This is a genomic window from Streptomyces sp. NPDC001709 (assembly GCF_053596375.1).
In genome coordinates, this window is sequence record NZ_JBSFGB010000047.1 from 1 (window position 1) to 55,393 (window position 55,393).

At 69.4% G+C, this 55,393-nt stretch carries 64 protein-coding genes and 4 pseudogenes (1 of these 68 cut by a window edge); 48 read left to right on the plus strand and 20 right to left on the minus strand.

The window, feature by feature from the left end; all coding sequences use genetic code 11:
* Positions 1-150 precede the first annotated feature (150 nt).
* The 9 genes and pseudogenes from ACWC0C_RS40990 to ACWC0C_RS41030 form a co-directional block, all read left to right on the plus strand.
* Positions 151-327: pseudogene (locus ACWC0C_RS40990) on the plus strand (DUF5999 family protein); the annotation flags it as partial.
* Between the two features lie 322 nt (positions 328-649).
* Complete coding sequence (locus ACWC0C_RS40995) at positions 650-865, plus strand: hypothetical protein (RefSeq protein WP_450869681.1); 216 nt, start codon at positions 650-652, stop codon at positions 863-865.
* A 60-nt stretch (positions 866-925) separates the two neighbouring features.
* The gene (locus tag ACWC0C_RS41000; RefSeq protein WP_450869682.1) at positions 926-3,094 is read left to right on the plus strand and encodes a hypothetical protein; all 2,169 of its coding nucleotides are present in this window, start codon (positions 926-928) and stop codon (positions 3,092-3,094) included.
* 116 nt (positions 3,095-3,210) lie between these two features.
* Positions 3,211-3,687 (plus strand): hypothetical protein, encoded by a 477-nt coding sequence (locus ACWC0C_RS41005; protein WP_450869684.1) that lies wholly within the window; start codon positions 3,211-3,213, stop codon positions 3,685-3,687.
* Positions 3,684-3,992 carry a hypothetical protein gene (locus ACWC0C_RS41010; protein ID WP_450869686.1) on the plus strand — a complete coding sequence of 103 codons (309 nt, stop codon included), beginning with the start codon at positions 3,684-3,686 and terminating at the stop codon, positions 3,990-3,992. Before ACWC0C_RS41005 ends, ACWC0C_RS41010 begins: the two co-directional genes overlap by 4 nt.
* Positions 3,993-4,121: 129 nt before the next feature.
* Complete coding sequence (locus ACWC0C_RS41015) at positions 4,122-6,314, plus strand: ATP/GTP-binding protein (RefSeq protein WP_450869688.1); 2,193 nt, start codon at positions 4,122-4,124, stop codon at positions 6,312-6,314.
* Positions 6,315-6,336: 22 nt separating this feature from the next.
* Positions 6,337-6,765 (plus strand): conjugal transfer protein TraB, encoded by a 429-nt coding sequence (locus tag ACWC0C_RS41020; protein ID WP_449199033.1) that lies wholly within the window; start codon positions 6,337-6,339, stop codon positions 6,763-6,765.
* 83 nt (positions 6,766-6,848) lie between these two features.
* The gene (locus tag ACWC0C_RS41025) at positions 6,849-8,957 is read left to right on the plus strand and encodes a chromosome segregation protein ParM (RefSeq protein WP_450869689.1); all 2,109 of its coding nucleotides are present in this window, start codon (positions 6,849-6,851) and stop codon (positions 8,955-8,957) included.
* 86 nt (positions 8,958-9,043) lie between these two features.
* The gene (locus ACWC0C_RS41030) at positions 9,044-9,232 is read left to right on the plus strand and encodes a hypothetical protein (RefSeq protein WP_449199035.1); all 189 of its coding nucleotides are present in this window, start codon (positions 9,044-9,046) and stop codon (positions 9,230-9,232) included.
* Here the strand turns inward: ACWC0C_RS41030 and ACWC0C_RS41035 are convergent, their stop codons facing one another.
* Positions 9,233-9,400 (minus strand): hypothetical protein, encoded by a 168-nt coding sequence (locus tag ACWC0C_RS41035; protein WP_449199036.1) that lies wholly within the window; start codon positions 9,398-9,400, stop codon positions 9,233-9,235. It lies immediately after the preceding gene.
* A 221-nt stretch (positions 9,401-9,621) separates the two neighbouring features.
* Between ACWC0C_RS41035 and ACWC0C_RS41040 the strand changes: the two genes are divergently transcribed.
* From ACWC0C_RS41040 to ACWC0C_RS41080, 9 genes and pseudogenes are all read left to right on the plus strand, one after another.
* Positions 9,622-10,113, plus strand: a complete 492-nt coding sequence (locus ACWC0C_RS41040; protein WP_450869691.1) for a hypothetical protein — start codon at positions 9,622-9,624, stop codon at positions 10,111-10,113.
* A gap of 60 nt (positions 10,114-10,173) precedes the next feature.
* The gene (locus ACWC0C_RS41045; protein WP_450869693.1) at positions 10,174-10,965 is read left to right on the plus strand and encodes a hypothetical protein; all 792 of its coding nucleotides are present in this window, start codon (positions 10,174-10,176) and stop codon (positions 10,963-10,965) included.
* A gap of 80 nt (positions 10,966-11,045) precedes the next feature.
* Positions 11,046-11,300 (plus strand): hypothetical protein, encoded by a 255-nt coding sequence (locus tag ACWC0C_RS41050; protein WP_450869694.1) that lies wholly within the window; start codon positions 11,046-11,048, stop codon positions 11,298-11,300.
* Between the two features lie 258 nt (positions 11,301-11,558).
* Entirely contained in the window at positions 11,559-11,969 is a 411-nt protein-coding gene (locus tag ACWC0C_RS41055; protein ID WP_450869695.1) for an RRQRL motif-containing zinc-binding protein, read from the plus strand.
* 178 nt (positions 11,970-12,147) lie between these two features.
* On the plus strand, positions 12,148-12,579 hold the full coding sequence (locus tag ACWC0C_RS41060; RefSeq protein WP_450869697.1) for a hypothetical protein: 432 nt from the start codon (positions 12,148-12,150) through the stop codon (positions 12,577-12,579).
* Positions 12,580-12,583: 4 nt separating this feature from the next.
* A complete protein-coding gene (locus tag ACWC0C_RS41065) occupies positions 12,584-12,868 on the plus strand; it encodes a hypothetical protein (protein WP_450869698.1) in 285 nt (94 codons plus the stop codon).
* Between the two features lie 115 nt (positions 12,869-12,983).
* Positions 12,984-13,415: a Pycsar system effector family protein gene (locus tag ACWC0C_RS41070; RefSeq protein ID WP_450869700.1), complete on the plus strand. Its 432-nt coding sequence runs from the start codon at positions 12,984-12,986 to the stop codon at positions 13,413-13,415.
* 34 nt (positions 13,416-13,449) lie between these two features.
* Positions 13,450-13,791, plus strand: a complete 342-nt coding sequence (locus ACWC0C_RS41075) for a hypothetical protein (protein WP_450869702.1) — start codon at positions 13,450-13,452, stop codon at positions 13,789-13,791.
* Positions 13,788-13,943 (plus strand): annotated as a pseudogene (locus tag ACWC0C_RS41080) (ATP-binding protein); the annotation flags it as partial. The gene ACWC0C_RS41075 and the pseudogene ACWC0C_RS41080, both read left to right, overlap by 4 nt.
* A 13-nt stretch (positions 13,944-13,956) precedes the next feature.
* Here ACWC0C_RS41080 and ACWC0C_RS41085 read toward each other — a convergent pair.
* Together ACWC0C_RS41085 and ACWC0C_RS41090 are read right to left on the minus strand one after the other, a co-directional pair.
* A complete protein-coding gene (locus ACWC0C_RS41085; RefSeq protein WP_450869704.1) occupies positions 13,957-16,368 on the minus strand; it encodes a tetratricopeptide repeat protein in 2,412 nt (803 codons plus the stop codon).
* 200 nt (positions 16,369-16,568) lie between these two features.
* Positions 16,569-17,027, minus strand: a complete 459-nt coding sequence (locus tag ACWC0C_RS41090) for a hypothetical protein (RefSeq protein WP_450869706.1) — start codon at positions 17,025-17,027, stop codon at positions 16,569-16,571.
* Positions 17,028-17,371: 344 nt separating this feature from the next.
* Between ACWC0C_RS41090 and ACWC0C_RS41095 the strand changes: the two are divergent.
* The 13 genes and pseudogenes from ACWC0C_RS41095 to ACWC0C_RS41155 form a co-directional block, all read left to right on the plus strand.
* Positions 17,372-18,187: pseudogene (locus tag ACWC0C_RS41095) on the plus strand (AAA family ATPase); the annotation flags it as partial.
* Positions 18,184-18,378: a hypothetical protein gene (locus ACWC0C_RS41100; protein ID WP_450869707.1), complete on the plus strand. Its 195-nt coding sequence runs from the start codon at positions 18,184-18,186 to the stop codon at positions 18,376-18,378. The pseudogene ACWC0C_RS41095 and the gene ACWC0C_RS41100, both read left to right, overlap by 4 nt.
* Positions 18,379-18,390: 12 nt before the next feature.
* Complete coding sequence (locus tag ACWC0C_RS41105; RefSeq protein ID WP_450869709.1) at positions 18,391-18,702, plus strand: hypothetical protein; 312 nt, start codon at positions 18,391-18,393, stop codon at positions 18,700-18,702.
* Positions 18,703-18,806: 104 nt separating this feature from the next.
* Positions 18,807-19,109 (plus strand): hypothetical protein, encoded by a 303-nt coding sequence (locus ACWC0C_RS41110; protein ID WP_450869711.1) that lies wholly within the window; start codon positions 18,807-18,809, stop codon positions 19,107-19,109.
* Between the two features lie 91 nt (positions 19,110-19,200).
* A complete protein-coding gene (locus tag ACWC0C_RS41115) occupies positions 19,201-19,878 on the plus strand; it encodes a GGDEF domain-containing protein (protein WP_450869712.1) in 678 nt (225 codons plus the stop codon).
* The gene (locus ACWC0C_RS41120) at positions 19,875-20,318 is read left to right on the plus strand and encodes a hypothetical protein (protein ID WP_450869713.1); all 444 of its coding nucleotides are present in this window, start codon (positions 19,875-19,877) and stop codon (positions 20,316-20,318) included. The genes ACWC0C_RS41115 and ACWC0C_RS41120 overlap by 4 nt, the downstream gene beginning before the upstream one ends.
* Positions 20,315-20,605 (plus strand): hypothetical protein, encoded by a 291-nt coding sequence (locus ACWC0C_RS41125; RefSeq protein ID WP_450869714.1) that lies wholly within the window; start codon positions 20,315-20,317, stop codon positions 20,603-20,605. The genes ACWC0C_RS41120 and ACWC0C_RS41125 overlap by 4 nt, the downstream gene beginning before the upstream one ends.
* A gap of 20 nt (positions 20,606-20,625) precedes the next feature.
* On the plus strand, positions 20,626-20,829 hold the full coding sequence (locus ACWC0C_RS41130) for a hypothetical protein (RefSeq protein ID WP_398490283.1): 204 nt from the start codon (positions 20,626-20,628) through the stop codon (positions 20,827-20,829).
* Positions 20,829-21,311: a hypothetical protein gene (locus ACWC0C_RS41135; protein WP_450869716.1), complete on the plus strand. Its 483-nt coding sequence runs from the start codon at positions 20,829-20,831 to the stop codon at positions 21,309-21,311. Before ACWC0C_RS41130 ends, ACWC0C_RS41135 begins: the two co-directional genes overlap by 1 nt.
* Positions 21,311-21,493 (plus strand): hypothetical protein, encoded by a 183-nt coding sequence (locus tag ACWC0C_RS41140; RefSeq protein WP_450869717.1) that lies wholly within the window; start codon positions 21,311-21,313, stop codon positions 21,491-21,493. Before ACWC0C_RS41135 ends, ACWC0C_RS41140 begins: the two co-directional genes overlap by 1 nt.
* A 90-nt stretch (positions 21,494-21,583) precedes the next feature.
* On the plus strand, positions 21,584-21,931 hold the full coding sequence (locus ACWC0C_RS41145) for a RapZ C-terminal domain-containing protein (protein ID WP_450869719.1): 348 nt from the start codon (positions 21,584-21,586) through the stop codon (positions 21,929-21,931).
* A gap of 44 nt (positions 21,932-21,975) precedes the next feature.
* Complete coding sequence (locus tag ACWC0C_RS41150) at positions 21,976-23,217, plus strand: tyrosine-type recombinase/integrase (RefSeq protein WP_450869720.1); 1,242 nt, start codon at positions 21,976-21,978, stop codon at positions 23,215-23,217.
* Positions 23,214-25,658, plus strand: a complete 2,445-nt coding sequence (locus tag ACWC0C_RS41155) for a tyrosine-type recombinase/integrase (protein WP_450869722.1) — start codon at positions 23,214-23,216, stop codon at positions 25,656-25,658. The genes ACWC0C_RS41150 and ACWC0C_RS41155 overlap by 4 nt, the downstream gene beginning before the upstream one ends.
* 27 nt (positions 25,659-25,685) lie before the next feature.
* On the opposite strand, the gene ACWC0C_RS41160 is transcribed toward ACWC0C_RS41155, so the two are convergent.
* Positions 25,686-26,327: a hypothetical protein gene (locus tag ACWC0C_RS41160; RefSeq protein ID WP_450869724.1), complete on the minus strand. Its 642-nt coding sequence runs from the start codon at positions 26,325-26,327 to the stop codon at positions 25,686-25,688.
* A 743-nt stretch (positions 26,328-27,070) separates the two neighbouring features.
* Here ACWC0C_RS41160 and ACWC0C_RS41165 point away from each other — a divergent pair.
* From ACWC0C_RS41165 to ACWC0C_RS41190, 6 genes are all read left to right on the plus strand, one after another.
* Positions 27,071-27,676: an ABC transporter ATP-binding protein gene (locus ACWC0C_RS41165; RefSeq protein ID WP_450869725.1), complete on the plus strand. Its 606-nt coding sequence runs from the start codon at positions 27,071-27,073 to the stop codon at positions 27,674-27,676.
* Positions 27,673-28,515 carry an ABC transporter permease gene (locus ACWC0C_RS41170; protein WP_450869726.1) on the plus strand — a complete coding sequence of 281 codons (843 nt, stop codon included), beginning with the start codon at positions 27,673-27,675 and terminating at the stop codon, positions 28,513-28,515. The genes ACWC0C_RS41165 and ACWC0C_RS41170 overlap by 4 nt, the downstream gene beginning before the upstream one ends.
* 113 nt (positions 28,516-28,628) lie before the next feature.
* A complete protein-coding gene (locus ACWC0C_RS41175) occupies positions 28,629-29,528 on the plus strand; it encodes a phytoene/squalene synthase family protein (protein WP_450869727.1) in 900 nt (299 codons plus the stop codon).
* Between the two features lie 18 nt (positions 29,529-29,546).
* The gene (locus ACWC0C_RS41180) at positions 29,547-30,521 is read left to right on the plus strand and encodes a polyprenyl synthetase family protein (protein WP_450869729.1); all 975 of its coding nucleotides are present in this window, start codon (positions 29,547-29,549) and stop codon (positions 30,519-30,521) included.
* Positions 30,522-30,627: 106 nt separating this feature from the next.
* On the plus strand, positions 30,628-30,915 hold the full coding sequence (locus ACWC0C_RS41185) for a hypothetical protein (protein WP_450869731.1): 288 nt from the start codon (positions 30,628-30,630) through the stop codon (positions 30,913-30,915).
* Between the two features lie 66 nt (positions 30,916-30,981).
* Positions 30,982-31,206, plus strand: coding sequence for a hypothetical protein (locus tag ACWC0C_RS41190; RefSeq protein ID WP_450869733.1), 225 nt, complete (start codon positions 30,982-30,984; stop codon positions 31,204-31,206).
* 398 nt (positions 31,207-31,604) lie between these two features.
* Here ACWC0C_RS41190 and ACWC0C_RS41195 read toward each other — a convergent pair whose 3' ends face one another.
* Entirely contained in the window at positions 31,605-32,639 is a 1,035-nt protein-coding gene (locus ACWC0C_RS41195; RefSeq protein WP_450869735.1) for a ParB/RepB/Spo0J family partition protein, read from the minus strand.
* On the minus strand, positions 32,636-33,799 hold the full coding sequence (locus tag ACWC0C_RS41200) for an AAA family ATPase (RefSeq protein ID WP_449199057.1): 1,164 nt from the start codon (positions 33,797-33,799) through the stop codon (positions 32,636-32,638). Before ACWC0C_RS41200 ends, ACWC0C_RS41195 begins: the two co-directional genes overlap by 4 nt.
* A 479-nt stretch (positions 33,800-34,278) precedes the next feature.
* Here ACWC0C_RS41200 and ACWC0C_RS41205 point away from each other — a divergent pair, with 479 nt between their 5' ends.
* Positions 34,279-34,848, plus strand: coding sequence for a GNAT family N-acetyltransferase (locus tag ACWC0C_RS41205; RefSeq protein ID WP_450869737.1), 570 nt, complete (start codon positions 34,279-34,281; stop codon positions 34,846-34,848).
* A gap of 27 nt (positions 34,849-34,875) precedes the next feature.
* A pseudogene (locus ACWC0C_RS41210) lies at positions 34,876-35,783 on the plus strand (transposase family protein); the annotation flags it as partial.
* Positions 35,784-35,969: 186 nt separating this feature from the next.
* Here the strand turns inward: ACWC0C_RS41210 and ACWC0C_RS41215 are convergent.
* The gene (locus ACWC0C_RS41215; protein ID WP_450869738.1) at positions 35,970-36,536 is read right to left on the minus strand and encodes a TetR/AcrR family transcriptional regulator; all 567 of its coding nucleotides are present in this window, start codon (positions 36,534-36,536) and stop codon (positions 35,970-35,972) included.
* 151 nt (positions 36,537-36,687) lie between these two features.
* Here ACWC0C_RS41215 and ACWC0C_RS41220 point away from each other — a divergent pair, with 151 nt between their 5' ends.
* Positions 36,688-37,047 carry a nuclear transport factor 2 family protein gene (locus ACWC0C_RS41220; protein WP_450869740.1) on the plus strand — a complete coding sequence of 120 codons (360 nt, stop codon included), beginning with the start codon at positions 36,688-36,690 and terminating at the stop codon, positions 37,045-37,047.
* A 309-nt stretch (positions 37,048-37,356) separates the two neighbouring features.
* On the opposite strand, the gene ACWC0C_RS41225 is transcribed toward ACWC0C_RS41220, so the two are convergent.
* The 8 genes from ACWC0C_RS41225 to ACWC0C_RS41260 form a co-directional block, all read right to left on the minus strand.
* Positions 37,357-37,701, minus strand: coding sequence for a hypothetical protein (locus ACWC0C_RS41225; RefSeq protein WP_450869742.1), 345 nt, complete (start codon positions 37,699-37,701; stop codon positions 37,357-37,359).
* Positions 37,702-38,082: 381 nt separating this feature from the next.
* Positions 38,083-38,898 (minus strand): hypothetical protein, encoded by an 816-nt coding sequence (locus tag ACWC0C_RS41230; RefSeq protein ID WP_450869743.1) that lies wholly within the window; start codon positions 38,896-38,898, stop codon positions 38,083-38,085.
* A 168-nt stretch (positions 38,899-39,066) separates the two neighbouring features.
* Positions 39,067-39,390: a replication initiation protein, RepL2 gene (locus ACWC0C_RS41235; protein WP_449199062.1), complete on the minus strand. Its 324-nt coding sequence runs from the start codon at positions 39,388-39,390 to the stop codon at positions 39,067-39,069.
* On the minus strand, positions 39,390-39,872 hold the full coding sequence (locus ACWC0C_RS41240; RefSeq protein ID WP_351552642.1) for a MarR family transcriptional regulator: 483 nt from the start codon (positions 39,870-39,872) through the stop codon (positions 39,390-39,392). The genes ACWC0C_RS41235 and ACWC0C_RS41240 overlap by 1 nt, the downstream gene beginning before the upstream one ends.
* Before the next feature lie 1,221 nt (positions 39,873-41,093).
* The gene (locus ACWC0C_RS41245; protein WP_450869745.1) at positions 41,094-41,411 is read right to left on the minus strand and encodes a hypothetical protein; all 318 of its coding nucleotides are present in this window, start codon (positions 41,409-41,411) and stop codon (positions 41,094-41,096) included.
* 724 nt (positions 41,412-42,135) lie between these two features.
* Positions 42,136-42,342 (minus strand): hypothetical protein, encoded by a 207-nt coding sequence (locus tag ACWC0C_RS41250; RefSeq protein ID WP_450869747.1) that lies wholly within the window; start codon positions 42,340-42,342, stop codon positions 42,136-42,138.
* 422 nt (positions 42,343-42,764) lie between these two features.
* Entirely contained in the window at positions 42,765-42,983 is a 219-nt protein-coding gene (locus ACWC0C_RS41255) for a DUF6207 family protein (protein ID WP_450869748.1), read from the minus strand.
* A gap of 527 nt (positions 42,984-43,510) precedes the next feature.
* A complete protein-coding gene (locus tag ACWC0C_RS41260; RefSeq protein ID WP_450869750.1) occupies positions 43,511-43,732 on the minus strand; it encodes a hypothetical protein in 222 nt (73 codons plus the stop codon).
* Between the two features lie 95 nt (positions 43,733-43,827).
* Between ACWC0C_RS41260 and ku the strand changes: the two genes are divergently transcribed.
* Positions 43,828-44,751, plus strand: coding sequence for a non-homologous end joining protein Ku (ku, locus tag ACWC0C_RS41265; RefSeq protein WP_450869752.1), 924 nt, complete (start codon positions 43,828-43,830; stop codon positions 44,749-44,751).
* A gap of 197 nt (positions 44,752-44,948) precedes the next feature.
* Here the strand turns inward: ku and ACWC0C_RS41270 are convergent, their stop codons facing one another.
* The 4 genes from ACWC0C_RS41270 to ACWC0C_RS41285 all read right to left on the minus strand — a co-directional run bounded on the left by ACWC0C_RS41270 (position 44,949) and on the right by ACWC0C_RS41285 (position 47,386).
* Entirely contained in the window at positions 44,949-45,272 is a 324-nt protein-coding gene (locus ACWC0C_RS41270; RefSeq protein WP_450869775.1) for a DUF6233 domain-containing protein, read from the minus strand.
* 297 nt (positions 45,273-45,569) lie between these two features.
* Complete coding sequence (locus ACWC0C_RS41275) at positions 45,570-46,691, minus strand: PP2C family protein-serine/threonine phosphatase (RefSeq protein ID WP_450869754.1); 1,122 nt, start codon at positions 46,689-46,691, stop codon at positions 45,570-45,572.
* A gap of 180 nt (positions 46,692-46,871) precedes the next feature.
* Complete coding sequence (locus tag ACWC0C_RS41280; RefSeq protein WP_450869777.1) at positions 46,872-47,006, minus strand: DUF6207 family protein; 135 nt, start codon at positions 47,004-47,006, stop codon at positions 46,872-46,874.
* Positions 47,007-47,053: 47 nt separating this feature from the next.
* Positions 47,054-47,386, minus strand: coding sequence for a DUF6233 domain-containing protein (locus tag ACWC0C_RS41285; RefSeq protein WP_450869756.1), 333 nt, complete (start codon positions 47,384-47,386; stop codon positions 47,054-47,056).
* Positions 47,387-47,450: 64 nt separating this feature from the next.
* On the opposite strand from ACWC0C_RS41285, the gene ACWC0C_RS41290 reads away from it, so the two are divergent.
* From ACWC0C_RS41290 to ACWC0C_RS41315, 6 genes are all read left to right on the plus strand, one after another.
* The gene (locus tag ACWC0C_RS41290) at positions 47,451-47,669 is read left to right on the plus strand and encodes a LexA family protein (protein WP_450869757.1); all 219 of its coding nucleotides are present in this window, start codon (positions 47,451-47,453) and stop codon (positions 47,667-47,669) included.
* Positions 47,666-47,866, plus strand: coding sequence for a hypothetical protein (locus tag ACWC0C_RS41295; RefSeq protein WP_450869759.1), 201 nt, complete (start codon positions 47,666-47,668; stop codon positions 47,864-47,866). The genes ACWC0C_RS41290 and ACWC0C_RS41295 overlap by 4 nt, the downstream gene beginning before the upstream one ends.
* An 814-nt stretch (positions 47,867-48,680) precedes the next feature.
* Positions 48,681-48,938: a hypothetical protein gene (locus ACWC0C_RS41300; RefSeq protein ID WP_450869761.1), complete on the plus strand. Its 258-nt coding sequence runs from the start codon at positions 48,681-48,683 to the stop codon at positions 48,936-48,938.
* A 24-nt stretch (positions 48,939-48,962) separates the two neighbouring features.
* Positions 48,963-49,823 carry a helix-turn-helix domain-containing protein gene (locus tag ACWC0C_RS41305; protein WP_450869762.1) on the plus strand — a complete coding sequence of 287 codons (861 nt, stop codon included), beginning with the start codon at positions 48,963-48,965 and terminating at the stop codon, positions 49,821-49,823.
* A 241-nt stretch (positions 49,824-50,064) separates the two neighbouring features.
* Complete coding sequence (mobF, locus tag ACWC0C_RS41310; protein WP_450869764.1) at positions 50,065-52,032, plus strand: MobF family relaxase; 1,968 nt, start codon at positions 50,065-50,067, stop codon at positions 52,030-52,032.
* Between the two features lie 438 nt (positions 52,033-52,470).
* Positions 52,471-53,520, plus strand: a complete 1,050-nt coding sequence (locus tag ACWC0C_RS41315) for a hypothetical protein (RefSeq protein ID WP_450869765.1) — start codon at positions 52,471-52,473, stop codon at positions 53,518-53,520.
* Positions 53,521-53,652: 132 nt separating this feature from the next.
* On the opposite strand, the gene ACWC0C_RS41320 is transcribed toward ACWC0C_RS41315, so the two are convergent.
* The gene (locus ACWC0C_RS41320) at positions 53,653-53,835 is read right to left on the minus strand and encodes a hypothetical protein (RefSeq protein ID WP_450869767.1); all 183 of its coding nucleotides are present in this window, start codon (positions 53,833-53,835) and stop codon (positions 53,653-53,655) included.
* A 928-nt stretch (positions 53,836-54,763) separates the two neighbouring features.
* On the opposite strand from ACWC0C_RS41320, the gene ACWC0C_RS41325 reads away from it, so the two are divergent.
* A protein-coding gene (locus tag ACWC0C_RS41325) for a replication-relaxation family protein (protein ID WP_450869768.1) crosses the window boundary here: on the plus strand, positions 54,764-55,393 show its 5' portion. It continues 759 nt past the right edge of the window; only the first 630 of its 1,389 coding nucleotides appear in the window; it begins with the start codon at positions 54,764-54,766; the stop codon falls past the right edge of the window.

Here is a 55,393-nt window from a genome sequence, read left to right on the forward strand (position 1 = left end):
AACCGGGCGGCCACTCCTACGAAGCCACTGAAGGCAAGAGCCCATAAGCCACACCCGGCCCTCCCGGGCCGCCAATCAACTTACGGAGAGCCCATGCGTAGCAGCACCCAGCTCGACACCGCGACAACCGGCGCCACGCTGCCGGACTCGCTGTGCACGCACACCCCGAAGTGCCCGACGGCCGACAGCCCGGACCGGGAGGCCGCGTACGTCGTGGCCGCTCACCCGGAGCAGGGCTGGAGCCTGCTGTGCAACGCGGTCCTGCTCTTCGAGGACACCGGCGAGCTGCTCCCCGACGGGCAGATCGTCACCCCGCACCGGCCTACCGACGCTCACGTCGCCGGCGAGGACAGCCTGTTCGTCCGATACATGCAGGCTTTCGAGGCCTCCCTTGACCATCTCGACGGCTGCGATGCCTGCCAGGCCGACCAGCCGTGCGCGGTCGGCGCACCGATCCACGAGCGGTTCGCCCAGCTCCAGAACCGTTACGAGGCCTCGAAGCAGCGCGGCCTCAGCCTCGCGTGACTGCTGCCGGTTGCCTGATCCGCCCGCACCGACCGCTGAACCCGGCGGCCAGGGACGGGCGGTGACGGGGGGCCGGACAGCCGGACTCCGGCACACCGATGCGCAGCTCAAGAGGGAGACCACTATGGCTCTGCCCGCGTGGCTCACCAGCCAGATCACAGCCGTCCAGGCTGAAACCGAAGGTGACGGGACGACGTGGTCCGCGTACGCCACTACCGATGACGGCCTGGTCCGGATCGCTGGCGCTCATGACCGTGACCACGCTCAGCGCTGGCTCGACGAGTCCGGGCGTACCGGCCTCGTCGCCCCCTGCCGCCGTGCTCCCGCTCAGCGCACCTGATCGAACACCTGTGAACGCTGCCCTTGTCCCGGGGCGGCACCCGACTTGGAAGGAGGCGGCGTGGCCGCCACTCGAACCCGAAAGAGGCCCACCGCCCGCAAGAAGGCGGCGGCATCCCGTCCGGCTGCGCAGCCCACCGCCTCCACCGCCCCCGACGCTCCCCCGGCCCCGGCCGGAACGGTGGAGCCGGAGATGGACCTCGAGGCGCTGGCCCGTGTCGCGGACGCCCGGGACCGGGCCGCCGACATCATCGACACCGCGCGCGAGCAGGGCGCCGCCCTCCAGGCGGAAGCCGAGACGGCGGCCGCGCGCACCGTCTCCGACACTCACGAGCAGGTCACCGCGCTGATGACCGAGGCGCAGGGCCGCGCCGCGGGCATCACCGCCGACGCCGACCAGGAGGCCACCGCGCAGCGCGCGGCGGCGAAGAACGACCTGGAGACGGCGCGCGGCGAGGCCGACCGGCTCCTGGCGGAAGCCCGCGACCGTGCCGAGACCCTCGTGAAGGAGGCCCGCGCGCAGGTCGTCGACCTGACCGAGCTGGCCGCCACCGACCGTGAGGCGACCGGCAAGGCGGTTGCCGAGCTGCGGCGCCTGGCGGAGGCCGACCTCGCCGAGATCAGCGTCCTGGTCGACCAGCGCCGCAACGAGGCCGGGCAGATCCTCGCCCGCGCCCAGGAGCAGGCCGACGAACTGGTGGCGGCGGCGCAGCGGGAAGTTGAGCAGGCCCGTGAGCGGTTCGCCCAGCTCGCCAAGGCGGCGGCCGAACAGTACGACGGCCGGCGCAGTGAGGCGGATCGGCTGTACGCGGACGCGGTCAAGGCCGCGGACGGCCGGCGCCGCGAGGCCGACGCCTACGTTGTCGCCGCGCACACCGAGGCGGAGCAGGCTCGCACCGAGCTGCGCGGGCAGCTGCGCAAGCTCACCGACCAGTTCGACGCGGAGGCCGCTACCAAGCGCAAGGCCCTCGCCGACGAACTCGCCGGGCTCAAGGCCGCGTGTGACAAGCAGCGCGAGCGGCTGCGGGAGGAGGCCAAGACCGTTGCCGCGCAGCTGCGGGAGGCAGCGCAGAAGGAGGCCGACCGCATCACCTCGGAGGCGGAGCGTAAGGGCAGGGGCATCACCGAGCGGGCGCAGGCCGATGAGGCGCGCGCTCGTCGGCTGCTGGATGAGGCCCGCGAGGCCAAGCGGGCCAGCTCCCGCTGGCGTGGCTGGCACCAGAAGCTCAGCCGCAAGGCGTGGAAGACGGCGCCGTGGATCGCGCTTGCCGCTGGCGTAGGCCTCGCCGCTTCCGGCGAGTACGAGCTGGCTTGCATGGTCGGTATCCACCCGTACGTCGCCCCGCTGCTGCCGGTCAGCATCGACGTCTACTGTGTCACGGCGTTCCGTACCAAGAAGGACATTGGGGCGGCGCTTGCGCTGATGGCGTCGGCCAACGTCGTCTTCCACTTGTCGGAGCAGGCGCATCTCGTTCCTGCGGGGCACTCCGCTCCGTGGTGGCTGACGACGTTCGTCGTGCTGATCTTCGTGGCCGTCATCTGGCGCGTCCACTCGCTCATGCACGACGCCGGTATGGACGGACATGGTGGTACGGACGCGGCGACCGCGACGGACGGACGTACTGGTACGGCCGCTCGTCCGGACGGCGCGGCCGGTACACAGCCTGCCCGTACAAGCCCGTCCGGTACGGACCGGTACGGTGCGTCAGCCGGTACGGTGCCCGCTTGTACGGCCCAGGGCACCGCTCGTACGGAGCCTGTACACGGCACTCCGCACCACTCCGCCCCGGCGGGGGCGAATGCGGGTCTGACCAGCGCGTACAGCGGCCGTACCAGCGGCGTACAGGGCACCTTGAGCGGGGCCGTGCGTACTAGTACGGAGCACTCCGGCCGTACCAGCGCCGCCGCGCACGAGAGCGGGACGCGTACTAGTACGGTCACCGCCCGTACGGCCCCGGCCGACGGCGTTCCGCTCGCGCGTACCAGTACGACGGATGCCCGCCCGCGTACCACCCCGGCGGCCACCGCCGGGCGTTCCGGTACGGCCACGCCCGCTCGTACGGACGCCGAACTGCTCCCGCTCGTACAGGAGCTGCCCCGCGAGGACGACGGCTTCGTCAACATCAGCCGAGTCCGTACCGAGCTCTCCGTCAACCAGCCCCGCGCGATCCGGCTGCTCTCGCGGGCCGGCCTGCTGCGGCCGGAGGACGCGGACAAGTACCTGACCTGACCCCGCCGTCCGGCACACACCAGTGAGGGCCAGCCCATCGGAAGTGGGCTGGCCCTCGCCGCGACTGCCGGAAGCAAGTCGACAGCCCCACCAGTACACCAGGAGGAATCCCCGCCGTGAACAGCAACAACGACCCGAATCACGCACCTCTGCGCGACGTTGCGCAGAACCCGGAGGCAACCGCCCGGTACCTGGCCGACGTTCGGCGCGTCCTGCTGGACATCGGCAAGAACCTGGAGACCCTCGCGATCGAGACCCGCGTGCACCTGCGCGACACCCACGTAGAGGGCGACCGCTGGTACCACGCCAGGCTGCGCGCGATGCCTGTCGAAAAGGCCCTCGGGCAGGTTCTCAGGAACCTGAACAACCTGACCTCGGGCCTGGAAAAGAGCGCCTATAAGCGCCGCGCCCACGACGAGGCTGTTGTCAATACGGTCAAGGACAGGAAGGAAAAGGAGCTGGAAAGGCAGCGGAAGAAGAACCCTCCGACGCTCCAGGCCGCACCCAACCCGCCGCAACAGGGCGCGCAGAGCCAGAATTCCGGGTACAGTGGTCCCACGTCGATTTACGACCTCGGTAGGGAGTCGGCGTGACGCGCCCCCTCAGCAGTGCCGAACGCTCGATTCAAGGGCGGAACGGCTGGCTGCAGGAAGAAGAGCGCAAGGCGATCGAAAGTCGCGGCGAGATCGGCCGGATGGAATTCTGGCTCCGCGTTACTCGGTCCGAAATCACCAAGGAAATCAAGGCTGATCGCGGCGATGTCATCCCCGCGTTCACGCTGGTCTGCCGCCTCTTCAAGCTCGTGCTGGAGAAGCGGCAGGCGGGCGACCCGCGGCTGTTCGACCACCTCATGCAGTACGCGGACACCGTCCTGAAGCAGCACGGCCCGCGTAACTGAGCGTCACCCACGAAGGCCCCGCCGGGCTCCGGCGGGGCCTCGCGCGCGTAAAGCGTGCACACGTGCACGTGCACGCGCGTGCACACGAGACCCCACTGTCTGTCAAGTCCCCTTGGAGGGAGGTGCACCGTGTCCGACGAGTCCGACGACACCGGCGGCGGAACGCTGGTCCGTGGCCCATGGAGCGGTGATTCCACGTACACGCTGCCGCCGATCCCGGATTTCATCGACACCATTCCACCGCCGGAAGACATTCCGGAGGCTCCCCCGGAGAGCCCGGAGGAGACCACGATGGAACTTCCGCCGATTCCGGCCGCACCGGACCCGGCAATGGCGCTGCGCTCGGATGGTATTTCTCCGCCTGATGCAGACGATGAAGCTGATATCGAGATCGAAGGTGAATATGTTCAGCCTCGTTCTCTCGCTGACCGTCTTGGTGACTGGCTGGAATTCCGGCTGGAAATGGCGCGGGCCAACCATGAAAGTGAAGCGCCTTTCCGTGAGGCTGAAATAGCGCGGAAGGCGGCGCTGCTGGAGGGTCGCACCGCGCAGGAAGTCGCGATGATGGAGCAGAACGGAAAGCTCCACGCCGCGATGATGAAAGCGAAGGGCGACAAGGCGGCGGCGCGCGGAAAGGCCGATGCCGACCGCACGAGAGCGTCCGGCTCCGGTCTGGGGGCGGACAAGGGCCGCTCGAAGGCCGGTGGCGGGGGCGGGTCCTCACGTGGCGGTGGCGGCAGCGGACCGTTCCGCAACAATTCGAGCTCGGGGCCGAACCGGTCCGGCGGCTCGCGCGGCTCCAACTCCGGCGGCCCCGGCGGGCGTTCGGGTTCCGGGACGACCGGGGGCGGCGGAGGCGGCAACGGCGGCGCGAAGGGCTCTGACCGGTCCTCTGGCGGCCGTGCAGCCGGTTCCGGGCGCAGCGGTTCGTCCGGGGGCTCGAAAGGCTCTCAGACAGGCTCTGGCGGCTCCGGCCGTAACAGCGGCGGGAGTTTGAGGGGCGACGGCGGCGGCCCGTCGTCCAGCGCCCGTGCCGAGCGGGCCCGCGGCCGCCAAGAGCGCGCCGGGGTCCGGCAGGCCGGGCGGCAGGAACGGCGCAGTGCCGGGCACGCTGCCGGGGTCGCGGACCGGTCCAAGGACCGCGACCAGGCCCGCACGCAGCGGCAGCAGGCGTGGGAGGACCGCCGGGCCAAGCGCCAGGAGCGCGACGAGGCACGGAAGGCGAAGCGGGAAGCCGCGGCGTCGGCCGCACCGGGCCGCACCACGCTGGGCCAGGCCGTAGGTGAGGAAGCCCAGCGCCGCTGGGACAAGCGCCGCGCCGACACGAAGGCCGCCAAGGACGCGAAGGCCGGCACCGAGAAGGTGACCCTGACCAAGGACAAGGACAAGAGCACCGACGGCAAGGGCGGGAAGACAGCCAAGGACGGCCCTGACGGGTCCTCCAGCGCCGCGAGGGACGGCACGGTGGGCGATGCGCCGGGCACGGAGTCCACGGCAGGTGATGGGGCGTCTGACGGTGCGAAGAAGCGCCGTCGGTTTTGGCGCCGGCGCACCGGAGGCACGGGCCGGGCCGGACGGCGCGGACGCGCCCGCCGCACCGGTCGCACCGGCCGGACCGGGCGCGGTCGTACTGGGCGTGCCGGTCGGCGCGGCCGGGAGTCGGACAGCCCGTTCGGTGCGAAGGATTCCACCCCGACGGTGGAGTGGCTCGACCGGCCCACCCGCCCGCCACGCACCGACGGCGAGCGCGAGGACGACATCGAGGACGCGGTCATCGTCCTCTTCCCCGACGATCCCGCGGCCGTGACAACCGGCGTCAAGGGCCTGCCGCCCGCGCCGGAGCAGCACACGAAGCGGCCCGGCACCAGCCGACCCACCAGCGAAGGGAGCAGCGTGAGCAGCACAGAGGTCAGCAGGCCGTCAGGGCAGAGCGGCCTGGCCGCCCAGCACCGGACGAACATCACGTTCGACGAGTACCTGGTGGAGGTCGCCAACATCGCGGTCGCCACCGGCGTCGACAAGGACCAGGCCGAGTCACTGGCCGATGCCGTGGGCAAGGTCGCCGATGCCTTGCGGGACATGGCGGCGGACCTGGTCGACGACCACAACATCGACCCCCGGGTCACGACACTGATCTTGGACCTCGCTGATGCCGCGACCCGCATGAAGCTCCAGGCCGAACGGTGCGCCGTCGAATGCGGGATCGCCTACGAGGCCGCCACGCTCGCGGGCCTCTCCGTCGCCCGTGTCTACGGCGAGGACATGAAGGCCATGGACGACGCCGGCCTGTCGGTCGCCTCGGCCGCAACCCACCACGACTGAGCAGAAGGGACATTGATCGCTGATGAGCGGCGAGCTCTCCCCCCGCAACAGCAACGCGGCTGCCGCGCCGACCGACGGCGACAACCGCTTCAAGGCCGTCCAGCACAAGCTGAAGACCCTCACATCGGCCATGGACCAGGCCTCGGGCGATCTTCAGGTCCTGCAGCGCAGCATGCAGGCCAACGCGAACCGGTCCGAGGAACTGGCCCGCGACATCGCGCACGCCGAACTCGACCCGATGTTCGTGGCGATGCAGAACCAGGTGTCCATCGCCCTAGGCGGTGCCGCCGTTGAAGTGCGCAGGCTGAGTGAGACGGCCAACGAGGTCGGGATCCTCACCGAGCAGGCCAAGGCCACGCACTCCCGCCTGTACCAGGGCCTGGACGAGGTCCGCTCCTCACGCCCCCACAAAACCCCCCGCCCGGGCTTCCTCGTCCGCAAGGGCGGCTGACCCACACAATCCCCCGGTTGGAGGGCGGCCCCGCACACGGCGGGGCCGCCCTCCACCGCCTTTCCGACAAGGAGAAACCCCCGGTGTCCCTGCCGCGCAGCGTCGCACTGGAGCGCACCCTGTACACCCTGGCCGCGCCGGTCCTTGCCGCGGCCCCGAACATCGCCCCCGACAATCCGGTGAACACCGTCATCGGGCTGGCGGGCGCCACCGGGGTCGGCGGCATGGTCCTGGCCGCCAGAAGTGAGGAGACCGGCGCCGGACGCAAGATCCTGCGCTGGTCCCCGCTGGTCCTGGCGGCCGCAGTAGACATCGCCGCCAAGCACACACCCGGTTGGGGCCCGTGGTGCCTGGACGCCCTGCTCGCGGCCGGCTGGACTGCGGCCGGCTGCCTGGTGCTGCCGTTCTCCCGGCACGCCCGCCGCCACCACCGCCCGGCCCTCGCCACCCCAGCCCCGCAGCTGCAGCCCGCCCCCACACCGGAGGTGTCCCCGGCGCAGCCGGACGACGGCGCCGACCCGTTCACCCGCCAGGTCCGCCAGCTGTGGGAGAACCGCGGCATGCCCGGCCGCACCATCGTGGTGAAAGCCAACCCCCATCCCGGAATGCCGAACGACCTGTCGCTTCTATTGCGCGCGTCCGAGGCTGGGCGGCCGATCACCGACCTGACCAAGGAAGCCATCGCGGCCGCCTTCGGCGTCGATGAGACGGACGTGCACATCGAGGCCGTGCCACGGCAGTACGGGCGCGAGGGCGGGCCGGGCTGGAAGGAGGTGCACGTCACCCCCGACCTGTCGGAGCGGCGCAGCAAGAGCCCCACCGACAAGGAGTGGTGGGCGGACCGGATCGGCACCGAGCGCGGCCCCATCCCCGGCAGCGCGTTCCTCAGGAAGGTCCGCGACACCGAGCGCAAGGTCACCCACTACGTCGCCCAGGTCCCCGATGAGCTGGGCGAGCCGCGCGTGAACTTGCACACGCTGGCGGCCGCGCTGAAGACCAAATACGACGAGGGCCGGATGTTCGTCACCGTCGACGGCAGCCAGGTCCTGGTCTCGCTGTGGGACAACAGCCCGCTCGCGCAGATCTTCCCCGCCACCCGGGAGTTGCTGACCCCGGACGCGGACGGGCGGTGGGTGACCGGCTACCTCGGCAACGGCCAGCCCGCCCGCAACCGGGTCTACACCGACCGGGGCGCCGCCCACGGCCTGTTCGTCGCCCCCTCCGGCGGCGGCAAGACCCAGCTGATGGGCTTGCATGTCGCGGCCGACGCCCTGTTCGGGGCCGTGGTCATGCTGGCCACGGAGGCGCCGGATGAGAAGACCGCCGCGCTGGGCCGCCACACCGCTCGCTACGGCGTCGGCGCGCTCTACATGATCCGGCTCCTCAGGGTCCTGGACGCGCTAATGGAGATCCGTGGCCAGATGCCGTGGGAGGACGGTCAGGTCCACGACTGGGACCCCAAACTGCCGGGCTGCCCCTACCGGATGCTGTCCGCCTACCTGGATGAGTTCCTCTCCGCCGCCCGCAACGGCGACTACGGCCCGGAGATCATGGACCTCGCCGAGCGGGTGTCGGTCAAGGGCCGCAAGTACGCCATCGGCATCAAGGTCGCCGGCCAGTCCATCTACGTGCAGGACGGTTTCACACAACTGCTGTGCGAGAACCTCCGCGAGAACTGCATCCCGGTCGTGCTGAAGGTCGCCCCGAAGAAGGTCGGCGAAATGTTCAAGGCCCTCGGCATTCCGTCCGAGCACGTCCCCGAGCCCCTCCCCCGCTCCTTCTCCCCTGCCGAGGCAGGCCGCATCGACCGGGTCATGCGCGGCGAGCCCGAGCCGCCCGCCGACTCCAACACCGGCGGCGCCGGCTGGATCGTCGAAGCCAAGCAGCCCGACGTCCTGCGCACCCTCTACATGGACTTCAAAGCCGGCATCGACGACTACTTCCCCGACACCGTCGCCACCCTGACCGACCACGAGATCCGCGAACTGGAAGCGCGGGGCTTGTGGTTCGACTGGACCGAACCGCCCCGCCCCGGCGAGTTCGGCCCCGAACCCGGCGAGGACGGCGACGACGACACGCCCAAGAAAGACGGCGGCAAACGCCGCAGCGGCAAGACACCCGCGCCACGCCACGACGCGGTCACCTCACCCCGTCAGGCACTGGAGGCCATCAAGAGGCTCAACAACGCCTGACCGCTGTCATCCACTCATCACCGGGGGCCGGTCTGCCCGAGCACAGCCGGCCCCCACCCGACCCCGCGAAGGAGGACACACCCGCCGTGGCCGTTTCCATCTCCGCCGTCCTGCTACTGGGCGTCATCGTCCTTGTCCTGCTGAAGGACGGATACGTCCGCTTCAGCTCCGCCCTGGCCTGCACGCTGTTCGGCTTCACTCTCGCCGCGACCAACCTGGCCCCGGCCATCAACAGCGGCCTCGCCTCGCTCGCCGGACTGATCTCCAGCTTCTGACTAGGCCTCCGTCCACGGCGGGTCGGGGGTGTAGTTGAGTCCGTCGCAGAAGCGGCAGTCCCACTCCGCGGGCACCTCCCACTTGTCGACCCAGAAGCCGACCTGCTTGCCGACGAAGTAGTTGTCCCCACCACACCACCCGCATTCGAAGACGAACTCCACCCCCATCCCCTTCCTCGCGCCTGTTTGGTCCGAGGATGCCCGGGACGCGTGTGCGGTGACTACCCACCGCCAGCTCCCAACTCCCCTGCTACGCAACGCCGAAGGGCGCCGCCGGACACCGAACTCCGGCGGCGCCCTTCGCCGTCGCGCGCATCCCCTCCCCCACGCGCCCTCCCGGCCACCACGGCCAGGAGGGCGCTCCCCTTCCGCGTGATCGGAGAAAGCCGATGGACCCCCTGCACACCCAGCACGACATGGCCGAGTCCGAGGCCGCGGCCGAAGCCCGCCGCCTGCTCGACGAGTGGGCGAGCAAGCCCGTACGCCACCACCCCACCTCGTTCCGCGACGACACCCAGCCGCCGGCCTTCGGCACCGCCCCGCCCGTGCGGCAGGAGGACTACCGGATCGTCCCGGCCTGGGCGGCCGGGATCGCGGTGGCCTCCATCGGCGTGGGCGCCGGGATCACCGGCATCGGCTGCGGTGCCTGGCTCGTACTCCAGGGCCTGTCCTCGGTCACGTTGAACGGCGTCCTGATGGTCACCCTGCCGTTCGCGGGTCTGGCCATGGCCGCCATCGCCATCGGCGGCGCGATCAGCAGGGCGCGTTCCGCCGTCACCAGGAATGTCTTCGAGGGTCCGGTCACCCATCACACCGAGATCCACAACAACAGCACCACGGGCGGGGCGTTCTTCGCCCGCACCCGCAACGAGATCCGCTGACCGGCTCCGGCCAGCCCGCCACCGCTCACCACTGACTTCCACCGAAGGAGCAGCTTCACCATGTCCAGCAACGACAGGCAGATGAACGGCCAGCCCCGCCCGAACAGCATCCTCGACCAGCTCGAACTGCCACCGCTCCGCAAGGACAAGGCGCGGCTCGCCAGGCTGCGCGCCGCGTGGAAGAAGTCCTGGGAGGAAGGCGGCTTCCTCTACCAGCGGTGGGAAGAGGTCTTCCAGGCCCGGCACGCCAGCTGGCAGGAGATCGCCAACTGGATCAAGGCGGCCGCACTGATTGCCGGGGTCAGCCTCATCGTCATGATGGTGGACACCGCCGGTGACGTCGCCAGCGCCACCCTCAAGGGCCTGTCCTCAGTCCCGGCCACCGGCGCCGGTGACGGCAGCGGACTGTGGGGCACGGTCGACCACCCCGTCCGGGTGTTCCTCGCCGGCCAGGCCGCCCACCTTGCCGTCGCTCCGGCCGCCCTGTACGCGTTCTGGCAGCTGGCCGGACTGCTCGGACTCATCGGCGGCTTCCTCGGCAGCGCCGGAGCCCGCATCACCTGGGTGCTGTTCGGCATCGGCAGCCTCGCCATGGTCTGGTCCGCCTCCCCGGCCGGAGGCCGCGCTGCCGCCGCCGGGCTGGCCGCCCTCATGTGGGCGCTGGCCAGCATCCTCGCCCTCCGCGGCCTGACCCTGCGGCCCATCGTCCACAACCACCCGCCGCAGTTCCAGCCCCAGTTCAACCCCGCCCTCCACCTCCATGCCACCCTCCCCTCCCCCACCCCGCCGGGTGACGACCTCGAAGACGACTTCGGCGACGAACCCGACAACATCCGCCCGCTCCAGCGCTGACCACCAGCCGCTCCGCCCGTTCCAGCACCACCCACCTGCTGGCGCGCTCGCAAAAGGCGCGCCCACCCGAACGGAATCTCATGAATCCGCAGACAAACGAGTTCTGGGTCGGCACCTACCACGGACGCCACGACGCCCGCCCCGCCAAGGTCACCGCCACCTGCGACGACACCCTCCCCGAGCCCTACGCCTGGACGTGCACCTGCGGCGCCTCCCACAGGTTCACCACGGTGCACGACTGCGACCGCAGCGCCCTGCGGCACGCGTACCCCACGCGCCTGGACCGGCTGTGGCAGTGGGCCGCACGGCTGTTCCGCACCCGCAGCGCTCGATGAGACCTGACGCCTGCCTGGTCACCCGCCGCACCATCTTCCGCGCCCCGCCGACGCACCGACGTCAGCGGGGCGCGGTGTTGCCCGCCCAACCCGCTGGAGGAGATCACCCGTGCTCATCCCCCGCCCGCGCCGCCGCATCGGCCGGCCCCGCCCGCAGCGTCCCGGTCCCCGCTACCCGCAGCCTCCCGCCCGGCTGCCCGGCGCCTGGAGCCTGTGATGGCCAGGCCGCGCAGGAGGCGGCGCCGAGAGGGCAAGCGCGTGCCCCGCACTGACGCGACCCTGCCGGAGCATGACCGCGGGGCTGTTCCCGAAGGCCTCGTCACGCGGCGGCAGTTACGGGAGCTGGGGCTGAGCCCCGGCGGACACGACCCGGTCGCGGTGCTGCGCTGCAAACAGTGCATCTACCGCCCCGATCAGTCATGCACCCACCCCACCCGGGCCTGGCTCTACAGCGTCGACCTCGCCCGGCCAAAGCGGACACCGACATTCGCGCAGGAACAGGCCCTGGACCGGGCGATGGCCGCAAGGCAGACCTGCCCGCGCTGTCACCGGCGCTACTACTTCTGCCTCCCGCTGCGCACCCAGGGCTGCTGCGATCCCTGCGACAAGGGCTTCGAACCCAGCCCCGACACCCACATGGCCATCCCCACGCACTCTTTGGCCGCCTGACCAACGAGCTACAAGGAGTACTCACCCATGGCTCTCAACCTGTTCTCCCGAACCCGCCCCATGCCTGTCGAACCGCCGACCTCCGACCTCCGACCTCGAGCCGTGGCCGGAGACGTGGGCGCCGGAAGGCGTCACGGTCAGCGAGCGGTACCACAACCTGGCACTCGCCGTCGTCCTCGTGTACATCGCCGACGCGAGCGGCTCCACCTGCGCGGTTGCCTGCCTGGGCTGCCACTTTCAGTCCGACAGGGACGGCCGAAGCACCTACGCCTCCCACTACACGCTGGAAAATGCGGGGAACGTCGCCAACGAGCACGCCTCCACCTGCCGGGCGCTGCCCCGCCCGCTCCCCGCCCGCCCAGACGACGCCGCGGCTCGCGAGCTGCTTCACACGTGGGTACGTGGCATGCGCCGCCGGGACGAGAACGTCAACCTCTACGTCCACGACTTCGACTTGGGCCGTCTGCGCCTGCAGCGCACCAACGCCTGGATCGAGACCGAGCTGCGGCGCCTGGCCGACGGCGAGCCCGGTCTGCTGCGTGCCCAGCGCAGCGAGTACAGCAAGCGCCTGGAGCTGCTCATCCTCCACGAGCCCGGTCACCGGAGCTGATCCGGTGCGGGCCCGAACTGCCTTGCTGCTCACGGCCGTCGTGCCGCTCACGGTCACGGCGGCCGCCGCGACCCTCAAGGCTGGCGCCTGGCAACTGGCCGTTTCCCGCCACGAGATCCGGCTTTCCCCCAGGCCCCGCAAGAACTGCCCCGACTGCAAGGGCCAGGGCGGCTGGTGGTCTGAAGGCCTCTACCCGGGCGGCGAGATGTGCTGGTGCTGGGACCGCCCGCAGCACACCCTCCGGCTCCTGCCGACCCGCGCCCCCTGGCCGGACGAACCACCGTTCTGAACGATTCCCGCCCCGGCCTGCGCGCCGGGGCGGAAATCGCTGGGCGGCCCGCGCATCGGCAAAGGGCCGGCCGCCCACTCCCCTTTCACTCTCCAGAGATCAGGGAAACACGCCCATGACTACCACGGTCTGCGACACCGACAAGAACCTGGACGCCGCCTGCGCATCGGTCGCAGGCGAGATCGGACGCACGGACGGCAAGGCGTCCTTACTGCTCGCCTTCAACGGCGCCGTCCTCGCCGGCCTCGCGTCCGTCGCCGACAAGGACCTGCCGCCCGCCACCAAGGTCTTCGGCTCGCTCGCCGTGCTCGCCCTGGGCGCGGCCGCCGTGCTGCTGCTCCTGGTCGTCAGGCCCCGCCTGCGCGGCGACGACAAGGCGTCCTTCCCCTATTGGGCACGCCTGGACGAAGACGAGATCCGGGCCTGCATGGACGGCGACACCCGAGCCGCCCGCGTTCGGGTCCTGGCCGTCCTGGCCGTCGCCAAGTTCACCCAGCTGCGCCGCGCGGTCGACCTGTCCCTGGCTGCTCTGGGCCTGCTCGCCTAGCCGCCGCCGGCCTGGCGCTGTGACGGCGGCCGCGATGGCCTGCACCCGCCTGGAACGCGTCCGCGCCTCGGTCGGTATCGCCTCCCTGGCCCTCCAGCAGATCCAGGACGACCTCACCGCCGACGACATCGACGCCCTCGAACTCGCCGCGATCCTGCGCGAACTGAGTGAGGACACCGACCCGCCCGGCGGGTTCCTGGCCTCCGTCGCACAACTGCTCACCACCGCCGCGCAGCGAGCCGAACGGATCGAGCCCGACCGCGACGGCGACGCCTCCTGCCCGCTGCACGAGGCCGCCGCCCTCATGACCGACAACGCCGGGCAGCTCCTGATCTGGGCCGCCCGAGCCCTCGACCAGCAAGGAGAACCCGTATGACCGCGCTGACGCCCCTGTACCCGGACCTGCCCAAGAACAGCCTGGTGGTGCTGATCGGCGCCGCCGGGGCGGGCAAGTCGACGCTGGCCGACACCTGGCCCGCCAGCCAGGTCCTCTCGCTCGACGCCATGAGGTGTGCAGTCAGCGACGATTTCTCTGTCAAGTTCAGCGTGTTGAGTTAAGGCCGCGCTGGGACCCATTTGTTGAGCCCTCCGCCCGCCCCCTCCAGTGGGCGAGGTTGCCGCGGGCGGTGAGTGTGTGGGGATGGTCCGGGCCCAGCACGCGCCGCGTGTGCTCCAGCAAGTCGGCGAATGTTGCTGCGGCCCCGGCCGCGTCGCCCGCGTGTCCCCGCCACTGGGCGAGGTTGCCGCGGGTGGCGAGGGTGTGGGGGTGGTCCGGGCCCAGTATGCGCAGCAGATGCTCCAACACCTCGGCGTATCCCGCCACGGCTCCGTCCACGTCGCCCGCCCGCCCCCGCCATCGGGCGAGATTGTCGCGTGCGGCGAGGGTCTCGGGGTGGTCCGGGCCCAGTACGCGCAGCGTGTGCTCCAGCTGTGCGGCGAATGCCGTTGCGGCCGCGGCCTCCTGCCCCGTCTCCCCCAGCCAGGAGGCGAGATTGCCGTGCAAGGCGAGGGTGGCGGGGTCCGGGCCCAGGATCCGGAGCCGTTCCATGAGGAGTTCGGTGTATGCCTTTACGGATCCCGTCGCGTCTCCTGCCGCCGCCAGCGACGAGCAGAGGTCCTGTCGGGTATTCAGGACGTCCGGATGGTCGGGGCCCAGGACCTGCAGCCGGTCGCCGAGCAGTTTTTCGAATGCGGTCGCGGCTCCGGCCGCGTCCCCCGCCTTTCCTCGCCAGTGCGCGAGATTACTCCGGACGGTCAGGGCCTCTGGATGGTACGGGCCCAGGATCCGCCGGATGTCCACCTCCAGTTCGGCGAGCGCGGCGACGGCTTTGGCCGTGTCCCCCGCTTCTCCCCAGGAACGGGCGAGGAGGCCCCGGGTGGTCAGGGTGTGCGGGTTGTCCGGACCCGCAACCCTTTCGAAGTCGTCGAGCAACTCGGCCAGGGCGGTGGCCGCTTGGGCAGGATCACCCGTCTTGCCCCACGACGCGGCGAGGTTGCCGCGGATGGTCAGGGTGTAAAGGTGGTTCGGACCGAGAACCTGTTCGAAATCGTCGAGCAACTCGGCGAAGTCGTCGGCGGCTCCTGCCGGATCTCCTGCCTCGCCCCGCCAGTGAGCAAGGTGGTCCCGTGCGCTCAGAGTGGCGAGGTGACGGGGGCCGAGGCGGCTGCTTGTCTCGGTGGCCAGGTGCTGGAAGTGGTCGCGGGCCGCTGCGGCCTGGCCGGAATGACCGAGGCTTCGGCCGCTCCGGAAGAGCACGAGGTGTGCACCGCCGCCCTGGTACATGGCGTCTTCCGCGTGGCGGGTGAGGGCGTCGGTGTTGGCGCGGAGCGCCTGGGCGAGGGCGGTGTCGCGTTCGATGTCGGGCCAGGCATCGATGAGGGCGTTCGCGGCGGCGCGGGCGGCTCGGCCACGCTGGTCGGAAGGGAGGTCGTCGCGGGTGGCGCGTTGGATGAGCTGGTGGATGCGGACCGTCTGGTGGGGAGTGCCGGGGGTGTGGTCGATCAGGCTGAGGAGATGCAGGGCCCGCAGGGCTTTGACGGCGTCCTCGGCGGTGACCGGGTCGGGTTCCCGCTCGCCGGGGGTGCGGTGGGCCGTGAGGTGGGCCAGGGCGGCATCGCTGGTCAGAACGGTTCCCGGGATGCCGTTGGGGTCGAGCATCGCGGCGAGCTGGAGCATGGGCCGAGCCAGGCCGGCGGTACGCAGCCGGTCGGCGCGTTCGATGGACAGCGACCAGGTGGCCGCGACCGTGGTGGCCTGGTCGGGGGGCAGCACCTCGGGCAGCAGGTCGGCGAGCTTCCTGCGCCGGTCCGCCAGCAGCCGGCGGTAGTCGGCGCAGGAGATGTCGGCGTCGATGATGTACGCGGCGGCCTGGGCCAGGGCGAGGGGCAAGTGTCCCAGGTCCGTGGCGAGGCCGTTGATCTGGTCGGTTGGCCCGTGGCGATGGCGCTTAGCGAGTACGTCGGTGAGGTACGCGGCGGCTTTCTCCGGGGTGAACAAGCCCACCGGGATCAGGCGTCGGCCTGCTCCGGTCAAGGCGGTCTCGCGGCGGCGCGTGGTGACCAGGACACGGCCGTGCGGGCTGGCGGGAGGCCACCAGCCGGGCTTATCAGGACGATCGCCACGCAGATCGGCAGGATCTGCGACGTCGTCCAGTACGACCAGCCACCGGCACGGCTGCTGTCCGGCCTTGGGCTCCAGCCAGGACAGGAAGGCCCGCGCGGTCTGCTCGGGGGCGCTGGGGTCCTCCGCGAGCACCTCGATGCCGGCCTGCGCGTATCCGGCGATGATGGCCTGGCGGCTGCTCGCGCTGATCCACACCAGCACGTCGACCTCGCCCCTCTTCAGGGCGGTGCGGGCGTATTCGGCGGCCAGCTGGGTCTTGCCCACTCCGCCGGTCCCCACCAGTACCTGGCCGAGCGCTGCCGTGCCCCCGCTGCCGGACGCCGCCTGCAACTGGTCGAGCTCGTCCCGGTGCTGGAAGAACGAGTCGCGAGACGGGATCCCGCCGACCAGGTGCGGCCAGGCGGCCCGGGTACGGGACGAGGAGGCGTGATGGTGGACTTGCCCGGCATAGCCGACGGCAACGCTGCCGTGGTCGGCGAAGACGCGGCCGATGTCGTAAGTCGGCGCGGCCGAGGCGGTACCGGGTGCGCTCAGTCCTGGTGCGGACCCGGCTGGGAAGGGTTTCCCAGTGTCACGTCCCCCATGGTCACAGCGGCGGCGGACCCGTTGTCGGCCTGGACGTTCACGTCTCCGCCGACGGCCAGCCCACTCTGGCCGGCCAACACAGTCCTGTGGGAGGTCTGTTGGGCCTGCAGGGTGCGCAGCTCATCCACGACCCGGGCCCGCTCGATGTCCTCCAGACTTTCCAGCAGGGCCTCGATCCGGCCTTGCCACACCGCCTCCTGACGGATGCGCACCTGCTCCGCCTCGGCTGGCCGAGCCGCCTCCAGCTCGGCCGCGGTCTGATCGAGGCGCTCCATCTCGACCTGCTCGCGCTGCGGATTCCCCCGACCGAACCAACGGGCCACCTGCTGGCGTATCCCTGCCCACGCGTCCGTGCCTGCGGCCTGCACCACCGCAGTGCCTCCCGCCGCGGCCAGCGCGGTCATTGCCTCCGACAGCATCCTCGCCCTTCCCCCTGAGAGATCAGTCCCGAACTGGGGCCACGCACCACACCAATGTCTTCAGCACATCACTCCATCAGACACGCTCTGCCGTTGTCTTTGGTTTCGTCGAGAGAGCGGCCGTGGCACGAGGGCCGGGCACTGCCTCTGGGGCGAGATTCAGCCGGGCGTGGGATGAATCCCAACGCGATCCTCACGTACGGCCAGGTCCTCCCACCCAGCCAGAACCGGCACCCGATCTCCCACCACCCGGCGAGCTGCCGACACCCAGAACGTACGACTCATTCACCCCTGCTCGATCCGCTTCAACACGCCGATGCAACAGGGAAGACCACGCCGGTTGCCAAGAGGCAACGGGCGACGCGGTGGACGTCCTGCACCTGATCCTGGAGCGCCGGATGGCCCGGCGGCTGTTCACGGTCGTCGACGCCACGAACGTCTCCCGCGAATCCAGGCAGCCGCTGGTCGCCGCCGCCAAACGGCACAACATGCCTGCCATCGCGGTCCTCGTGACCACCCCGGTCGACGTTTGTGTCGCACGGCAGGGACCGCGCCCGGCCAACCGCACCGTCCCGGAGGACACCGTCCGCGCGCAGCACAGGGCGATGGTCCACTCCCACCAGTCGCTGCAGGCGGAGGGCTTCAACGAGGTCCTGTTCGCCGACTCCCTGTACCGCTTGGAGCCGTTCCTGAAGCGGCTCTCGCAGGCCCGGGAGGCCGACCTCGGGCGCGACGGCAGCGAGGGCCTGGGCGACCTGCTCCTGGTCCGCCGTTTCTTCGGCCCGGAGATCCTGCCGCTGTGGCGGTGGCGGCCGGGCTCGGACCTGGTGACCGGCCGGGACCGCGTCGCGGAGATCCGCCTCGGGCAGCAGTACCTCACCCTGGCGTTCCGCAACGACGTCGACGGCGAGGGCGACTTCGGCTTCGACGTCCTGCTGCCCTGCCCCGTCGACCCGGAGTGCGCCGGGCAGGCGTGGGCGCCGGTCTACTCGGTCACCGACCTGCACAAGGCGCTGACCGGCGCCATGGACAACGACCCGGACATTATCTGCACCGTCCACGGCGACGGCGTCGACGACGACCAGGACGACGACCCAGAGGGCCGCACGGACCTGGAAGCGCCGTACGCCGACGCGGTCGCGTGAGCCGCGCTGCCGACGGCCCGCACCCGCACCCGCTCACCCCGGCCGAACTCCCGGCCGGGGATGAGTGGTGGCACGGCTGCGAGGACTGCCAGCTGCCGATCCAGGGCGGGGCCGCGGGCCGTGCCGCGCATCGCCGCACCGTCCACGCCGGTGACCCCCGGCGGCCCATCACGATCCGGCTCGACCACTGACCAGGAGGCCCCGTGACCACCCAGACCAAGGCTGACACCTTCGCCGCGCTCCGCGACTGCTTCGCCGCAGACCTCGCCGCTCTCATCGGAGAGCAGCCGCCGCATTCGACCAAGCCGATTGCGTTTGCGTTCATCGAGCTGGTCGAACAAGTCCGCGACGTCCTCAGCGCGTCCAGCCTCGGCAACTGGCAGGACGCCAGCGAAGACCTCGACTCCGCCGTCACCTACCTCACCGACGCGCTGACCAACTCGCCCGCAGACCAGCCCTCGCTCCTGGCCCGGGCACGCACCCACCTGCACGACGCCATCGCCACTGCCAGCTGAACCGCAAGTTGAGCGCACTCTGTGCCGCCCCGGCCCCGCACCTCGAGGCCGGGGCGGTCGCAGTGGCCCCTCAACCCCGGACAGCCAGGAAGGAGATGGACGTCATGCGCCTGCGGATCTACGAGGTCGACGTCCCCATACACGACACCAACCACCCCGACCGGCGCGGACTGCACGTCTTCACCGGCGTCGCCGACTCCCCGGCCGCGGCCCTGCGCCGCGCGCACGAGGTGTACGACGCCGCGCTCGCCGCGCACACGGCCGGACTGGAGATCCCCGGCAAGCAGCCGGACAGCTGGGGAGCGCGCGGGCTCCGGCCCGGCTGGCAGATGGAGTGGCCCGCCGCGAGGGCCGACCTCTGGCACAACCCCGTCAGCTGGACCAGCCGCAGCGACTTCGAGCTGTAGCTCCGCCCCGGGACAGGCGCCACGGCGTCCAACCAGCCGCCTGCCCCGGGCCTACCCACCCCGTACTAGACGAGAGAGGGAGATCCCCAGTATGGACTCCGTCCTGCGCGTGCAGGCCCGAATCGGGCAGCGCGCACTCTTACTGACCACTGCAGCCCTGCCGTTGACCGGCTGGGCTGTGCACGCCGTCGCCCTGCACAAGCAGCTCGCCGCCACCCGGAAGGATCCGCTGACCGGCCTGCTGCGCCGCGACTCCTACACCGCCCGCGCCCGCCGGCTTCTGGCCCGCCACCGCGACGACACGGCCGTGGTCATCGTCGACCAGGACCACTTCAAGGCCGTGAACGACGACTTCGGGCACCCGGCCGGGGACGCCGTCCTGACCGCGACCGCCGCGCGGCTCACCGCGTGGGCGGGCCCGCGCGCCTGCGCCGGCCGCCTCGGAGGCGATGAGTTCGCCGCCGTCCTGGTTCTGCCCGCCGCACGCCTGGAACAGCGCCTCGCGCAGCTGGTCCGCATGCTGCACACCCCGGTCGTCCTCGAGGACGGCCGCACTGTCGACGTGGCCGCCTCGGTCGGTGCCGCGACCCCGCGCACGGTCGGCTCCCGCGACCTGACCGTGCTGCAGCGGGCCGCCGACGCGGCCCTGTACGACGGCAAGCACTCGGGCCGCGCCGCTGTCGCCTCGCCCGCGCACACCACGGTGCCGTCCGTCAACGGCCGCCGTGCCGGACGTCCGGGAACGGCGGTTTGGGGGCGGGCAGCATGAGCACCGCGACCCTCCCGCAGGGCGACTGGATCCGCGGCATCAGCGTCCAGCAGCCGCACGCCACCTGCATCCTGACCGGCGCCAAGGGCATCGAGAACCGACCCAAGCCCTGGAGCTGGCGCGGCTGGATGCTCCTGCACGCGGGCCAGCGGATCGACCGGCCCGCCCTGCGCGTCCCGCTGATCGCCCGCACGATCCGCGGCCGCGAGCTGACCACCGGAGCCGTGATCGGCATCGCACGCCTGGTCGACTGCCACCAGGACCCCGAGGGCTCCGAGCCCTGCACCCCGTGGGCGCAGGCCGGCAGCTGGCACCTGGTCCTCCAGGACGTCCAGGAGCTGCCGCTATCGGTCCCCGCCGCCGGGCAGCTCGGGCCCTGGAAGCCAACCGAGGACCTGCTGGACCGCGTGTTCCAGCAGCTGCCCGCCTTCCGACCGTGACCCGCCAGGGACGCACGAAGCAGAAGCCGCCGTTCGAGCCGGGCCTGATCCCGGCTCCCGGCGAGCTTCTCGTCTGGCGCGACGGCCAGCACTTCGACCGCTGGCAGGACCTCCCCTGCACGCTGTGCGGCCAGCCCACACCCATGCGCTCCCACTCCGGCGAGCCCGTGCACAAGGCATGCGCTGAGGACTGGATCACCGCCAACCCCGTGGAGGCCCGCCTCGGGCGGTTCGCCTCCGACCTCGCGCCGAAGCCCAAGTCCAAGGGCCAAGGCGACCACGCCTGACCTCCACCTGGAGGACCTCCATGAGCAGCACCGACCGCGACGTCGACCACGCCCTCGCCTACCCCGAGCCACCGGCCTCCCCGCTCTGGCACCGCCACGGCGCAAAGGCCCGCCCGCTCACGCCCGCACAGCAGCGACGCAACCGCGAGCTGCTGGACATCGCACAGCGCACCACCCGACCCCGCTCCCCTCGCCCCACCGAGACCCTGGCGGAGGCCAACTGATGGACACCAAGCACTGCACCGTCGACGGCTGGGTCGACGCGATACCCGCCCCCGGCCCGCGCGGGACCGCCACCTTCGACCTGATCGTCCGACCCGCCGACATCGACGCGCTCCCCGACGACGCCCCCGACACGGTCGTCACCTGCACCAGCGGCGACCCCCGGATCACCCACGAGCTGCTGAACGGCACACAGCCCGGCGACCTACTGCGCGTCACCGGCACCCTGGTCCAGCCGCCGGCACCCGGCGAGCCCGCCCGGCTCACCGTCGACGCCCTGGAGGTCCTGGACACCGGACTCATCCCGGTTCTGCGGGACATGGTGATGGACCGGTACGGCGGCTACTGCGTCATCTTCGACGCCGACCGCGACCAGGTCCCCGTCTTCACCGCGCTCGGGCAGTGGGTCGGCCTGGCGGACAACCCCGACGCCATCGCCACCCTCATCGACATCCACGAGCGCGTGAACGGCGGTGACGCCTGATGGCCACCACCAGCACGCAGGCCCGCACGGTCCTGGAGCGGTTCCCCGCCGGAGGCCCCCGCGGCTCCTGGCCGGCCGAAGAGTACGCCGCCGCCCAGCGCGCCCAGGGCACCAACGCACAGGCCGTCATGGACCTGCGCACCGACCAGTTCCTCGTAGTCGCCGACACCACCACCCAGTAGCACCGCCCCGGAGCGCCGCGCCCCTCCCTTCCCGGCCGGGCGCGGCGCTTCGCACGTTCCCGCCCTTCACTACCCGAGCAGGAGGCACCCTTGCACCCGATCCGTTTGACCTCGTTCGGCTACCTGCACCTGCCCACCGGGCCGGACGGCTCCCCGGTCCCGCCCGCCGCCGACCGGATCGAGGACGTCCGCGACCGGCTCCGCGACCCGGCCGCCGCCCGCGACATCCTCGACCTCGACGGCCTCAACCCCCGCGTCCAGGACGTCGTCCTGAACACCCCCGGCGCCCGCGAGCTGCTCGTCAACCTCGCCGACTACGCCGACCTGCCCGCCGGCCCCAGCCGCATCGCCATCGGTTGTGCGGGAGGCCGGCACCGAGACGTTGACCGGACTACCGCAGGACACGCCGAGCGGGAGCGCATCCCCCGCCTGGCCTAGTCGGTAGACGTTGCGCATCCCGACGACGAAGGAGCGCAACGGAATTGAATGAGCAATCCCGTGACGTCCGCGCCATCCAGCTCCCGCAGTGGGGGCGGGTGGCTACGGACCCAGGTGTCGTGCCCTGGCTGGTCTTCGATGAGGAGGGGAAGGTCGTGCAGCCGGTCCGCAGGTTCCTCATCGACTTCATCGCCCGGGATAACCGGAACGGCAGCGTACGCAGTTACGCCTATGACCTGCTGCGCTGGTGGCGGTGGCTGCGGGTGGTCGATGTCGAGTGGCACCGCGCGACCTCGGTTGAGGTACGGGACTTCGTCCTGTGGCTCCGGGCCGCGAGGAAGCCGCGCAGGTCGGCGCGGACACATTCCGCAGCGATCGCGGGCACCACGAATCCGATCACGAAGAAAACGTACCTGGACGACCGCTACAAGCCACGGACGATCCGGCACAGCAACGCGGTGCTGCGCAGCTTCTACGACTTCTGGATCGAGACCGGCGGCGGCCCGCTGGTCAACCCGGTGCCGCTGGCGCGGTCCGACCGGCGCCGGCCGCACGCCCACCACAATCCGCTGGAGCCCTACCGGGGCGAGGGGCGGCTGCGCTACAACCCCAAGGTCCCTAGGCGGCGCCCGCGGCAGATGCCCGATGAACGGTGGAACGAGCTGTTCGCGGCCCTGCGCTCGAACCGGGACCGGGCGATCCTGGCCCTGGCCGTCAGCAATGGCGCCCGCGCCTCGGAACTGCTGGGAGTGCGCGGGGTCGATCTCGACTGGGGCGACCAGCTCGTGCGTGTCGTGCGCAAGGGCACGCTCGCCGAGCAGTGGCTGCCCGCCAGTCCGGAGGCGTTCGTCTGGATTCGGCTCTACCTGGCCGAAGGCCCGCCGTTGGCCCCGCAGGCCCCGTTGTGGTGGACCCTGCGCCGCCGTGACCATGGCGAGGGGCTGGCCTACCAGGTCATGAACTATGAGGCGCTTCGGGCGGTGTTCCGCCGGGTCAACGCGCTGCTGGGCACGAACTGGTCGATGCACGACCTGCGTCATACGGCCGCCCTGCGCATGGCCCGTGACGAGAGCCTGTCGCTGCGGGACGTGCAGACGATCCTCGGTCACGCCCACCTGTCCACCACGGCGGACGTCTACCTGGTGGAGGAGGAAGCCCAGGTCATCCGTCGTGTTCAGGAGCATCTGGCCGAGTTGAAGGACCGGGTGAAAGTCCCGCCGCCGGCAGTGGCGGGCGGTTACGAAGCCAGCGACCTGGACGTGTTGTTCGGGGGTGGTCAGGTATGAGCCGCCGCGCTAACCGTGTGATGCTCGCGGGCACCGGTCCCACCCCCGAGCGGCGTCTGTTCGTCGCACATGACGTGAAGGCGTACGAGAAGCGTGTCGGCCCCCACGAGTGTCTGGGACGCGACGATGTCCTGACCCTGCTGCCGCTCTCCCCGGTCTGGCCGGCGCAGGACTACACCAACGGCCGGACACTGAGCCGGAACCGTCTGATCGGGGCTGGGCAGGTCCTCGACTGGCTCCTGACTCACCCCGGGGACGGCTGGCAGGCCCGCTGGAGGGCGGCCGACGCCGACCGCGGCAAGGAGTGGATCGAGCAGGTACTCGCCCGGACCGACAACGGCCACAGCTATCAGGGGCGCCGGTCAACGCTGCTGAGCGGCCTGAACAGCATGTTCATCAGCCGCATTGTGCTGCCCGACTACGAGTTCATGCGCAACTACAAGGCCATGGCGCTGCTCAAGGACGTCCAGCGCATGTTCCCGCCCGGGACGCTGGAGCAGATGCGCCGCCATGGCAGCGAGCTGGGCATGACTGGCCGCCACGTCGACGAGGGCCTGCGCGTGATCTCCAAGATGATCCTGCACACCGGCCGGGACCTCGACCAGCTCACCGCCGAAGACGTCTTCGAGGCGCGGGCCTGGGGACGGCGGGCCATCGGCTACTCCTATGACGGCACCCACAGCGCCTGGGACTTGCTCCGCGGCGCCGGGGTGATCCACTCCAAGGACACCCTCAAGGACGCGCTACGGCACGGCCAGCGCCCCACCGCCGAACTGGTCGACTACTACAACCTCCAGAGCACACCCGTGCGCAACTTGCTGGTCCGCTACCTCGAAGAACGCCGTCCCGGCGTCGACTACGGCACCTTCGTCGGCCTGGCCCGTGAGCTGGCCGGCGTGTTCTGGGCCGACATCGAGGCCCACCACCCCGGCATCGACACCCTCCGCCTGCCCGAGGAAGTGGTCGACGGCTGGAAGCAGCGGCTGCTCACCTACGTCAACAAGAGCGGTGAGGTGGTGGAACGCCGCTCCCGCTACGACGTCATGATGCGCATCCGCGGCTTCTACCTCGACATCCAGGAATGGGCGCACGAGGATCCGTTCTGGGCCCAGTGGGCCTGCCCCAGCCCGATCCGCCGCGGTGACGGTGCGGGCAACTTCAAGGCCGTGGCCCAGACCCAGGCCCGCATGCACCAGCGAGTCCGCGAGCGGCTCCCCCACCTCGGGCACCTGGTCGAAGCCGCCGAGCGCGAACGGGACGAGACCGCCGCGCTGCTGGCTGCCGCGAAGGCTACCGAGTTCGACACGTACTTCGACCACGAGGGCGCCCGCTACTTGCGGGTCCTGCCCGCAGCCCACAAGGTCACCAGCCGCCCTGACCACGTCACCCCGCATGTCTACATCCAGGCCGAGGGCAGCACGAAGCGGATCAACCAGAGCATGGCCGAGGATGAGGCGTTCTGGGCCTGGGCCGTCATCGAGACCCTGCGGCACACCGGAGTACGCGTTGAGGAACTCACCGAGATCACGCACCTCGCGTTGGTCTCCTACAAGCTCCCCGACACCGGCGAGATCGTCCCGCTGCTCCAGATCGTGCCGTCCAAGAGCAACGAGGAACGGCTGCTGCTGGTCAGCCCGGAACTGGCCAGCGTCCTGGCCACGATCATCAAACGCCTCCGGGACGCCAACGGCGGCAAGATCCCGCTCGTCGCCCGCTACGACGACCACGAACGCGTCACCGGGCCACTGCTGCCGCACCTCTTCCAGCGCCGCCACTACTGGCAGGCGCAGGTCATGGGCCAGAACACGGTCGCCCGCCTGCTCCGCAAGACCCTGGAACGGGTGGGGCTGCGCGACCAGGCCGGCAACCCGATGCGCTACACGCCCCACGACTTCCGGAGAATGTTCGCGACCGAGGCCGTGACCGGCGGACTGCCCGTCCACATCGCCGCCCGCATCCTCGGACACAAGACCCTGACGACCACTCAGGCATACCTCGCGGTCTTCCAGGACGACCTGATCCGCACCTACCGCGGTTTCCTCGACCGCCGACGGGCCGAACGGCCCGTTGAAGAGTACCGGGAGCCCACCGAGCAGGAGTGGCGCGACTTCCAGCAGCACTTCGAGCTGCGCAAGGTCTCCCTGGGCACCTGCGGGCGCCCCTACGGAACCCCCTGCAAGCACGAACACGCCTGCATCCGCTGCCCCGTCCTCCAGATCGACCCACGGCAGCGATCCCGGCTGATCGAGATCATCCAGAACCTCCGTGAACGCGTCCGCGAAGCGCACGCCAACGGCTGGCTCGGAGAAGTCGAAGGACTCCAGGTCAGCCTCGACGCCGCCGTGGCAAAGCTCAACAGCCTTAAACGCGCCCCTGCCGACGGCCGACCGCAACTCGTCGACCTCGGCATGCCCGTGTTCACCGATACCTCACGTCCCTGACATACGCGGACGGCGCGGCCTTGAGGCTCAGCCCACTGAACCCCAGTTGGGCCGTGGCTTGGAACGTCGCAGAGGCTGGTTGGGGTCAGTGAAGACTGGCCCATCTGCGGTCTCGCGCACTATTAGTGTCGTGCTGGCGATGTCGGCATGCGAGTAGCCGGTTGCTGGGGCTAGGTGGAGAACCGTCGCACCATTGGCTGGCTCGTCCACGTCGCGGACCTGGCGTCGGTCCCAGTGCACCTGCTCCTGAAACTCGGAGTCAGGCGTGAACTCGTATGTGACGTGATCGAAGAGGAGCATCCCGTCGATGACGGGCTCACCCTCATTCGCGGGGTGCAGGATGCATGCGAAGGCGATGGTCTGCTCTGTCCACCACTGCCACTGGAAGCGGTTCCGTTCTGACGGCTGCCACGCGGCCTCGAAGCGCTTGTTGAGGATCTCGGTAACACCCCAGGCTCTGACGAGGCTGCCTCGTACGCCGTAGTACTCGGCGAATTGATTGAGCCCGATCCCGATCGCGGCCTGTACCTCCGGGCTCAACATGTCGACCCCACGGACGTCGAAGGCAGCTTGCTTCACCCTGGTGTCGTGGAGTTGGGCCAGCTGCCTCACGCCATCCCACGTGCCTGCCTTGACCAAGGACCCGGTCGGCGGGTGCATCTTGATCACGTTCAGGTACTGCTGGATCAGGGCTTGGTAGAACCTTCGCGATGTCCGACTTGCACTCGGCAGGTCCGTGACCCAATCAGGACCCTCGTGTCTGCGGCGTCTGAAGAGAGCCACGTCGCCTCCCATGCTGAAGAACCCCACCCCCTGGGGAAACCGCCTGATTATGGCAGGCCAGGATCAAGATCTACGCCTCCCGGCTGGCTTTCGGCGGCCGTGCTGTACTCCGGGGACGCTGCTGGGGTCTTAGTCCGGAAAAGTGCCAGCGGTCTTACCGAACTCCTGGCCCGAGAACTCCGGGACCGCGGCCGCGAGGTCGTAATAGAGCACCTGCACGTCCATCTGCCGCGCGTCCTCAAGACGCCCGCCGGCCCTCGCACCGCAAACCCCGAGCAGGAGACCGCCCGGGCGTCAGCGCAAGCAGCGCCCACAGGTGGGCTCGGTTCGCCCAAGACAGCTGGACGGACTACCTCGCTGCCTGCACGAACGACGAAGCGGGTCCGCCGGAGGGAGCTTGAAGGGGGCTGAAGCGTCACGGTCGCGCGTCGCCGTGCGATCGCCTCGCATGCCGGTTCGGCAACGCAGGCGATGCCCCGGAACCGAGCGCCGATTACTTCGCGGTCTTCACTCGTGCGGGCTAATAAACGATCTTGCCCCGGTTTTGGCCGTACGTGGTGCCTAGCCTTGTTGTGCTGGCGAGTGGTCAGCAGCAGGAGCGTGCCACCGTCTTCGGGCGCGGGGGTGTAGTGGAAGTTCGGGATGTGCGTCACGCATACGGTCGCCGTGAGGTCTTGCGGGGCCTCGACCTTGATCTACGGCCTGGAGTGCTGGCCGGGATTGTCGGGGAGAACGGTGCGGGCAAGTCAACGCTGTTGAAGATCTTGTCCGGTGAGCTGCGCCCGCTGGGTGGCACGGTCCGTCATGAGGGCCGTTTCGGCTACTGCCCGCAGGACGTGGTGGTCAACGAGGCGCTGACCGTGCGCCAGCATCTGGAGTTCTTCCGAGTCGCGCGCGGGCTGTCGGATCTGCAGCACGCCGGGCAGGTGATGGACGCGTTGCGGTTGTCGGAGTACGTCGATGAACGTGCCGGACTGCTCAGCGGCGGAACCCGTCAGAAGCTGAACCTGACCCTGGCGCTGATGCATGACCCGCAGGTGGTGCTGCTGGACGAGCCTTACCAGGGTTTCGACTGGGAGACCTACCACCGTTTCTGGGACTTGGCAGCCCGATTACGCGATGCGGGCCGCTCGGTGCTTGTCGTCTCGCACCTGGCCTATGACGCTGAGCGCCTGGACGAGTTGTGGCGCCTTCAGGGTGGCGTGCTGCGCCCCGCTGAGGGGGTGACTGTGTGAGGCGGCACCTGAACCTGTTCGTCACAGCAGTCCGCTTCGACCTGGTCGAACACGCCCGGAACAGGCTCGCCATGGTCCTGGTTGCCTTGTTCATCCCCTGCTGGATCAGCCTGGCGTACGCCGTCATCCCCAGCAGGCACCTGACCTTCCGCCTGCGGGCGACCGGCCAGCTCCTGGCACCGGCCGGAAACCAGATCACGCAGATCACCGGCGCCATCAACGCCGTCACCCTGATCACCGGGTTCATGATGTTCGCCGTCACGTTCAACGGCGGGCGCTTCGACCGCCGCCTGGCCATGGCCGGCTACCCCCGCATCCATCTCGTCCTGGCCAAGACCACCTCGCTGACCCTGGCCTCCGGCGCCATCGCCGCCTATGCCACCGCGGTGCTCTGCCTGGCCTGGAGCCCGCGCCAGCCCCTGCTGCTCGCCGCTGCCTTGTTCTGCGGAGCGATGACCTACGGGGCGCTCGGCGTCGTGTTCGGCTCGCTGCTGCGCCGGGAGGTGGAGGGCATGTTCGCCCTGGTCATGACCAGCCTCGTGGATGTCGGCTTGCAAAATCCGCTGGCCGGCGGCGGCGCCGGAAGCCAGGTCGTGCGGTTCCTGCCTACCTACGGCACCATGCAGGCTGCCTCGGCCGCGGGTTTCACCCGCGAGTGGCTGCCCGGTGATCTGGCCGTTCAGTTCTTGTGGTTCGCCGGCGCCGCGTTCCTGGGCCTGCTCGCCTTCCACCGCCGCACCAAAGACGCCCTGACCGCAAAGCCGTCCTTCCGTCTGCCGTGGCTGCCCGCGCGCCGACAACCTGCGCACCCGGCCCGGGCCACGTCGACGCCCCGCTGAGCGGCACCCCGTGCGACGGCCCACAAGGCCCCTACGAGGGACGTGGCGCGCCCTCATCGCAGAGCGACGTCCTGGCCCCGGAAGGGAGCCGGTTGAGCAGGAAGGGTTCACAGATGCTGGTAAGGCGCTGGCTGGACGCGGCGGGTATCACCGATCCCGTGCTTCGGCACTGCTACACGGTGTGCGCGAGCGAGGTATCCGGTCTCGTTGAGGGAGGGCGCGGCCGCTGGGGGGCGCTGCGCATCGCGCCCGCAGCGGCACGGCCTCACACTGCGGCGCTGGTGGCACACGGGTGCCGTGCCGATGCCTGTGCGGACAGCGGGCCGGTAGAGAGCCGGCAGCGTCGGCTCGCCGAATTCGCGGAGGCCACCTGGGCGGCATTCGCCGCCGGCGGCTCCCGCGACGCCGTCCTGCATGCCACGGTGCACACCTACCGGACTTTCGGCATGCCGCTGTCACTGATCGAGAACATGTTCACCGGGATGCAGCGCGACGTCGACTTCCGCGACTTCGCCACCTACGCGGAACTGTGCCAGTGGGCCGCGCAGGTCTCTGGCTACCCGCTCTACGGGTTCATGTGTGCCGTGGCCGGCACCGAACTCACGGAAGCGCAGCCGCTGGTGCGTGAGTTCGCCGAACTTGGCCAGTTGACCGACGTGCTGTGTGACCTGTCGGAGGACCTCGACGAGGGCCGCCTCTACCTCCCTCTCGAAGACCTCCACCAGTTCGGGGTCCACCCCGAGGACGTCAAGGCCAAACGGTGGACACCGGCCATGGCCGACGTCATCGCGTTCGAGGCCGCGCGCGCCACGGACCGGTTGCCCGCCCTGGCCGCGGAACTGGAACACACCCCGGTCGGCCCCGTCATCCACGCATTTAGCGAGCATCACAGGCTGCTCCTGGCCGGCGTGCTGGCCGCAGGCCAGGACCTGCTCCACCAGCCGGTCCAACCACCCATGGGCGCCTTCCTCAACACGTGGCGTCCCCACATGCGCGCCGTCATCCCCTGCTGACCATCGAAAGGACGTGTCATGTCCATCGCCGTGACCCCAGTCGGGGGCACACACATTCCGCTCCTTGAGGCTGAGCTGCTGCGCTGGGTGGGCAGCGGCGACAGCCTGCTGGAGGTGGCCTGCCTGGACGCCCTGTTCCCCCCGGGCAAGCTCCTTCGCCCCATCCTGTGTATGGAGTCGGCGAAAGCCGTCGGCGGCACCGCTGAGCAGGTGCTGGCGTTCGCGGCAGGCATCGAATGCCTGCACGTCGCGAGCCTCATCCACGACGACATCGTCGATCAGGACCCGGTACGCCGCGGGCGGGCCTCCACCGCCGAGCAGTACGGTCTCGCCGAGGCCCTGGTAGCAGGCGACGGACTGTCGATGGCCGGAATTGCGGCCATGCTCAGCGGCGGTCCTGCAGAGCGCGTACTGCACGCAGCACGGGTCACGGTCGAGGCCCTGCGTCACATGTGCCAGGGCATCATGCGCGAAACCGAAATCCGCGGCGACCTGACCTGCGCAGTACCGACCGTCCTGAACGTCATCCACGACAAGACCGCCGCGCTGACCGGCGCCGCCTGCCAGGCTGGCGCCATCCTTGCCGGAGCAACCCCCGGGCAGACCCAGGCTTTGCACCAGTACGGAGAACAGCTCGGCATGGCCTTCCAGATCCGGGACGACCTGCTCCCCTACACCGCCGAGGACCAGATCACCGGCAAGAGCGCCATCAGCGACGTCGCCAACCTGCAGCCCACCCTGCCTGTCCTGCTCGCCTACGAAGTGGCCGACACAGCCGACCGCGACCGCCTGACCACTGCATTCCGTAGCGACACCGACCCCGTCACCGCACACCGGGACATCCTCGCCGCGCTGACACGCACCGGAGCTCTCACCAAGGCGGCCCAGATGGCATCCTCCTGCGCCGAACAAGCACGCGCCGCACTCACTGGCCTGCCGGACTCCACGCGGCTCGCCGAACTGGCCACATCAGCAGCCGACCGTCAGCACTGAGCAGGGTTGGGGACTGGCGCGGTGGCCGCTGTTCCGTTTCCAGTCCCCGACCCTGGTCTGCACCGGGCTGGCTGCTCAGCCCTTCAAGTACAGGAGGTCCGCACTCATGAACACCTCCCGCATCCTCAAGCGCTCCGCCCTGGCCGTGGCCGGGGCCGCCGGCGTCCTGGCGGTGGCGTTGACTGTCATCCCTCAGGAGGAGACCCCGGCCGCCCGGAGTGTGAAGTCCCCTCCGCTCCTGGCCGCCGCCCTTACGCAAGCGGCTTCGCTGCCGTTCGCCTGCCAGGAAGCGATCTTCAAGACCGGGGAGCAGTTCGCCACCACCCGCTACGCCATCCCGGACGAATTCCGGAACGCCACTGTCGCCGCTCTGGGCAATCTGACCGAAACCTAGCGGGCCGAACTCACCCGGCCTGCCTGTGCGGCGTGGAACAACTGGGCCACCGCCAACAGCTCCGCCGTGACAGGCGAACTCGACAACCGCTACCGCAACGCCGCCCTGCCGGTGTGCAACAAGTTCACCGTCGCCACGGTGGGAACCTTCAGGAAGTTCTCTCCGAACACCCCGGCGGCGGTCCGGGGCCTGGAAAAGATGGTCAGGACCGAGGCCATGACCCAGCTTTCCGCTACGGCCTCCGACGCCGCCTGCCGCACCTCCTACAGCACCGCCAAGACCGCCTGGTAGCCACCGCGACCCTGGCCCGACATGCGGGTGGCGACGCCAATGATGTCGGCCCGGATCTGAACCACGAACAAGGCCCGTCTTGGCCCTAGCAGCTCCGTACCTCGATGGGTCTTGCCGCTAGCTACTTGCCCCGGGCGCCCACGCGTTGCTTCACCTCGAATACTGCATGCTTGGAACACTGCCTCTTCCCCAGTCCCCGCACCGAGCTCGGCGCCGTCCCGGTCACCGCGATGCGACACCCCGCAGCGACGACCGCCGCCGGTATCCCCAACCCCGACGAAGGCGCTGCCGCGACCTGGGCGGCTTGACCCCCGCACCGCTACATGCGATGGCCGGTGCCTCTGTTGGGGCACCGGCCATTTTGCGTTTGGGGGCCTTCGTCGCGTCGGCGCCTCAGGTCAGCCGGCGTTCGCCGCCCGCCTTTCACGATCTCGGAGAAGCATGTCGCACACCTTGTCGCGTTCTTCAGGCGGCATCTTGAACAGGAGCAGGTTCGCTGCCTCGACACCGTCGTGGTAGGGGAACATCTTCACGGCTGAGTCTCCGCCGGCGCGGGTCTCTCGTTGCTCGGGGATGTGCTCACTCGGGGCTTCTGGCCTGGTAGGGGCAGCGGCTGCGTCCCCGTCGGAGCCTTCCGTTACCTTCCCGTGACTTATCACGCCGTGATAATCCGTCGGGCCGGACGAGGGCTTCACCTCCGGCTGACGCCGGGTCTCCGTCTTCTGCCGCGCGGCTTTGGCGCGCTCGTCGGCCTTCGCCTTCTGCGCGTCCGGCGGCAGCTTGCCGAGGTTACGGACGTGCTCTACCTTCCGCTCCCCCGTCATCAGGTCCTTTTGAAGTTCGGGGGAGAGCTTGAGCAGGGAGAGCTTGCTGGCGAGAGTCGACTGTGAGAGCCCGAGCCGCTTGGCTGCCTTGGTCTGTGAGCCGTAGTAGTCGACCAGTTGCTTGAGGGCGTGCGCTTCCTCGAGGTCGGTCATGTCGTCGCGGTGGTAGTTCGCGACGAAGGCGGCTTCGAGGAGGGCCTCGTCGGTGGCAACGCGGGCGTTGTCGACGCGGACGGGGATGGTGGCTAGCCCAACGCGGCGGGATGCCTCCAAGCGGCGGTGCCCGTCGACAACGACGTACTGGGCTCCGTCATCCAGGTCTTCTGCACGGCCGGGCCGGTCCCGGAGGTAGGCCTCTACAGTGGCGACCACGATGGGCAGGATGATGCCGACCTCGCGGACGGACTCCACGGTGTCGTCCAGATTGCGAAGGTGGTTGCGCGGGTTGTCGGGGTTCTCACTGATGAGGGTGACCGGCAGTTCGGTGATTGCTGCCGTCGCGGCGTCATCACCTCCTATGGTCCGCTCGATGGCGTTGCGTCGGGAGCTGCGGGCGCCGCGGGCTGCGCCGAACGCCGGTGCCGTTCCAAGGGTGTCGGCCTTGCTCAACGGGTTGCTCCCCTCGCTACCTGCCGCATGGCTTCCGCCTGGTCACTGTTCGGGGCGTACGACAGCAGAGGCTTGCGGGTGCGGACGGCTTCTCGCTGCTCCTTCAGGTCGCCGATGACGGCCAGCACCTTCGGATCTCCGAGGCTCTTCCAGTTCTCCAGGGAGGAGGTGGCGACGTAGCCGCGGCGCGAGTCGTAAAGGTTCACCACCAGACCGAGGTATTCGACATCGAGGGACAGGTCCTCGCAAAGGTCCTCGATTTGCTGGGCGAGCATGCCGTAGGCCGTGGCGGAGGAGTCCTCGGCGAGGACCGGGATGACGACGCCGGACCGGCCGGGCCTCTCGTCGCGACGCCGACGCCCGTAGTAGAGGGCGGCGTCCATGGCGATGCCGAGGCTGGGCGGGCAGTCAACCACGATGACGTCGTAGTCGTTCTCGAGCGGGCGGAGCGCCATCTCGAGGGCGACTTCCTTCTGGAAGCCTCTTTTGTTCGCGGACAGGACCGCGATGCGGGAGTCGAGGAGGAAGCCGTCGAAGCAGGCGGGCAGTATGTGCAGCCGCTTCTCGAATCGCGGATCGTCTATCACCACGACCAGATCGCGCAGGTCGCCTTGTCCCTCGCCGCACATGTGGGAGACCAGGCTGTCGTGGTCGGGTTCGATCTGAGGGACACCGAGTTGCTCGCTGAGGTGCCCCTGGGGGTCGTAGTCGACCAGAAGGACACGCTTGCCTTCTTCGGCGTACGCCTCAGCGATGCCGGCAGAGACGGCGGTCTTGCCGACCCCGCCCTTCTGGTTGCAGACGATCTTGCGTTCTGGATCGGAGGGTTGGGTGTCAGCCCGCGGGGAGGGGTTGTTGTCCAGCCAGTCTCGGACCGACTGGGCGAGGCCCTGGGTGTAGGAGACCTCCCGCGTGGTGCACGTGTCCTTGAAGTCCTCGTACAGGCCTGGCGGTAGCCATGTAGAGAACGACTTGGCGCCAGCGGTCTCTACTTCTGCGCCGGGGCGGTCGCTGGTCCGCCAGTCGGTGATGGCCGCTTCGACGGCGTCCTGGATGTCCAGGCTGAGTTCGGCGGCGCGAACCTTGAGTGCTTGCTGGAGCGCCGAGGGCAGCTTGGACGCTACCTTTTCCCGGTCTCCGTCTGGGTATGGAGAGGCCATGGCGTCACCTTACTGACTCGGCGGGCTCGAGTGGTATCCGACGTGCGGTACTTGATGCCGTTTCACCCGGGCAGGGCCACCGATTATCACGGCGTGATAAGTCACGGAGTGATAACGGGTGGGCCGGAGCGTCCGTAGAGCCCCGTTGGCACCAGGCTTGTTGTCCGCGGACAACAAGCCTGGGCTCTCGATCCCGCCACCAACCACCGCACGAACGTTGTCCGCGGACAACAAGCCGCCCCGGTACCGCCCAGATCCCCGACGACGGCTGCCGACGGTGCCCCGTCTCACTCAATTGGAGCCCGTTCTACCGCTGCTGAGCCTGAGTACGGCCTGCCCACTCCTTACCACTTGGGGGGGCGATAGAGGCGGGTCCTCGGCGGTGACGTGAAGGCGGCCGTGCCATGCTGCTGACCCGGTGACAGGCGCGGCCCGAAAACTCCCTGGCCCGTCCGACCCGTCTCGGCCATGATCCTCACGTGACCACCTACCTCGAGTCCGAGCGCCTGACCCTGCGCCCCTTCGCCGCCGCCGACGCGGACCTGCTGATCGAGCTGGACAGCGACCCGGCGGTGATGCGCTACCTGACCGGCGGCGCTCCGACCCCGCCGGAGGAGGTCCGCGACCTCGCCATCCCCAGCATCCTCGCCGGCTACGAGCGCTGGGATCACGACCTCGGCCTGTTCGCCGCGCACGAGAAGGACGGCGGCGCGTTCGTCGGCTGGTTCTGCCTGCGTCCGCTGCGCAGCGGCCCGCGTGAGGAGGCCGAGCTCGGCTACCGCCTGCGCCAGGCGGCCTGGGGACGGGGCTACGCCACGGAGGTCTCGCAGGCGCTGCTGGCGAAGGGGTTCGCCGAGCTCGGCATCCGCATGGTCTGGGCCGAGACGATGACCGTGAACCGCCCTTCGCGCAACGTCATGGAGAAGCTCGGGATGATGCTCGCGGAGAGCATCCCCACGCCGGACGACATGATGGCGGTTGAGGGTTCCGAGCACGGGGGTGTGCGGTACGAGATCACGAAGGAGCAGTGGGAGCGGCGGCAGGCGTAGGCGGTGTGAGGCGCGGCGCCCGTAGATGTGAAGTCATCAGCCTGCGCGGCCTTGTCTCATCGTGCCCTGTCGGGCATATCCCGACAGCATCTTGCCGAACTCGTCGCTGAGCTCGCCCCGGCATGGGAGGCGCAGCAGGAGTCTGCGCTGCGGGAGCGGCGCGGCGGCGATCGCCGCCGCGAGGCCGGTGCCGGCCCGAAGCATCGTCTGGTGTTCGTCGACCGGGTGCTGGTCACGCTCGCGCACTTGCGACCGATCTTCCGCAGTCGGCCCTGGCAGTGCTGTTAGGAGTGGACCGCTCCACGGTGTCCGCCGCGATCCGGCAGGTCCGGCCGCTGCTGGCGGCGCGCGGGTTCGCCGTGCCCGACCAGCCCGGCATCCGGCTGCGCACCATCGAGGACGTGTTCGCCTACGCCGAGGCCGAGGACGTCGAGCTGTGCATCGACGGCACCGACGTGCAGGTGAGACGCCCGAAGGCCGGGCGTCCGGGCCGCAAGGCGTTCGTGTCCGGCAAGCGCAAGCAGAACACCATCAAGACCACCACGTTCAGCGACGGCCAGGGCCGCACCCTGTACTCCGGGGTGGCGCGGCCAGGACGAATGCACGACCAGACCGCGGTGCGCACCGAGGGCATCGCCGAGCAGCTGCGCTGCCGCCCCGGCGTCAAGGTGCATGTCGACGAAGGCTATCGGGGCCTGGCCAACCAGTTCCCACACCAGGTCACCGCCCCACCCCTCAAGCCGAAGAAGGACGCGCCCCTCGGCGAACAGCACGCCTGGCGGCACGAACGCCGAGCACAGTCCTCCAACCGGATCTGCGTGGAGCACACCAACGCCGAGTACAAGCAGTGGCGGCCCCTGCAGCGCTACACCGGCCGCCGCGAAGACTTCGCCGAGACCCAAGCCGCCATAGCCGGCCTGGTCTCCGACCGGTCAGCCCGCCGGGCCACCCGCCGCAAGACGAGCAAAGAACTCGTCCTCGCCGCCGACGCCCGCCCGACGTCCTGCTGATCAATCCCAGGAGGATTGCTCAGCCGAGCCTGCCCAGATTCTTATCGCTCCCCAAGCCGTTAAGGTTCACGGAAGCTACGCTCCATGCACCGAGCATCGGCGGCGCCGCGTTCACTCCGGCGGTCCTGCCAGGGCTTTGATGGCCGGGCGGAGCAAGGCAGCGATGCGATCGGCAGGGACCTCACGAAGCGAGGCCAGGCTGAGGAGCTGGTGGCCGATGGTGACGCCCAGCAACGTGGTGACAACCAGTGCGGCGCGCAGTTCGGGATCCTCGGAAGCGGGCAGGGCGGCACCGACGCTGTCGATCTGCTGGCCGAGGGCGGCACGGACGTGATCGGCTGCTGCCTGGTCGGTGAGCATGGACCGCATCATCGCCAGCGCACCTTCGGGAAGACCGCCGAGCTTGAGGCCGAGCGAGGCCAGCAACTGATCGACGAGCGCGTCGGTATCAGTGGCAGTCAGCGGGGCGGGGAACGCCTGCACGGCTTGGCTGAACAGCTCCCGCTTCGAGCCGAAGTACTGCATGACCAGAGCCGGGTCGACGCTCGCCGCGGCCGCCACGGCGCGAATGGTGGTGCGCTCGAATCCCTTTTCGGCGAACAGCTCCCGGGCGCTGTCGAGGATGCGCGCCTCGGTCGCTCGGCGGCGGTCGGCGCGGGACTGGCGGGGAGTGGACACCTAATCACTCTACAGACGTTGACCGAACTTTCGACCGACCCTACGGTGACTGGGTCAACAAGTGTTGAGTGAATGGATGACCCCTGTGTCACATCTGGATACACCTGCTGTTCGCACCCCTCACGAGGTGCTGACCTGCTACTACCAGGCCATGCTCGACAAGTCCCCAGACGATCTCGCTGATCTCTATGCCATGGACGCGGTGCACGAGTTCCCGTTCGTCTCTCCCGGTTTCCCCCCGCGCTACGAGGGGCGTGAGGCCGTGCGCGCGGGATACCGGGCGGCTTGGGGCGCCAGCCCCGCCCAGGTGCTGGAGGTCAGGAGGATCGCGGCCTATGAGACCGCCGATCCGGAAGTGATCATCGCCGAGCATGTCGTGGTGGGAACACTGACGACCAAGGCCACCAGATTCACCGTCCCCGGTCTCCTGATACTCCACGTCCGCAACGGAATGATCACGCGAGTCCGCGACTACATGGACGGCTCGGCAGTCGCCAGCGCCAGAGCGTGAAGGCCAGATCAGTATTTAGTGGCAGCCCACTTGAGCCGGGACAGCACTCAGCCGGTTCCGGCCCCGACCCCGAGGTCTGTCTCATCGAACCGAGTCCCTGCGTCTCACCCAATCCAGTCCACGCAGGTCGGCGCGGGCGCGGACGACGAACTTCGTTGAGACGGGAGGGCCGCCCGGTTCACGTCGTGCTGCTCGGTACGTGTCCCTTCTTTAGCGATCTGGTCCAGGCCTCAGTTGATCTGGCCCGATTCACTCGTCGTCTCAGTTGATCTGGTCCGTCGTGGCTATGCTGCGCGGTGGCGTCGCCCCTTATGACTGGCTGTCGACGTGCCGTGCTCGAAGCCATGCTGCCTCGAACTCGTCCGGGTGGACTTCCTTGTCCGCCCACTCGGGGTCAAAGAGGTCCACAACCGGCGGATTGAACGTCCAGTCGTCGGGTCCGCTCTTCAGCGCGGTTCCGTCGTCGGCGAGTTCTACCTGGCGCAATCTGCGGCCGTCGGAGCCGACCTCCATGAAGTAGGTCGCGGGCTCATCGGCGTCGCCATCCCAGCGGCGCCGAAGGTGCAGGATGCTCCGGTCCGCAAGCGCGCCGAAACCGGGGCGGCCGCTCCGTGCGTCGCGCTTGGCCCGCAGCCCCTCCAGGCCCGGAGGCATGGTCGGCTCGTCGATGTCGACTTCGTCGAGGTCCCGTCAGCCCGCTCGATGGCTTCTGGAGTGTCGACCACCTCGACCTCCGCGAAGGTCTCAAGGACCTCTCGTGCCGATCGCGCGTGGACCCACCACGATGCACCGCCCATGGGTACGGCCAGAGCTTTGAGGATGCGGTCGGTGGAAGCGAGCGAGGTCGAGGAGAGTGATCTGGCGTAGAGCAAAGCGACCCGACTCCTGAGTCGGGTCGCTTTGCTCTACGGGGCCGTTGGCTGCCGACGGCCGCACACGCGACGGTACGCGTCGTGCTGGTAGTCGTCGCGGACTTCCCCCATGGGAAGTCAAGCCGATCCTGGCCAGCTGTTTGTCACAGCCATCGAGCACTGCCTACTCCCAGGCCTGTGGAGTGATGAGTACTGCCGCAGCGGTGTAGGCGAGGTGTGCCCCAGTAGTGGATGCAGGTGGCCGGGCTGCTTCGCGCTCGACTTTCCTCAGCTCGCGTACCACAGCCTCGACATAGGTCTTGAGACTGACCATCTGGGTGGGTGTCTGGCAGGTTGGCAGCACGGCGGCGATCTGGTCCAGCCAGAAGGAGACTTCGTCTCCGTCGTCCAGACCGGTCCGGTGCTCGAGCAGGCGCTGTGCCAGTGGAGCGAGCAGTGCGTGGCGGCGGCCTGCTTCTTCCTCTTCGCGTCGCTGAGCAGCGGCGCGGGCAGCTGCTTGCTGCTCTGCCTTCAGAACAGCTTCCGGGGTGCGGCGTACGGGCCGGTCGTCTCTCGAGGAGTCGGTGAGAACGGCGGCCTTCAGGCGCTGCGCCTTGTTGTACGCCGCGCTGGGGGCGTTCACGGCAAGTGCCGACACCAGGTCCGCCCATTCCACGCCCGCCGCGCGCGCATCGTTGATCGCCTTCGCCTGGTGCAGGTCGGCCTGCTCGCGGAGATACTCCCACAACCTCACGCGTGCGACCCCGGCCTGACGCTGTGCCCCGTTGCTCTTCAAAGCTCCTGCATTGGCTTCGAGGTACAGCAGTGCCCCGAACAGCTCCTCGTCTGCCGGCATTCGGCCAATGTTCTCGTCCTCGGCGTCTTCGTGCAGCTGACGCAACTCACCGATGACGGCAGCAGTGTCCAGGTTGCCGACTCGAACGGGCGGCTTGAGCAGGGGCTTCGTGGGAGCAGCTGATTTCCGGGCGGTACGTGCCATGACATCGAGTCTGCCCGTCCGGAGCGATTCACATTCTGTGAATCGTATGTTCCGTCGACCGTGAGTGCCGGTCTCCACGGTCGTGGCATGGCTCTCATGCCTCCGGATGACCTGGCGTAGAGCAAAGCGACCCGACTCGGGAGTCGGGTCGCTTTGCTCTAGGGGGCCTTAGCTGACGACGGCTCGCAGGTGCCGTCCGGACGGGCCGCGGTCCTCGAATATCTGCGGGGCGAGCCGGTAGAGCTTCACGCTGCCCACACTGCCGGTCTCTTCCATCCAGCCGGCCGCGACGAGCTCCTTGCGGGTGCGGGAGAACACGGGTGGCGTCATACCTGCTGTAGTAGCCAGCTCGCTCGCCTTGATCATCACAGTGCCGTCAGGTCGCTGCTCCGAAGATGCGTAGAGCATCACGACGATCCGCTGATTCGGGTTGAGTACGCGCCCGGTCTTCTTCAGCAGGTACTGAACGTCTTCCGCATCGTGAATCCTCATCAGGCCTCGTCCTTCTTCCGGCGCCGCCGGTCGCGGGGCTCCCGTACCTTGGTCTCCGGTGGGTTCCAGTCCTTCACCGCTTCCCGGTGCGCGAAACCGGTGCCGATGAACGCAAGGTATGGCGTGCACCTGTAGAAGGTGGTCCGCCCGAGCCCGCCCGCTTCGACCAGCAGTCGGGCCTTCTTGAGCACCTTCACCACTCTCGATAGAGCATCGGGGCTCATGCCGAGCTCTGCCGCGATATCTGCCCCGGTCCGCATGATGGCCTCCTCGCTCGTTTCCGTGGCGAACCAGTACCAAGCGAGAACCCTGAACTCCTTGTCGGTCAGACCGGAAGCAGCAGAGGCGAGTTCGCGGCCCTTGCGGATGCCCACGTTGATGTGGGCCCCACCATCGAACGCATAGTTGGCGCGGCGTACCTCTTCGACCTCGCCTGTGTCCTGATCGACCAGCGCGAGGATCTTTCGCGCCTGCTCTGCCATCGAGGGCCGTCCCTCCAAGTTGATGTGCTGCCAGCTAGGCGATCCGACTCGTGGAGCGGATCAGTTATCAGGAAGAGCATTACCAGATTGCTAAGTGATCCGGCTACAGGGTCGGATCGGTGTGCCCCAAGGACACTGAGCACATGGCTATGCGATCCGACTCCACAGTCGGATCAATCCGCTGCCGGAGTCGGGTCAACCCGTCACCAGGATCGGATCGACCCGATCCTCGAATCGGCAATGATGATCAGGGGATCGGGTATCCCGTTCCTCTGATCGGATTGACTCTTGTCTTTGTGCAGGTCAGAGACGTGCGGGGGCTGCGTCTTCTTAATGCACTCCTGGGAGGACAAGTGCAGGACTCCACGGGAGGCCCTGCGGGCCGTCGCTACGCGCCGGTCCTCGGGCGTGTCGCGCGCTCAAGTCGTTCATGCGCAGGCTGACTGTGGATGAGGCCCTAGCAGCAACATGAACATGGCTGAGCTCCGGCTGTAGCTCAGGTGCATACGCGTGCCTGGTCAGTTCGCTGTCCCGCCGTCCTGGCGTGCTGGTTTGGGCTAAGGCTGTGAGGGAGGCAAAGGATGGCTGCTCAGTCACCGAACTGCCCGCATGATGCCTGCGCTATGCCCAGTGCATAGCGAGCACAGCGAGCACCGTCTTCAGGTCGCCGGGCTGGCTGGCCTGCCCGGCGCGCACGTTGCTGATCCACGCACCGAGCCTCAGGTCGATCCGTCGACGGGTTCGCGGTGGAAGCGAGGGACTTCGAGGCCTCCTTCGCGGGCGTGGCCTTGGCTTACGGCTGCACCTCGAGGCCGTACGGATCAAGTTGGTCGACGGGGCGACCCAAGTGCTCGGATAGCCGTATCTGCGTCCATCAGGCGGCCGCTTCCCCACCGCCGCGCGGGCCATCACCTCGGCTGATCCGACTAGCACACTGACCAGAACAACCATGTCCGCCTGCTTCGCGGGGACGCTGGGATCACCGATTAGCCGGTTGATCGTGTCCCGGGACGGACTACCGGTCAGCGTCTCGTTGTCAGCCACCGCTCTCGCCATCTCGCCCAACGCGGGCGCGCCGGAGGAGATATACGCCTCATAGATCAACACGTTCAGTGTGCGTGGGCCCCCGACAGCAGGACCGGCTGACATATCAGCCGCTTGGCCCCCGGGCCCGTCCGGTCGGCGGGATCGCGGCTGTCGTCAGTAGGGCATGCTGCCCGATCAGGGCGTGAGCGCGCAGGTGGGACGCCATACTGGTGTCCTCCGTCTCGTCTCGTCAGTGGTGGCTGGCCCCGGGGCAGCCAACGAAGCCGCCAAGAAGAGCGGCCGTTTCGGGGCGGATCTACAGCTTGAAGTGCCGTCTTCGGCGGCACGGAGCCAGCTGTACGGGTTGTCGGCGACGGATGCCAGGCCGGCGAGGACCGCTCCGTTGAAGGCGAGTAGTAAGGAAGCCTTGCCGTCCGTGCGGCCGATCTCGCCTGCGACCGAGGCGCAGGCGGCGTCCAGGTTCTTGTCGGTGTCGCAGACCGTGGTAGTCATGGGCGTGTTTCCCTGATCTCTGGAGAGTGAAGGGGAGTGGGTGGTCGGCCCTTTGCCGATGCGCGGGCCGCCCAGCGATTTCCGCCCCGGCGCGCAGGCCGGGGCGGAAATCGTTCAGAACGGTGGTTCGTCCGGCCAGTGGTCGCGGGCCGGTAGGAGCCGGAGGGTGTGCTGCGGGCGGTCCCAGCACCAGCACATCTCACCGCCCGGATAGAGGCCTTCAGACCACCAACCGCCTTCGCCTTTGCAGTCCGGGCAGTTACGACGCGGCCTGGGGCGGACCCTGATCTCATGCCGGTTGACGGTCAGCTCCCAGGCACCGGCCTTGAGGCCACGGCGGCCGCCGTGGCCTCAAGCGGAACCACGGCCGTGAGCAGCACAGCGGTACGGGCGCGCACAGCTCAGACGACCGGAGAAGGCTGGGCCCTCGAGCGAGAAGTGCTCCCGGAGATCGCGGCTGGGGCGGCGTCCGTCGCCAGTTCCATGCGGATCAGGCTGTCGGCGGTGCGCGGGATGCCCCGGCGGTCCTGCTCGCAAGTCACGTTGCCGGGGTGCTGAACGCGGCGTAGGGCAGTCCGCTGCGCATGAGCACGTACACGCTGGCCAGCGGCTCTCGCGGTGTGGTCCATGGTGCGGTGGCAGCCACGGCCATCGAGGCGGTGCTCCAGGGGGCGTCGAGCGTGTCAGCGAACTCCTGCTGGTCCGTGTATGTGGTGGCGGGCTCTCAGCCATCGGGGTCGGCGCTGGCACCGATGGAGGCAGTGACCGTGAGCGGACCGCCCGGCCAGGGCACGGGCTGGGCGAGCTCGTTGGCCAGGCCGCCCATGAAGGCCTGCAGGTCCTGGACGTTGATCGAGGCGACGAACTCGTCCTCGCCGAGGCGGGCGCAGAGGCTGCGCGGCCCGCCGTTCTGGCTGACAACGTCGTCCACCCGGGCGCCCTTCACCAACGATCGCTGGAACGCCGTACGGGTACGGTGGACGACCGAGACCGACGGCCTGTGCTGGCCGTGCCTGGATGCGCACCGCGAACGGACCGAGGCCGAACGCGCCGCGCGACGCCAGGCGGAAGGGGAAGCTGCCGCCCGCGCGGAAGCGGAGGCGAACAGGCCCCGCGGCATCTTCCGCCGCCGCTGACCCGACCAGCCTGCGGCACGCCGTGGCCGGGCCCGTGGTCGCACCCCCGACCATCCTGCCGAGGTCCCCAACCCGGAGCTCTATGCGCGCACACCCCGCAGCCCCGACCACTGCGGGGGACAGGCTGACCCACGACCCTGACCACGGCAGGTCAGCGGGCTGGCGTGCTTCCCCGCCTGTCGGGGAGACATGAGAAAGGCCGGCATCCGCCGCAGGCCTACGCGTCGGCCTCCTGGCGCAGGTCCAGGAAGAACCGCAGCCGCACGCCGGGTTCGTCAGGTTCCCGGATCGTCCGGTCTGTCGGTGCGATGGCACACCGAGCGGCGAGCAGCTCCTGGACCGCGAAGGCGGTGTCGTCATCGGCGGCCGCGACCTCCACCACGGCCAGGCCCGGCACCGCCACGTGCGCGTCGTTGATGGGTCTTATGTTGGGCACTACGTGCCGGGGTGCCCGTAGGTTCCGCTGGCTGGGGGGTGTCACCCGATCGGGGATCCCGCCCGCGTTGCTGTACTTGTGGGTCTTGCGCTGGCTGCCAGCGCACAGGCCGACCCGGTCACCGGGGCAGGTCAGCGCGGACGGGTCGGGCTCCGTGATCGGCGGCGGGGAGTGCCCGCAGAATATCGACTCGAATGGCACTGCTGTTCGATCCGCGCCCGCTTGGGCGGCAACATCTCTTGCGTCAACCCTTGCGTCTTCTCCTGCGGCATCTCTTGCGCGAGCCCTGCCGACGCCGCCGTGTCTGTGCACGTCACCCCCACCGGATAGGCGTGGTCGGGGGGTCTGGCATCCCCGTTGCGACCGCTTTCGCCCATGTCCCTGGCTGGAGTTGAGAGGGAGGGACAGGGAGGAATGGGCGGCGCGGACGCAGCCGGGGATCCGGGCGCGCTCGCCAGAGTTGCGCGCCGGGCGGGGCCGCCGCGCCAGCCGCCGGCCAAGCGGCGGCACGAGAGACATGGGTGGCCCTATCCGGGCGGCGCCCAAACGTCCGGCCCGGCTTCCCGCCACTCCACCCAGGCCGCGCTCACCACGTCTTCGGGCTCGACGCCTTCGGATCCGGCCTGGCGTAGGAACTCGACGATGTCGAGCAGCGTGTACGCCATGCCCATGAAGTGGCTGCCAACGCGGACCCGCCTGCCGCCGTCCTCGGCCGGCGGGTAGACGACGACCTGCGGTGTCTCGGTCACCCTTTCAGAGTGCGGTGTGGGTCGGGAGCGCGCATGCGGGACGCCGGAGCCGTTCGTAGGCTGAGGGTGCTCGGGGCACTCACGGAGGTCTACCGATGCCCCGAACCATATGGTCAGGCGCTATTTCTTTCGGATTGGTCACCGTTCCGATCAACGTGGTGAGCGCGACCGAAGATCACAGCATCCGGTTCCATCAGTACCACCTGGAGGACATGGGGCGCGTCCGCTACCGCAAGGTGTGTGAGCTGGAGGAACGCGAGGTCGACCAGTCCGAGATCGGCAAGGGCTACGAGCTGACCCGGGACCGGATCATTCCGATCACCGATGAGGAACTGAGCAACCTCCCGCTGCCGACGGCGAAGGCGATCGAGATCGACGCCTTTGTGGCACTGGAAGACATCGACCCGATCCGCATGGGCGCCGGGTACTACCTCGCCGCCGGCGGGCAGGTCGCCGCGAAGCCGTACAAGCTCCTCGTCGAAGCGCTGCGCCGCTCCAACAAGGTGGCCATCGCGAAGTACGCGTGGAGCGGTCGCGAGCGGCTGGGCATGCTCCGGGTCCGTCGCGACGCCCTGGTCCTACAGGAATTGCTGTGGCCCGACGAGATCCGCGACCCCACCGAGCTGCTCCCGTCACCGACCGAGGTGTCAGAGGACGAGATCGAAGGCGCACTCGCCCTCATGGACACCATGACCATCGACGCGCTCGAGGGCGAGGAGTTCACCGACCGCTACACCGAGGCGATCGCCCAGATCATCGAGGCCAAGCGCGAGGAGAAGCCGCTCCCCGAAGCGCCCGAGCCGGAGCAGCCGGCCCAGGTCCTGGATCTGATGGCCGCGCTGAACGAGTCGGTGCAGAAGGCCAAGGCCTCCCGCACGGGGAGCGCGGGCCCGGCGCAGATCCACGAGCTACCGGAGCCGAAGAAGAAGGCGGCCGCCAAGAAGCAGCCGGCCAAGAAGACCACGGCGAAAAAGACGGCCGCCAAGAAGACCACGGGCCGCCGCCCGCGCAGCGCCTGACCGCGCTGACGCTAGGGCCTGTCGTTTGGATCAGGCCGGCTGTAGGTCACGGCGCCTTCCAACCGACCCGAGCGGGGTCTGGTGCGTGCAGCTGCAAGGCGGAGGAGGGCGCCAACGCGGAGCGTTGGCAACCGACGACAACGCCGCAGATGTGCGTGCCAGACCCCGCGACGCCGGGATGATCCAAACGACAGGCCCTAGTCGAGGATGCCGAGTGCGGTGTCGGGCCGGCAATGGAGGCATGCCGGCACCTGGCGCCGCAGCGCGTCGAGCGCCTGCTGTCGGGTTGCCGGGCGGCACCGCCCGCTCTTGGCGGCAGCCCAGCAGCCGCCGGTGTGCACGGCGTCCACGTTCTGGCGGTTGAGCCCGTACTGGATCAGCCATTCCGGCTCCGGCGGCCGGCGCTCCTCGCCCTGCCGCCGCTCGCGCTCGCGCCGTTCCTCGTCGGCGATCCACCGGTCGATCAGGGCGAGCTGCCGGGCGGTCTGCTGTTCGACGACGCGGCGGGCGAATCGCAGCATGTCCAGACGCGAGGTCGGCTGGTTCACCTGCCCCGCTCCTCTGTGCTGTGACGTGTGTCCGTTTGCCTAGGAATTCGAACACGCGCTCTAATCTCAGTATGCACCGTGTAGAGCACCTCACCGACACCCAGGTGTGACTGAGCGGGATAGTTAGCCCTTGAGCACGCTAGTTGGCCCGAGCGCGATAGATGGCCCGCAGGGTAGCGCTCGAACCACTCTGATCAGCCTGTGTTCTGAGTTCTGTCGCATTCAGCCTGTCCCGTTCGGTGTCCTGGCGGCATGTCGGCCAGGTCCGGATCAAAAGGCCAGGCGGCGGATCGCGACTGCGGCCGCGTCGTCGTTGAGGTGGCCGTGGACGTGGGCCAGCAGGTCGTCGTGGAGAGCGCGCAGGAGTGCGTCGGGGTCGTCCTTGGTCCACGCGGCCGCCCGTTCGGTGAGCGGGTAGAAGAGGTGGTTGGTGTCACGTGCCTCGATGACGCCGTCCGTGTACAGAAGGAGCAGGTCGCCGACCTCGAACGGAAACGTCTGGACGTCGTACGCGGTGATGCCGAAGGCGCCGCCCAGTCCGATCGGAAGGTGGCTCGCCTCCGGCGTGAGGGCGGTGACGTGAGTGCCGCGCAGGAGCAGCGGCGGTGGGTGGCCGCAGTTGATGAGGTGGACGACCGGTTCGTGGTCGGGGATGTCGAGCAGGATCGCCGTGGCGAAGTCCTCGTCGGTGTCCTGCTCCGTCTGCGAGCGCCACTGGCTGCTGTCCCAGCGGAAGGCGGCGTCCAGGTGGATGGCGAGGCGGGGCAGGGTGGCCTGCCGATGGGCGGCCGCGCGGAAGGCGCCGAGCAGCAGGGCGGTGTTGTTGATCGAGGCCAGGCCGCTGCCGCGGACGTCGCCGATGAGGAGCCGGGTGCTGTGGTGGTCGGTCCGTGCGGCCGCGTACAGGTCTCCGCCGAGATCGGCTTCCTCCTCGGCGGGGATGTACAAGCCGGCGATCCGCAGCGGGCCGGCGCGGCCGGGCAAGGGCTGCAGTAGCACGCTCTGCGCCGCCTCGGCGACGGACCGCACCCGGTGCAGATGGCGCTCACGCCGGTCCCGTAGCACGCAGATGCCGACACAGACGGCCGAGACGACGACCAGAGCGGTGATCTGAGCCTGGATGTTGGCGGAGGACAGGCCCTCTCTCAGCGCACCGATCAGCACCTGGGCTGCCACCGCGAGCACTCCCATCAGAGCCGTCACGCGGGCGCTGGCGAACGCCACGGTGATCGCCGGTGCCGCCACCAGCAGTGGCCCGAGGTGAATGTGCGGCGGAGCCAGCACGTCCACCAGACAGACCGTGACGATCAGCCCCAGAGGGATCACCATCAGCGCGGGCGCGTGACCCGGCTGCCAGGAACGCCGGAGGTCCCGCCATGGTCGCAAGGCCATGACCCAAGCCTTCCACTCGCCTCCCCATGCAGGAACGCGCCGCTCCGGAGGTCGTGCACTGACCGCGCCTGCGCCCATGACGGTCTCCTGTCGATGGCCCGCCGTGCACGGCTCTGCTGCGCGAGGGGTGCTGGGCCACTCGCCAGCCCGGTGACGCCCCGAACTGTGCATCGAATTTGTCTATCCGGGCCACCTATCGTGCACAGTCACAGCCGCCGCGATCTCCACCACGGCCAGCCCTGGCTCTGCCACATGCGTCTCGTTGATCGGTTCCATGCCTGGCACCACGCGTCGGCGCAGGAAGAGGTTCTCCATCTGGATCGGGTTCACCCGACCGAGGGGCCTGCCGGGAGAGCGGTCCGTCACGCCGTGTCAGGCCGGCAGTGCGGGCAGGCGGCGACGCCCGCCGCGAGTGCCTGACGTGCGGTCTTCTGGTCGACGCCGCGGCTGCGCTTGCCCGCGTTCCAGCATCCGCCGGTGTGGACATAGACCACGGTGTCCCGGTTGAGGCCGAGCTCGAGCAGCCAGTCCTGAGCCGGCGGCCGGGCGCGCTCGCCCTGCTGCCGCTCCCGCTCGCGTCGCTCCTCTTCGGCGATCCACTGATCGATGAGGGCCAGCTGCCGTGCGGTGTGCTGCTCGACGACGCGGCGGGCGAAGCGCAGCGCATCGAGGCGTGAGAGCTCTCGCTCGTCCACGTGCCCGCTCCTCTCGCTGTGTCGCCGCTTGCCCAGAAATTCGAACATGCGCTCTAATCCGAGTATGTACCGTGTCGACTACCTCACCGAAACCCAGAAGCGCATGCTGCGCAGCATCCGCGAGCACATCGCCGCCCACGGCGACGCGCCGACGATGCGGCAGATCGGGGCAGTGGTCGGCATGCGAAGCCGAGCGTCCGTGCACTACCAACTGGTGGAACTGGAGGCCAAGCACGCGATCGTCCGTGAGCCGGGGCGCTCGAGAGGCATCCGCCTCGCATGACCAGCGCCGGCCGCTACCACCTGCTGCTCACCGCTGACGACCGACCGGTGCAGCACGGCTGGTGGAACCGAGAGAAGACCGCGCGCGACAAATTCCAGCGCTGGATCGACGAACACGGCAGCCTGCCCGCCGCACGCGTCACCCTCACCGACGAAGAAATCGCCGACGTTCTGGCCGACTGGCCGGACCGGCGGTAGACGCGGCGCCGGCTACTCGTCGGCCGGGTCCAGGGGGGCGGATGCTGACCCGCCAAGTGGTGTGCGGGATCAAGGCACCGGAATCCGCAGGCCAGGGACGGTGGCTCCGCCCGATCAGGCGTTCAACCCGCTTTACCGGCAGGCTTCATGGGCTGCCGCCCGCGCGTAGATCGTCATGGGTCCCGAACCGGAATGCGTAGTGCTTGATCCCCTACACCACGTCGCGGGACACGACCGGGGGGCGTGCGGTGGGCCGGTCTTGCCAGGAGGCACCGGCCCACCGGGGTGCGCGCTGACGAGCCAAACGCCAGCGCGCGAATGCCCTGTTCAGCAGCGGTTGGAGCCGTTGGGGCACAGGGTGCGAGCGGATCGTCCCAAGGGGAACAAGCACGACGCAAGTGAAAGTGAGTCATCGGTGCATGAATATCCGATGGCACGAAAAGCGGAACATGGCTTGCCACAACACCAGCGGACGAACTCGCAGGTCGCTCTCAGAGCGATCACGGACTGCTCTGGCATTGGCCATAGCTTGATGTCACTGGCGCTGTTGCAGGCGCATGCGCGGCTCAAGAAATGCCTTGGACACTCGCGGTTTGCCTCCGGCATGGCATTGAGGCGAACTTTTTTGCATGAGGCAGGAGTGAACTTTGTGCCCCCGATCCGGCCTGACGCCGCCTCACGCAGTGGCACGATGCTGGCACGCGGCGTGGCGAGCCAAACGCCCCTGCGGATCAAGTCGGTTGGAGCCGGGCGCCCTCGTGTCGGGCGCCCGTCATTGCCGCCTGCTGGCGGCTGGCACAGAAAGCGAAGAACCATGCTCCTCAGCACCTCCCCTCAGCAGCGCCTGGGGGCCGCCGGCGCGGCGGTCATCATCGTGATCGTGGTGACGGCGGCCGCTCTGAACCAGCTCTCCCCGGGCAATGCGCCGGTGACGCCTGCTGGTGTTCTCACGCTGCTCGCCGCCGCCGGCTGCATCGGCGTACTGACGGTCCGCCTCGCCGTCACCGGCTTCGCCGGCCCGCTCCGCACCCTGGCGGCCCGCATCCTTGCGGTCGCGATGGCGCACAGTTGAGCAAGGCGTTAAGGAGCGAAGACCATGTCGACCCGGACGGGTCGGCCACCGAGTCCGGTGGCCAACGCCGGCAACGGCATAGGCGAGTTAGCCGAACACCTGCGCAAAGGCCGCACCCGCAAGGCGCTGACACGTGAGCAGCTCGCGAGCAAGATCAAGTGTTCTGTCACGACCATCCAACGTGCCGAGGGAGGAAAGATCCCTCCCTCACACGAGACCCTCACCGGCTACATAGGGGTCTGCGACCTGGACCCCAGCCGGACGCAGGCCATGTGGAACAAGGCCGTGAGCCTGCGCAGCGGCAGCGGACGAGTCAGCTACACCCCGGCCCCCGGCCCCGGTCTCGTGCGGACGGCCGACGAACTCGGTGCCGCGCTCGCACGCGTCTGGGAGGAGAACGGGCGTCCCTCAACCCGGGAGATGGAGCGACGGGCTGACCGCCGGTACAGGGAGACACGGGACTACGCCCCTCTCTCCCGCAGCACGGCAGAGAGAATCTCCCGACGCAGGTCACTGCCGGGCTCGGTACGCACCCTCCAGGCGTACTTGGTCGCCTGCCAGGTCCCGGAGGCGAAGTTCCCCATATGGGTTCAGGCGTGGGGACGAGTCCATGAGAAGCGCCGGGCCGCAGAGGAGGAAGCACGGCGACAGGCGAGAAAGACGAGCCGGATCCAAGCCCACCAGGCCAGGAACCGGATGCGGGAAGCCGGTCTCATCCCGCTCGACAAGTTCCCAGGCCCGGTAGCGCCTTGGTCAGCCGTTCACATTCCCTGCGACCAAGTCAGCCGATACCGGCTCCGCGCGGTTCTCCAGGGAACGGCTTACTGCCCGGTCTGCGACGAACCACTCCCGGCGGGGGCGGGGACAAGGGAACAGAGCCGATGAACCCCTGACCTTGGTCAGTAAGAGGGCCGGCAGTGGTACTGGGGATGGCCATCGGTCATCCCCAGTACTTTCCGGGGCGTTGCGGGGGTGCTGCTGGAGAGCGATGACACTGGCTCGTCGGCCGGAGCCGCTTCCCGCCTGGCGGGCACCTGAGAAAGAAGTTCGGCTGCTGCTCCCGCCTGGCGGGACGTACCGATGATCGGCCTTTTCTCGCAGGTCAGAGCCGTGTGACGTGGTCTCCATGACAGTGGATATCAGGGTCATCCGAGCCGGTCAGATGTACCGCTACTACCTGCGCCAGACCGTTGTCTGCGACGGCCGCCGCCCGGCGCGCACGCCGCTGCGCGAGGCCCAGGAGGAGGCCGGTGTACCGGCCGGGCGATGGATGGGCCGCGGCCTGGCCGCGCTCGGACTGACGCCGGGGCAGGAGGTCACCGAGGCACAGCTGCGAAACCTGTTCGGCGAGCGGGGCCGGCACCCGTACGCGGACCGGATCGAGGCCGACCGGCTCGCCAAGGGCGACTCCCCGGAGAAGGCGTTCAAGGCCGGCGCCCTCGGACGCCGGGTGACGGTGACCGGTGTCGACTTCGTCTTCCGGCCGCAGCCGACGATCTACCTGTTGTGGGCGCTGGGAGATGAGAAGACCCGGCGGGTGATCGAGGCCGCGCACGAGCGGGCGATCGAGCGGGTACTGGAGTGGATCGAGGACGAGGTGGCGGTGATCCGGTACGGCAAGGACGGCATCTACCGGGTGCGGCCGCCCGGCGGTCTGGTTGCCGCCCGCTTCCGCCACTACGAAGCACGCTCTGGGCGACCCTTGCTCCATGACCACCTGCTGCTGTCCGTGAAGGGGCAGCGCCTGGACGGGAAGTGGGGCTCGATCCACACCACGGCCCTGCACGAGAACACCGCCGCCGCCTCAGCGCTCTACAACGAGCTCGTGGCCGCTGAGGTCTGCGAGGCGCTGGGGCTGGCGACCGAGCCGCGCACCGTCACCCCGGGGCGCCGGCCTGTGATGGAGATCGCCGGGGTGCCCCACGAGCTGATCCGCTGGACCTCCCGGCGCAGCGACCAGATCGCCGCCTGCCTGGCCGAGCTGGAGCACGAGTACGTCACCGCCGTCGACGACGACGGCGAGCCGAAGTTCCTGCCCGTGGTCTCCGAGCGGGCCCGCGCCAAGCTGAACCAGATCGCCGCCCGCAAGACCCGCCCGGCCAAGCAGAAGACCCGGCCGCTCGCGCAGCTGCGCGCGTGGTGGAAGACGAGCGCCATCCTCACCTCCGGGGTAGCCGTCGACATCATCGACTCCCTCCTCGAGTACGCGCGCGCCGCGGCTGCCGTGATCCGGGCCCGGGTCGCCGCCGTGGTCGACGTCGCCCTGGCGGCCGTCGACGTCACCGCGACCGTGTTCGTGATGAACGACGGCGGCCGCTTCCACCGCCGCCACCTGCTCGCCGAAGCCCGCCGCCACCTCGCCCTCGTCCTACGCGGCCGCCGCCGCGAACCCGGCCTGGACGCCCAGATCGTGGCCGCCGCCATCTCCACCCACTGCCTGGACATCAGCGAGCCGAAGACCCTGCGCGGCCTGGAGGCTGGCTACCGCCTCTACACCGCCCGATGGGCCCTGTCCGACCTCCCAGACCGGCGCCGCCCGCCCACCCCCGCACCCGGCCCGGACCGGCAACCCCCGGCCGATCCGGGCGAGCCGGCTGCGCCCCGGCCTCCGGGCCAGGACGCGGCGGAGTGGGAGATACCCCGCCTCCCGCTTCAGTACGAGCGAGCTGTCCTCGCCGGTGCGGTGGTGCGGGAGAAGCTGCGCACCACCACCGTGTGGCGCCGGGCGTACGACGTCGTCGCGCACCAGCAGGCGGCGATGCCCGAGCAGCTGCTCGCGCCCGCGGCCGCCGGCCCCGAGAACGACGACCAGGAGCCGGAGGTCGGACGCCGGGACGCGATCGACATGACGGCGCTGCGGGCCTTGAGGGAGTCGCGTACGGACGTGGAAGCCCTCGATCTCACGGCCGACCGGCTGCGTCACCTCCAGGACGCGTTCACCAAGACGGCCGACGACTCCCGCGCCCGCGCGGACCGGTACGCCGAACAGGACGATGCCGACGCAGTGCGCCCGGTGGGCCAGGACGACCAACGCACGCACCACCTTCAGCAGCCGGACCCACGCCAAGGGCCAAAGGCCGGCCTCGGCCGCTGACCCCACCCACTGCGCGCACAGAGGAGGGCTGTCGGCACCGTCACCCGGACGAATGAATGAGCTGCCGCAGCGGCAAGCCAGCTGTGCCGGTGGCCCGTCCCGGCGGCACACTGCTGGGCGGCCTCCCATCGGTGGGCCAGCATCCGCGGGCGCTCCCCGGCCAGAGGCCCCGATGTCTGCGGCGGATGCGAAGGAGCCAGGCCCCGACCCCATGCTGCACAACGCAACCTGTTCGCACCTACCTGTGCGTACCGGGGCCGGACGGTCCGCAGTTCAGGAACGCTGATGAGTCACGGAGAGCTCCTCACGCAGAAGGCCCGCTACCGCGCTCGATGCACAGGCATCGGGCACCAGGCCAGCCTCCAGCACCCCCAAGCCCTCCAAGGGCAAGACCCAGTACCGGCCGCCAGCCATGACCAGGCCCGCCTGGAGGCCGCCGTGTTCGAGCGGCTGGGCGGAACGATCGACTACTGCGCCCACCCCGTCGGCGTCGCGCGCGTTCATCCCAGTGCTGACCACCTGGTCGTGGAGGTCGATCCGAAGCTCGGCCCTGAGCACTCGCTGCCGGAGCACTGCCTTCAGGCTCTGCTGCCAACCCAGTACACCGGGCCTGACGAGGACGAAGGACGGGAGCCGGGAGGCATCGCCGGGGTCAGGCTCCTCGGGATCGACGCAGCCGGCCTCCACCTCGGATTGGCAGGCACCGACGCTCGCGTCACCATCGCTGGGCCGGACCCCAAGCAGTGGCGGACCATCGTCACCCAACACCGGGCCTCATGCCCTGACCGCGACCTCCTCCCACTGTGGGACGCGCCCACGGTGACCCCATTCGAGTCTGCCTACCTGGCAGCAGACCCCACCTGGTGGGAGGAGCAAGCAGCCCACGCGTGGGTCGCCAGCGGCCTGCTGCGCCGCATCGCCCTCTTCCACACGGTGACCAAGCCGTACTCCCTCAACTACTGGCCGCACGGACTGGGCTGGAAGTTCGAGCTGCGCTATGAACACGACGTCCCGATGGACCATGAGGCGTTCCTCGCACATCTGACCCACCCGGCGTGGGGAATGCCGCTTAAAGCCACTCGCGAGCACTGCGTGTGCAAGCCGTGCGACTGCGACAGGGGAGCAGAGCGCAACTGCTGGTACAGCCTCGACACGGGAGGAGGCCGTCGGGGAGAGATCGGGATCCACTTCCGGCGGGCCCGCGCTGGCCGTGATACCGAGCATGAGTACGGGCGACTGGTCGCGGCAGGTGCTGACCCCAAGTGGCTCGCGCAGGCGCTCCCGTCCCACCACCAGCGCTCAGCCGCGCGTCCCCAACACTCGGGCCCGCGCCGACCCGATGCGGGTGGTCGGTGCGCACCGGCGGTGTCCGGCACCCACTCCACCGAGTGGAGCCCAGTGGAGTGGACAACATCGTGGTGGAGTAGGCGATATCGACGGGGCGATGCCCACATCCACCCGGTGCGCACCCGCCGCGTTTCTCCTTGACCTCCGCTCAGGTCAAGGAGAAATGCACCGCCTCCACTGGTCCACTCCACCTCGTCGGCTCTACCCGATGCGCACCACTCCGCGCCGCTGGCCGCACCGGTGACCGCCCCACCCACCCGCCCGGTGCTGCGGCTACAGGTGCAGAGCCACCACGGTGTCCACCACCGCACGGGCCCGCTGCTCCACCTGCTCAGCGCGCAGCACCTGCAGAGCCTGGATGACGTCCTTCGGTGCGTCGGCAAGGACCTGGCCGACGAAGTGGGCGATGGTGCGGGCGATCCCCGGCGCGGCAGTCGCGGGGCGTGCGTGGCCCACGCGCGGATCGCCATCAGGTAGATGACGCCGACCTCGTCCAGGACGAACGAGTCGGCGCAGGGGTCGGTGTCGTCGGACAACGCGGTCACGGGGAAGATGCCCGGCAGCAGTCCCGGCCGCTGCTCCACCTCGGGCGCGAGCCGTGCGGCCTGGACGTCGTCTCCGGTCTCCACCGCCAGGATGTAGTCAAAGCCGAGCTGGACCAGGTGCGGGGGCAGCAAGGGAACGATGGGGGCCATGGGCAGCTCCTGACGTACGGTCGCCGTGCCGATCACGGCGACGTCCCCAGCAGGGTCGACCCGCCGACCTGTGGACAGAGGCCAGAGAACTCTCCCTCCCCGTCCGGACGGGACGAATCGGGCTGCAAGGGCCAAACCCGGCTCCCTTGTCCACTGTGGTCGGCCCGACCACGAGCCCGACCATGACCCCTTGTCCAGGCCGCCGCCGCCCCGACCACGGCCGCGTTTCCCCTCGACCACGCCCGCCACTGTTCGCCGTCAGACCGCGGACAAGGGGGCCGGCTGCACGCTGCTCCCTCGATCACCGCCCACCCAAGGGCGGCCCGAAGCGAAGGAGCCACCACGATGACCACGCACCGACCACCGGCAGGCGCCTGGCGCGCCCACCCCGACCATGAGCCCGACCAGCACCGGACAAGCCGCCCCGGCCTCCTGCGGTGCGCACTTGGGACGCCACTGTGGAACCCACTTTGGTGCCCGACACCGAGCCGGACGAAGAAAGCCCGGGTCACCACGCAGATATGGCCGCGCGCCGCGTTGTCACAACCCTCTTCTCTCCTCCTGAACTTGAAGGGAATGTCCGTGATGGAGGAGATCATCGGGTCCGGGGGCCGGGAGCCCTCTGCGGCCGGGCGTGGCCGGCGCCCGGCCGGTGGCCGTGCGCGGCAGGCGAGGAAGGGGCGGGGCTGATGGCGGGGAAGCGGAAGACGAACCCGGCGGGGTCGACGAACAATCTGCGCGGCGACGTGCTGCGCGTGCTGGGTGTGCTGAAGGTCGCGACGGTCGAACAGATCCAGCAGATTGCGGCCCCGCACATGAGCTACCGGCACAGCGACAAGGACAAGCCCTCGGAGCGGAAGCAGGCCCGCACCGCCTCGCACCTCGGGGCGCTGTCCGATCTGCGCAAGCACGGCCTGGTGGAGAACGGCGGGAAGACCTCGGGCGGGGATACCCTGCGCAACCTGACGCCTATGGGCCTGAAGGCCGCCTCTTACGAGTTGGGGCGGCCGGTGGGGGAGATGGGCGGCCCGGCCCGTGGCGCGGGCCGCAGCGGCGCCTCCCACCCGATGGCGGTCAACGAGGCCCTGTTGGCACTGCTGCGCCCGAAGCCGGACCTGACCCAGCTCGATGGCGAGCCGGCCGATGTCCTCGCCGCCGCGCAGGCTGCCGTCGACGCTCCGGCCGGGCTGGGCACCATCGCCTCCTACGCGACCGAGGTGGCGTTGCCCGCGACGGGCACGTGGTCCAATCCCGGCAAGGGCGGCGCCCAGGCGGACATCGTCATCACCGCGCCCGAGGACGGGGTGCCGCTGCTGTTC

Coding starts and splice junctions, on each gene's coding strand:
- ACWC0C_RS40995 (WP_450869681.1), top strand. CDS start 650: ATGGCTCTGCCCGCGTGGCTCACCAGCCAGATCACAGCCGTCCAGGCT.
- ACWC0C_RS41020 (WP_449199033.1), top strand. CDS start 6,337: ATGAGCGGCGAGCTCTCCCCCCGCAACAGCAACGCGGCTGCCGCGCCG.
- ACWC0C_RS41035 (WP_449199036.1), bottom strand. CDS start 9,400: ATGGGGGTGGAGTTCGTCTTCGAATGCGGGTGGTGTGGTGGGGACAAC.
- ACWC0C_RS41040 (WP_450869691.1), top strand. CDS start 9,622: ATGGACCCCCTGCACACCCAGCACGACATGGCCGAGTCCGAGGCCGCG.
- ACWC0C_RS41045 (WP_450869693.1), top strand. CDS start 10,174: ATGTCCAGCAACGACAGGCAGATGAACGGCCAGCCCCGCCCGAACAGC.
- ACWC0C_RS41050 (WP_450869694.1), top strand. CDS start 11,046: ATGAATCCGCAGACAAACGAGTTCTGGGTCGGCACCTACCACGGACGC.
- ACWC0C_RS41070 (WP_450869700.1), top strand. CDS start 12,984: ATGACTACCACGGTCTGCGACACCGACAAGAACCTGGACGCCGCCTGC.
- ACWC0C_RS41075 (WP_450869702.1), top strand. CDS start 13,450: ATGGCCTGCACCCGCCTGGAACGCGTCCGCGCCTCGGTCGGTATCGCC.
- ACWC0C_RS41090 (WP_450869706.1), bottom strand. CDS start 17,027: ATGACCGCGCTGGCCGCGGCGGGAGGCACTGCGGTGGTGCAGGCCGCA.
- ACWC0C_RS41110 (WP_450869711.1), top strand. CDS start 18,807: ATGCGCCTGCGGATCTACGAGGTCGACGTCCCCATACACGACACCAAC.
- ACWC0C_RS41115 (WP_450869712.1), top strand. CDS start 19,201: ATGGACTCCGTCCTGCGCGTGCAGGCCCGAATCGGGCAGCGCGCACTC.
- ACWC0C_RS41120 (WP_450869713.1), top strand. CDS start 19,875: ATGAGCACCGCGACCCTCCCGCAGGGCGACTGGATCCGCGGCATCAGC.
- ACWC0C_RS41130 (WP_398490283.1), top strand. CDS start 20,626: ATGAGCAGCACCGACCGCGACGTCGACCACGCCCTCGCCTACCCCGAG.
- ACWC0C_RS41135 (WP_450869716.1), top strand. CDS start 20,829: ATGGACACCAAGCACTGCACCGTCGACGGCTGGGTCGACGCGATACCC.
- ACWC0C_RS41140 (WP_450869717.1), top strand. CDS start 21,311: ATGGCCACCACCAGCACGCAGGCCCGCACGGTCCTGGAGCGGTTCCCC.
- ACWC0C_RS41155 (WP_450869722.1), top strand. CDS start 23,214: ATGAGCCGCCGCGCTAACCGTGTGATGCTCGCGGGCACCGGTCCCACC.
- ACWC0C_RS41175 (WP_450869727.1), top strand. CDS start 28,629: ATGCTGGTAAGGCGCTGGCTGGACGCGGCGGGTATCACCGATCCCGTG.
- ACWC0C_RS41180 (WP_450869729.1), top strand. CDS start 29,547: ATGTCCATCGCCGTGACCCCAGTCGGGGGCACACACATTCCGCTCCTT.
- ACWC0C_RS41185 (WP_450869731.1), top strand. CDS start 30,628: ATGAACACCTCCCGCATCCTCAAGCGCTCCGCCCTGGCCGTGGCCGGG.
- ACWC0C_RS41200 (WP_449199057.1), bottom strand. CDS start 33,799: ATGGCCTCTCCATACCCAGACGGAGACCGGGAAAAGGTAGCGTCCAAG.
- ACWC0C_RS41220 (WP_450869740.1), top strand. CDS start 36,688: ATGCTCGACAAGTCCCCAGACGATCTCGCTGATCTCTATGCCATGGAC.
- ACWC0C_RS41225 (WP_450869742.1), bottom strand. CDS start 37,701: ATGCCTCCGGGCCTGGAGGGGCTGCGGGCCAAGCGCGACGCACGGAGC.
- ACWC0C_RS41230 (WP_450869743.1), bottom strand. CDS start 38,898: ATGGCACGTACCGCCCGGAAATCAGCTGCTCCCACGAAGCCCCTGCTC.
- ACWC0C_RS41235 (WP_449199062.1), bottom strand. CDS start 39,390: ATGAGGATTCACGATGCGGAAGACGTTCAGTACCTGCTGAAGAAGACC.
- ACWC0C_RS41240 (WP_351552642.1), bottom strand. CDS start 39,872: ATGGCAGAGCAGGCGCGAAAGATCCTCGCGCTGGTCGATCAGGACACA.
- ACWC0C_RS41245 (WP_450869745.1), bottom strand. CDS start 41,411: ATGACTACCACGGTCTGCGACACCGACAAGAACCTGGACGCCGCCTGC.
- ku (WP_450869752.1), top strand. CDS start 43,828: ATGCCCCGAACCATATGGTCAGGCGCTATTTCTTTCGGATTGGTCACC.
- ACWC0C_RS41270 (WP_450869775.1), bottom strand. CDS start 45,272: ATGCTGCGATTCGCCCGCCGCGTCGTCGAACAGCAGACCGCCCGGCAG.
- ACWC0C_RS41275 (WP_450869754.1), bottom strand. CDS start 46,691: ATGGCCTTGCGACCATGGCGGGACCTCCGGCGTTCCTGGCAGCCGGGT.
- ACWC0C_RS41280 (WP_450869777.1), bottom strand. CDS start 47,006: ATGGAGAACCTCTTCCTGCGCCGACGCGTGGTGCCAGGCATGGAACCG.
- ACWC0C_RS41290 (WP_450869757.1), top strand. CDS start 47,451: ATGTACCGTGTCGACTACCTCACCGAAACCCAGAAGCGCATGCTGCGC.
- ACWC0C_RS41295 (WP_450869759.1), top strand. CDS start 47,666: ATGACCAGCGCCGGCCGCTACCACCTGCTGCTCACCGCTGACGACCGA.
- ACWC0C_RS41300 (WP_450869761.1), top strand. CDS start 48,681: ATGCTCCTCAGCACCTCCCCTCAGCAGCGCCTGGGGGCCGCCGGCGCG.
- ACWC0C_RS41305 (WP_450869762.1), top strand. CDS start 48,963: ATGTCGACCCGGACGGGTCGGCCACCGAGTCCGGTGGCCAACGCCGGC.
- mobF (WP_450869764.1), top strand. CDS start 50,065: ATGACAGTGGATATCAGGGTCATCCGAGCCGGTCAGATGTACCGCTAC.